Annotated in this window: 49 protein-coding genes and 1 tRNA gene (1 of these 50 running past the window's edge); 17 read left to right on the plus strand and 33 right to left on the minus strand. The window is 32.8% G+C overall.

The window, feature by feature from the left end; all coding sequences use genetic code 11:
* Positions 1-195: 195 nt before the first annotated feature.
* Together ACXHHC_RS00880 and ACXHHC_RS00885 are read left to right on the plus strand one after the other, a co-directional pair.
* Positions 196-2,532, plus strand: a complete 2,337-nt coding sequence (locus tag ACXHHC_RS00880) for a TonB-dependent receptor domain-containing protein (RefSeq protein WP_458227765.1) — start codon at positions 196-198, stop codon at positions 2,530-2,532.
* Positions 2,533-2,555: 23 nt separating this feature from the next.
* A complete protein-coding gene (locus ACXHHC_RS00885) occupies positions 2,556-2,966 on the plus strand; it encodes a DoxX family protein (RefSeq protein ID WP_458227766.1) in 411 nt (136 codons plus the stop codon).
* Positions 2,967-3,020: 54 nt separating this feature from the next.
* Here ACXHHC_RS00885 and ACXHHC_RS00890 read toward each other — a convergent pair whose 3' ends face one another.
* Positions 3,021-3,386, minus strand: a complete 366-nt coding sequence (locus ACXHHC_RS00890; protein WP_458227767.1) for a hypothetical protein — start codon at positions 3,384-3,386, stop codon at positions 3,021-3,023.
* A 163-nt stretch (positions 3,387-3,549) separates the two neighbouring features.
* A complete protein-coding gene (locus tag ACXHHC_RS00895) occupies positions 3,550-5,589 on the minus strand; it encodes a mucoidy inhibitor MuiA family protein (RefSeq protein WP_458227768.1) in 2,040 nt (679 codons plus the stop codon).
* 117 nt (positions 5,590-5,706) lie between these two features.
* Here ACXHHC_RS00895 and ACXHHC_RS00900 point away from each other — a divergent pair, with 117 nt between their 5' ends.
* On the plus strand, positions 5,707-8,262 hold the full coding sequence (locus tag ACXHHC_RS00900) for a VPS10 domain-containing protein (RefSeq protein ID WP_458227769.1): 2,556 nt from the start codon (positions 5,707-5,709) through the stop codon (positions 8,260-8,262).
* Between the two features lie 268 nt (positions 8,263-8,530).
* Positions 8,531-9,727, plus strand: coding sequence for an IS256 family transposase (locus ACXHHC_RS00905; RefSeq protein ID WP_458226684.1), 1,197 nt, complete (start codon positions 8,531-8,533; stop codon positions 9,725-9,727).
* 33 nt (positions 9,728-9,760) lie between these two features.
* Here the strand turns inward: ACXHHC_RS00905 and ACXHHC_RS00910 are convergent, their stop codons facing one another.
* The 14 genes from ACXHHC_RS00910 to ACXHHC_RS00975 form a co-directional block, all read right to left on the minus strand.
* The gene (locus ACXHHC_RS00910) at positions 9,761-10,855 is read right to left on the minus strand and encodes a carboxypeptidase-like regulatory domain-containing protein (RefSeq protein ID WP_458227770.1); all 1,095 of its coding nucleotides are present in this window, start codon (positions 10,853-10,855) and stop codon (positions 9,761-9,763) included.
* Between the two features lie 150 nt (positions 10,856-11,005).
* Positions 11,006-12,184, minus strand: coding sequence for a carboxypeptidase-like regulatory domain-containing protein (locus ACXHHC_RS00915; RefSeq protein ID WP_458227771.1), 1,179 nt, complete (start codon positions 12,182-12,184; stop codon positions 11,006-11,008).
* Positions 12,185-12,360: 176 nt separating this feature from the next.
* Positions 12,361-13,569, minus strand: a complete 1,209-nt coding sequence (locus ACXHHC_RS00920; RefSeq protein ID WP_458227772.1) for a carboxypeptidase-like regulatory domain-containing protein — start codon at positions 13,567-13,569, stop codon at positions 12,361-12,363.
* A gap of 188 nt (positions 13,570-13,757) precedes the next feature.
* On the minus strand, positions 13,758-14,945 hold the full coding sequence (locus tag ACXHHC_RS00925; protein ID WP_458227773.1) for a carboxypeptidase-like regulatory domain-containing protein: 1,188 nt from the start codon (positions 14,943-14,945) through the stop codon (positions 13,758-13,760).
* A gap of 162 nt (positions 14,946-15,107) precedes the next feature.
* The gene (locus tag ACXHHC_RS00930) at positions 15,108-15,677 is read right to left on the minus strand and encodes a hypothetical protein (protein WP_458227774.1); all 570 of its coding nucleotides are present in this window, start codon (positions 15,675-15,677) and stop codon (positions 15,108-15,110) included.
* A 33-nt stretch (positions 15,678-15,710) separates the two neighbouring features.
* Positions 15,711-16,295, minus strand: a complete 585-nt coding sequence (locus tag ACXHHC_RS00935; protein WP_458227775.1) for a carboxypeptidase-like regulatory domain-containing protein — start codon at positions 16,293-16,295, stop codon at positions 15,711-15,713.
* Positions 16,296-16,377: 82 nt separating this feature from the next.
* Positions 16,378-17,613: a DEAD/DEAH box helicase gene (locus tag ACXHHC_RS00940; protein ID WP_458227776.1), complete on the minus strand. Its 1,236-nt coding sequence runs from the start codon at positions 17,611-17,613 to the stop codon at positions 16,378-16,380.
* Positions 17,614-17,654: 41 nt separating this feature from the next.
* Positions 17,655-19,163 (minus strand): RagB/SusD family nutrient uptake outer membrane protein, encoded by a 1,509-nt coding sequence (locus ACXHHC_RS00945; protein ID WP_458227777.1) that lies wholly within the window; start codon positions 19,161-19,163, stop codon positions 17,655-17,657.
* Between the two features lie 46 nt (positions 19,164-19,209).
* A complete protein-coding gene (locus ACXHHC_RS00950) occupies positions 19,210-19,521 on the minus strand; it encodes a hypothetical protein (RefSeq protein ID WP_458227778.1) in 312 nt (103 codons plus the stop codon).
* A gap of 237 nt (positions 19,522-19,758) precedes the next feature.
* Positions 19,759-21,222, minus strand: coding sequence for a magnesium chelatase (locus tag ACXHHC_RS00955; protein ID WP_458227779.1), 1,464 nt, complete (start codon positions 21,220-21,222; stop codon positions 19,759-19,761).
* A gap of 4 nt (positions 21,223-21,226) precedes the next feature.
* Complete coding sequence (locus ACXHHC_RS00960; RefSeq protein ID WP_458227780.1) at positions 21,227-22,357, minus strand: vWA domain-containing protein; 1,131 nt, start codon at positions 22,355-22,357, stop codon at positions 21,227-21,229.
* A 96-nt stretch (positions 22,358-22,453) separates the two neighbouring features.
* The gene (locus tag ACXHHC_RS00965) at positions 22,454-23,155 is read right to left on the minus strand and encodes a hypothetical protein (RefSeq protein ID WP_458227781.1); all 702 of its coding nucleotides are present in this window, start codon (positions 23,153-23,155) and stop codon (positions 22,454-22,456) included.
* A 4-nt stretch (positions 23,156-23,159) separates the two neighbouring features.
* Complete coding sequence (locus tag ACXHHC_RS00970) at positions 23,160-23,828, minus strand: M15 family metallopeptidase (protein WP_458227782.1); 669 nt, start codon at positions 23,826-23,828, stop codon at positions 23,160-23,162.
* Between the two features lie 9 nt (positions 23,829-23,837).
* Positions 23,838-24,824, minus strand: a complete 987-nt coding sequence (locus tag ACXHHC_RS00975) for a Gfo/Idh/MocA family protein (protein ID WP_458227783.1) — start codon at positions 24,822-24,824, stop codon at positions 23,838-23,840.
* A 209-nt stretch (positions 24,825-25,033) separates the two neighbouring features.
* On the opposite strand from ACXHHC_RS00975, the gene ACXHHC_RS00980 reads away from it, so the two are divergent.
* Positions 25,034-25,117 (plus strand) — tRNA-Ser (locus tag ACXHHC_RS00980).
* 232 nt (positions 25,118-25,349) lie between these two features.
* Here ACXHHC_RS00980 and ACXHHC_RS00985 read toward each other — a convergent pair.
* Positions 25,350-25,700 (minus strand): hypothetical protein, encoded by a 351-nt coding sequence (locus ACXHHC_RS00985; RefSeq protein WP_458227784.1) that lies wholly within the window; start codon positions 25,698-25,700, stop codon positions 25,350-25,352.
* A 148-nt stretch (positions 25,701-25,848) separates the two neighbouring features.
* Here ACXHHC_RS00985 and ACXHHC_RS00990 point away from each other — a divergent pair, with 148 nt between their 5' ends.
* Positions 25,849-26,181, plus strand: coding sequence for a hypothetical protein (locus tag ACXHHC_RS00990; protein WP_458227785.1), 333 nt, complete (start codon positions 25,849-25,851; stop codon positions 26,179-26,181).
* A gap of 23 nt (positions 26,182-26,204) precedes the next feature.
* Here the strand turns inward: ACXHHC_RS00990 and modA are convergent, their stop codons facing one another.
* Genes modA through ACXHHC_RS01010 form a run of 4 tightly spaced genes read right to left on the minus strand, consistent with a single transcriptional unit; the run spans position 26,205 to position 29,701 of the window.
* Entirely contained in the window at positions 26,205-26,939 is a 735-nt protein-coding gene (gene modA, locus ACXHHC_RS00995) for a molybdate ABC transporter substrate-binding protein (protein ID WP_458227786.1), read from the minus strand.
* Positions 26,939-28,249 (minus strand): alginate export family protein, encoded by a 1,311-nt coding sequence (locus ACXHHC_RS01000; RefSeq protein WP_458227787.1) that lies wholly within the window; start codon positions 28,247-28,249, stop codon positions 26,939-26,941. Before ACXHHC_RS01000 ends, modA begins: the two co-directional genes overlap by 1 nt.
* Before the next feature lie 19 nt (positions 28,250-28,268).
* Positions 28,269-28,973, minus strand: coding sequence for a ZIP family metal transporter (locus ACXHHC_RS01005; RefSeq protein WP_458227788.1), 705 nt, complete (start codon positions 28,971-28,973; stop codon positions 28,269-28,271).
* On the minus strand, positions 28,970-29,701 hold the full coding sequence (locus ACXHHC_RS01010; RefSeq protein WP_458227789.1) for a class I SAM-dependent methyltransferase: 732 nt from the start codon (positions 29,699-29,701) through the stop codon (positions 28,970-28,972). Before ACXHHC_RS01010 ends, ACXHHC_RS01005 begins: the two co-directional genes overlap by 4 nt.
* A gap of 231 nt (positions 29,702-29,932) precedes the next feature.
* On the opposite strand from ACXHHC_RS01010, the gene ACXHHC_RS01015 reads away from it, so the two are divergent.
* The gene (locus tag ACXHHC_RS01015; RefSeq protein WP_458227790.1) at positions 29,933-31,102 is read left to right on the plus strand and encodes a THUMP domain-containing class I SAM-dependent RNA methyltransferase; all 1,170 of its coding nucleotides are present in this window, start codon (positions 29,933-29,935) and stop codon (positions 31,100-31,102) included.
* Between the two features lie 32 nt (positions 31,103-31,134).
* Here ACXHHC_RS01015 and ACXHHC_RS01020 read toward each other — a convergent pair whose 3' ends face one another.
* A complete protein-coding gene (locus ACXHHC_RS01020; protein WP_458227791.1) occupies positions 31,135-31,533 on the minus strand; it encodes a VOC family protein in 399 nt (132 codons plus the stop codon).
* 188 nt (positions 31,534-31,721) lie between these two features.
* On the opposite strand from ACXHHC_RS01020, the gene ACXHHC_RS01025 reads away from it, so the two are divergent.
* The gene (locus ACXHHC_RS01025) at positions 31,722-33,068 is read left to right on the plus strand and encodes a DEAD/DEAH box helicase (RefSeq protein ID WP_458227792.1); all 1,347 of its coding nucleotides are present in this window, start codon (positions 31,722-31,724) and stop codon (positions 33,066-33,068) included.
* 72 nt (positions 33,069-33,140) lie between these two features.
* On the opposite strand, the gene ACXHHC_RS01030 is transcribed toward ACXHHC_RS01025, so the two are convergent.
* From ACXHHC_RS01030 to rlmF, 3 genes are read right to left on the minus strand one after another with little or no spacing between them, the layout of a single operon-like run.
* On the minus strand, positions 33,141-33,464 hold the full coding sequence (locus ACXHHC_RS01030) for a hypothetical protein (protein ID WP_458227793.1): 324 nt from the start codon (positions 33,462-33,464) through the stop codon (positions 33,141-33,143).
* Between the two features lie 28 nt (positions 33,465-33,492).
* Positions 33,493-34,506, minus strand: a complete 1,014-nt coding sequence (locus ACXHHC_RS01035; protein ID WP_458227794.1) for a DHH family phosphoesterase — start codon at positions 34,504-34,506, stop codon at positions 33,493-33,495.
* Positions 34,507-34,518: 12 nt separating this feature from the next.
* On the minus strand, positions 34,519-35,457 hold the full coding sequence (gene rlmF / locus ACXHHC_RS01040; RefSeq protein ID WP_458227795.1) for a 23S rRNA (adenine(1618)-N(6))-methyltransferase RlmF: 939 nt from the start codon (positions 35,455-35,457) through the stop codon (positions 34,519-34,521).
* Between the two features lie 277 nt (positions 35,458-35,734).
* Between rlmF and ACXHHC_RS01045 the strand changes: the two genes are divergently transcribed.
* Entirely contained in the window at positions 35,735-38,071 is a 2,337-nt protein-coding gene (locus ACXHHC_RS01045; RefSeq protein WP_458227796.1) for a hypothetical protein, read from the plus strand.
* A gap of 104 nt (positions 38,072-38,175) precedes the next feature.
* Here the strand turns inward: ACXHHC_RS01045 and purL are convergent, their stop codons facing one another.
* The gene (gene purL, locus ACXHHC_RS01050; protein ID WP_458227797.1) at positions 38,176-41,847 is read right to left on the minus strand and encodes a phosphoribosylformylglycinamidine synthase; all 3,672 of its coding nucleotides are present in this window, start codon (positions 41,845-41,847) and stop codon (positions 38,176-38,178) included.
* A 183-nt stretch (positions 41,848-42,030) separates the two neighbouring features.
* On the opposite strand from purL, the gene ACXHHC_RS01055 reads away from it, so the two are divergent.
* Positions 42,031-43,182 (plus strand): class I SAM-dependent methyltransferase, encoded by a 1,152-nt coding sequence (locus ACXHHC_RS01055; RefSeq protein ID WP_458227798.1) that lies wholly within the window; start codon positions 42,031-42,033, stop codon positions 43,180-43,182.
* Between the two features lie 52 nt (positions 43,183-43,234).
* Here the strand turns inward: ACXHHC_RS01055 and ACXHHC_RS01060 are convergent, their stop codons facing one another.
* The 3 genes from ACXHHC_RS01060 to ACXHHC_RS01070 form a co-directional block, all read right to left on the minus strand.
* On the minus strand, positions 43,235-44,002 hold the full coding sequence (locus ACXHHC_RS01060; RefSeq protein WP_458227799.1) for a T9SS type A sorting domain-containing protein: 768 nt from the start codon (positions 44,000-44,002) through the stop codon (positions 43,235-43,237).
* 17 nt (positions 44,003-44,019) lie between these two features.
* Positions 44,020-44,544 (minus strand): ankyrin repeat domain-containing protein, encoded by a 525-nt coding sequence (locus ACXHHC_RS01065; RefSeq protein WP_458227800.1) that lies wholly within the window; start codon positions 44,542-44,544, stop codon positions 44,020-44,022.
* Between the two features lie 149 nt (positions 44,545-44,693).
* Positions 44,694-45,500 carry a PhzF family phenazine biosynthesis protein gene (locus ACXHHC_RS01070; protein ID WP_458227801.1) on the minus strand — a complete coding sequence of 269 codons (807 nt, stop codon included), beginning with the start codon at positions 45,498-45,500 and terminating at the stop codon, positions 44,694-44,696.
* Between the two features lie 160 nt (positions 45,501-45,660).
* On the opposite strand from ACXHHC_RS01070, the gene ccoS reads away from it, so the two are divergent.
* The 7 genes from ccoS (at position 45,661) to ACXHHC_RS01105 (ending at position 51,828) form a co-directional block, all read left to right on the plus strand.
* Positions 45,661-45,840, plus strand: a complete 180-nt coding sequence (gene ccoS, locus ACXHHC_RS01075) for a cbb3-type cytochrome oxidase assembly protein CcoS (RefSeq protein ID WP_458227802.1) — start codon at positions 45,661-45,663, stop codon at positions 45,838-45,840.
* Positions 45,841-45,847: 7 nt separating this feature from the next.
* Positions 45,848-48,022, plus strand: a complete 2,175-nt coding sequence (gene ccoN, locus ACXHHC_RS01080; protein WP_458227803.1) for a cytochrome-c oxidase, cbb3-type subunit I — start codon at positions 45,848-45,850, stop codon at positions 48,020-48,022.
* An 87-nt stretch (positions 48,023-48,109) separates the two neighbouring features.
* A complete protein-coding gene (locus tag ACXHHC_RS01085; protein ID WP_458227804.1) occupies positions 48,110-48,274 on the plus strand; it encodes a CcoQ/FixQ family Cbb3-type cytochrome c oxidase assembly chaperone in 165 nt (54 codons plus the stop codon).
* Between the two features lie 11 nt (positions 48,275-48,285).
* Positions 48,286-49,146: a cbb3-type cytochrome c oxidase N-terminal domain-containing protein gene (locus ACXHHC_RS01090; protein WP_458227805.1), complete on the plus strand. Its 861-nt coding sequence runs from the start codon at positions 48,286-48,288 to the stop codon at positions 49,144-49,146.
* Between the two features lie 30 nt (positions 49,147-49,176).
* A complete protein-coding gene (ccoG, locus tag ACXHHC_RS01095) occupies positions 49,177-50,604 on the plus strand; it encodes a cytochrome c oxidase accessory protein CcoG (RefSeq protein WP_458227806.1) in 1,428 nt (475 codons plus the stop codon).
* A gap of 70 nt (positions 50,605-50,674) precedes the next feature.
* The gene (locus ACXHHC_RS01100) at positions 50,675-51,127 is read left to right on the plus strand and encodes a FixH family protein (protein WP_458227807.1); all 453 of its coding nucleotides are present in this window, start codon (positions 50,675-50,677) and stop codon (positions 51,125-51,127) included.
* Entirely contained in the window at positions 51,127-51,828 is a 702-nt protein-coding gene (locus tag ACXHHC_RS01105) for a sulfite exporter TauE/SafE family protein (RefSeq protein WP_458227808.1), read from the plus strand. The genes ACXHHC_RS01100 and ACXHHC_RS01105 overlap by 1 nt, the downstream gene beginning before the upstream one ends.
* A 448-nt stretch (positions 51,829-52,276) precedes the next feature.
* On the opposite strand, the gene ACXHHC_RS01110 is transcribed toward ACXHHC_RS01105, so the two are convergent.
* The 4 genes in view from ACXHHC_RS01110 to ACXHHC_RS01125 are tightly spaced (at most 18 nt apart) and all read right to left on the minus strand, a layout consistent with a single transcriptional unit that may run on beyond the window.
* The gene (locus ACXHHC_RS01110) at positions 52,277-53,011 is read right to left on the minus strand and encodes a lipid-binding protein (RefSeq protein WP_458227809.1); all 735 of its coding nucleotides are present in this window, start codon (positions 53,009-53,011) and stop codon (positions 52,277-52,279) included.
* 15 nt (positions 53,012-53,026) lie between these two features.
* Complete coding sequence (locus ACXHHC_RS01115; RefSeq protein WP_458227810.1) at positions 53,027-53,635, minus strand: immunoglobulin-like domain-containing protein; 609 nt, start codon at positions 53,633-53,635, stop codon at positions 53,027-53,029.
* 18 nt (positions 53,636-53,653) lie between these two features.
* Positions 53,654-55,192 (minus strand): SusD/RagB family nutrient-binding outer membrane lipoprotein, encoded by a 1,539-nt coding sequence (locus ACXHHC_RS01120; RefSeq protein WP_458227811.1) that lies wholly within the window; start codon positions 55,190-55,192, stop codon positions 53,654-53,656.
* An 11-nt stretch (positions 55,193-55,203) separates the two neighbouring features.
* Positions 55,204-57,671, minus strand: the 3' portion of a protein-coding gene (locus ACXHHC_RS01125; RefSeq protein WP_458227812.1) for a SusC/RagA family TonB-linked outer membrane protein. 742 nt of this gene lie beyond the right edge of the window; 2,468 of the gene's 3,210 nt are visible here — the last part of the coding sequence; its start codon lies off the right edge, out of view; the stop codon is at positions 55,204-55,206.

Genomic DNA, 57,671 nt, shown 5'->3' on the forward strand with positions numbered 1-57,671 from the left:
TACGTAAATGAATAGTCTGTATAGGTATTTGATTTATTAATTTGTCTGAAATTATTCCAAAAAAGAAGCCTCTGAGTAAATAGGAGATATTTTTTAGCCTAATTAGATAGTTTATGGAAAAATATTGCGTACTTAATGCTGTTAAATAAAGAAGATTTATTCGTTATGAGAAAAGTTTGTTTTTTCATTTTTTTTGTGAGTTTCGTGTTTCATTCTTTTGCTCAAGAGCAATCGGTTGTTATTGTAGGAACGGTAAAGGAAGTAGCTACTAAATCAGCTATTCCATTTGCAACGATTCTAATTAAAGATAAAGAAACCCAAAAGACGATTTTGGGAAGTAACACAAATGAAAATGGTGTTTTTAGTCTAGATGTACGTGCCCGTAATTTTTTAGTAGAAATTAGTTTTATTGGTTTTAAAACCAAAACAATTAGGGAAATTCCTAAAGGAAAAAGAAGTATAGATTTAGGGACCATTTTTTTAGAAGAAGCAACTGCTTCTTTAGATGCTGTGGAATTAAGAGCAGAAGTTTCTAAAACACAGTTTAAGCTAGACAGAAAAGTGTTTAACGTAGGAAAAGACATTGCTAGTACAGGAATGAGTGCTTTGGAAGTTTTAAATAATGTGCCGTCTGTAAATGTAAATATAGAAGGAGAGGTTAGCTTAAGAGGTAGTACAGGGGTGCAAATTTTAATTAACGGGAGTCCATCTGTTTTAACGGATAGTGGAAGCAATGCTTTAGGAACAATTACTGCAGATATGATAGAAAGCATAGAAGTAATTACCAATCCGTCTGCAAAGTACGATGCTGAAGGAAGTGCGGGAATCTTAAATATTATTCTTAAAAAAGAAGAAAAAGAGGGTTTAAACGGTTCTGTTTCTGTAAATACAGGAGCACCAGATAATCACAGTATAGGAGTTAGTTTAAATAGAAGAACCGAGAAGTTTAATTTGTTTACTCAGTTTGGAGTAGGGCATAGATCTTTACCAAGAGATAATAAGAATATTACAAGAAGTAAGACAAGTGGAACAGGTTTAGAGAGTAACGGAAGATCGTATAGAAACGAAACATTTGCAAATCTTATTTTAGGAACAGATTACCATATAGACGATTTAAATGTAATCACCTTATCTGGTAGTTATGCTTATGAATTAGAAGATCAACCCTCTAAAACATATTATTCAGAATTCGAAAATGATTTATTGCTTGCAGAGTGGAATAGAAAAGAAGAAACGGAAGCGACCAATCCTAAATGGCAATACGATTTAAATTATAAGAAACAGTTTAAAAATAACGAAGATCATACTTTGTTGTTTAGTGCATTGGGTAGGTTTTTTGGAAAAGATTTAACGTCTGAATTTTTCAATCAGAATGTAATAGGGACTAAGGCTCCAGAAAATCAGCAAACCGATAATTACTATCAACAAGCTGATTATACATTTAAATTAGATTATACCAATCCTATTGCAACACATTATACCTTAGAAACGGGAGCACAGTTTGTAATTAACGATGTGGAAAATAATTTTGAGGTAAGAGATTATGATGGAAGCAATTGGGTTGCAGATCCAAATTTGACCAATAATTTTGAATACGATCAAAAAGTACTAGGAGTCTATTTTACGGGAGCGTATGAAGGACAAAAATGGGGACTAAAATTAGGGTTAAGAGCAGAGCATACAGATTTAAACACATTGTTACAAAATACCAACCAAAAAAACGGAGATACCTATACCAATCTATTTCCTACGTTGCATACCTCTTATAAAATTAAAAAAGATATTTCGGTACAGTTAGGGTATTCTAAACGAATTTACAGACCTAGGTTGTGGGATTTAAACCCTTTTTTAACCATTAGAGATTTGTTTAATATTAGAACTGGAAATCCAGAATTATTGCCTCAATTTGCAGATTCCTATGAATTTACCACTGTATATAAAATTGGAAAAGCAAGTTTAAATACCAGTATTTATCATCGTTTTACAACCGATGTAATTGAAAGAGTAGCTATTGTAAATGGTAGTGTTACTACTACAACCCCTTTTAATATTGGTAGCAATAGACTAACAGGGCTAGAATTTAATGGGAAGTATATTCCTTTAAAATGGTTGTCTTTTAATGGAGATTTTAACTGGAATTATTTTAATAGAAAAGGGAGTTATGAAACACAACAATTTAATTTCTCCAATGATAGATGGAGTACACGTATCAATTCTAAGATAGAACTCCCTAAAGAAATAGACATAGAACTTACAGGAAATTACAGATCTAAATACCAAACGTTTCAGGGAGTAGTATCTGGTTTTGCTTTTATGGATATAGGAATAAGAAAAAAAATATTGAAAGGAAAAGTAGTTGCAAATTTCGCGATTAGAGATATTTTTGAATCTAGAATAACAGAACGAATTATAGATAACGATGCAGTGTATCAATATAATTTTGGTCAAAGAGGACGTTTTATCACCTTTGGTTTAAGTTATGGATTTGGTAAGGGAGAAGCAATGACTTATTCGGGTAGACGTAGACGCTAAACAACGAAATAAATTATATAACAATGAAAAAATATTTACAAAGCAATAAATCTTGGGGAGACAATTTAGCTCTTTTGGTTTTACGTGTTACTGTGGGTGTAGGAATGTTCTACGGTCATGGATTGTCTAAATGGACAAAATTATTTGCAGGTGGAGAAATTAAATTTTTAGATCCTTTAGGTATAGGAGCAATGCCCTCTTTAGGGTTGGCGGTTTTTGCAGAGGTTATTTGTTCTGCATTGTTGGTATTGGGGTTATTAACTCGCTTGGCATTAATTCCTTTAATAGTTACAATGGCAATTGCCTTATTTATGGTACATGCAAACGATGCGTTTGGAACCCAAGAAAAGTCAATATTGTATTTAGCGGTTTATTTGGTACTGTTTATTCAGGGATCGGGTAAATATTCTTTGGATGGAATGTTAAAGAAATAAAAAAGGAGCTTAATTATTAAGCTCCTTTACATACTTATACATAATAAGATTCTCTTATTTTTTCTTTTTTTGCAAGCTTTCGTTAAAAGCTTTCTTTTGAGGTTGAGTTAACAAGGCTCTAATAGCTACGTTTGCTTCTTTTTGTTGCGGAAAAGTAGCTTTCCAGTGTGCTTTTTTAGTAAACGTACCTTCTTTGGTCATTTTAGTTTTAGCATCAGATTTAATAATCATTAAATTGGTGTAAATAGCCGCAATTTTAGAAGTTTGATCTTCTGTTAATTTTAATTCTTCACTACTGGTTACCAGTGTAGTATTTAATTTGGTTGCTAGCTTTTTACCCATGTTTTCAGCCCATTTTTGAGAAAATGCTGTTGTTGATACTACCAATGCAAGCGCAAATACTATTTTTTTAAAATTCATGATATATTTTTTAAGGTTCAATCAAATATATCTTGTTAAAATGAATAATGTATTATTTGGGTCAATATAGGCTTGTTTCTTATCAAAAACTATAGAAAATAGTTGAAAAAACAACACCCAATGTACAATGCATTGGGTGTTAGAAAATCTTTAAAGAAGGTCACTATTCAATAATCAACTTTCTGTTTTTAGGATGTGTAACCTTATATACTATATCTAAAGAAGTAGCGGTTCTTTTAGGAATAGATAAGTTCCATTTTAACTCTCCAGATTTGTCATCTAATTTGGCATCAGAAATAGTTAGTACTTCTACTTTAATAGCATCAACTATAGAAACGGGAACCTGGTCTAGTACTTGAATGTTGATGTCCTCGTTTTTATTGTTTTTGATGGTAACTTTCCAGTGTTTTAATGTTTCAACATTTTTACTTAGGAATTTTCTATCTGTATTTTGGTCTGTTTGGGTTCTATCTATATTAATTTGTTTGTCTACACCCAAAGAGATAATAATTTCATCCTTAATAGAACTTAAGTCTAATAAGCCTTTACTTTTAAAGGTATTGTCAAAGAAAATATTGGTTTCACCATCTAATAGTTGGTATTGTTCCCAGTTTTTAATTTTAGCAATTAAGTAAGCTGATTTGTTGATTTTAGGTACGGTAAAATATTGGTATTCTGCAGGGATGTTTAAGGTAGTTAACTTTATTTCTTTCGCTTTAACATCGCTCTTAAAGGTTTGTTTCTTATTTAAGTTAAAATTAACTGCGGTTTGACTTAAAGTTGTAGTAGCGTTCATCCCGTTTTTGGTGGTGATTAGAATTACTCCTCCAGCACTTCGAGTACCATATATAGCTGAAGATGCACCGTCTTTTAATACATCTATAGAGGCTATATCATCTGGTGATAAGTTAGGGTCAGAATCATAAGGAATACCGTCTACAACATACAAAGGTTGGTTGTTACCAGATATAGAATTAATTCCTCTAATTCTAATATTGTCAGCATTAACAGATGCTACTGCACCAGTAATTTCTTTCTTTTTCTGTGTTCCATAACCCACTACAACTACTTCGTCTAAGCTACCTGCTTCTGCTTGTAGTCTAAAATTCACCACATCGCTACTAATAGATTTAACTTGTGATTTGTATCCGAGGTAAGAGGCTTGTAAACTATTGGTGTTATTAGGGATGCTTAAAGAATATTTACCATCAAAATCTGTAGCAGTATTAATGTTAGAGCCAATGGCATTCACCGTAGCACCAATTAAAGGTTCATTGTCATCTCCAAAAATAGTCCCAGCTACTTGTGTAATTTTTTCTTTACTCTTTCTCCCTCTTCTTTGATTAAAAGATAGTTTATAAGGGGTTAATTCAGGTGCAACACTAGAGGTTTTAGGGTCATCAGAAGAAAAACTAATATTGATATTCGTCCAGTCAACTTGAGAGTTTTGTTGAAGGTTTGCTTTGTATGTTACATGTAAAGGCTCGTTAATGTTGGTGGCTTTAATGTCGTAAGAAGGAAACCAGCTAACATTACCCACCAAGTAGGTAATTTCAAAAATTCCTGTTTCTTCTTTGGTAGTTTCTACTTTTACAAATATCTCTCCTGTCGGATGGTCTTTTGTAGTACTAATGGTTCTTATTTCTTTTTGAAGTTTACTTTTTTCATCTCGTAAATCATCAATTTTCTGATTAAGTGTCAATCTTTCTAATCGAAACTTTTTGTATTGGTTGGCATAGTAATCCGCAGTTTGTCTAAGATTCGACACCGTTAATGTTTGATTGGTACCTCCAATCATTTTGTTCTTTTGTAAAAAATCTATGTTTTGGGTGATAATATCAGATTCTGTGTTAGCCAATGTAATCTGATCTTGAATTTTATCAATCTTAGCTTCAAGAACTTTTACTTTTTCGGACTTCTTAGTTTTGTTGATAAAGTTCTTTTTATGATTAACAGATAAAATATGAACGCTAGGATTTACTTTTACTTGTATGCTCTTTGCATCTATAAAAGGAGAAAGTTTCTCGAAGTTGATTAAAGAAATTCCTTTTTTAAGTGGAACTTTGACCGTTCTATTGACCTGAGCTTTGTTTAAGAAAACAGTAGCACTATTTACTTTACTCTTTATGTTCTGTGCATTTTGAGAGAAGCTTATATGTGTAAATACAAATAAAGCGAATAGAATAGATATGTTTTTTTTCATTGAAATTGTTTTCTTTAAAAATATAAAATCAATTCAATAATTCTTTCCATTAAACCATTTGTTTTCTCGTTTCATAAGTATCCTTTCTAATTTTGGAATTAAGATAAACCAAGAAAGATGAAGAAAATAGTTTGGGCTTTGTTGGCCTGTATGCAAACAATAGGATTTGCTCAAAACAACGCTTATTTTAAGAAACTGCAAACCGAACGAATAGAAAGTGACAATAGGGTACAGTGGACATTAATAGGTCCTGGTAATTCTGGGTATAGCGAGGATTTGTTTATTCACCCTACAGATGCGAATACCATGTTTGTAAATTACGATATGGGAAACGCGTACCGAACAAATAATAAAAGTAAGTCTTGGGTGACACTAAACGATTTTGATGGAAAGGGGAGTGATATCCGTCCTAATTGGATTACATTTTCTACGGAAGATGAGAATTTTGGTTTGATGTTAACCAAAGGACAGCTGAATGTAACTTACAACAAAGGTATAAATTGGTTGCCAGTAAAAAGTTTCCCTGGTAAAAAGAAAAACTCTGTAATAGCCATAGATCCTAATGATAAAGATACTTGGTATGTTGGGGGAGGGCAGTATTGGAAAGTAAAGGATATACATAGAAGTCTTAAGAAACCACATGGAACTAAAAGTAATAACACAGATTACGGTCAAATTTTTAAAACTACCAATGCAGGTAAAACTTGGAAAAGAATTTTAACAGATGTATCTAAAGATTTAGATGTAGGAAGAATTATTGTTGATCCTAACAATTCTAAAAATGTTTTTGCTTTAACTAATTATGGTTTGTATAAATCAAAAAACGGAGGAAAGTCTTGGGTAGAGTCTAGCAACGGACTTCCATATAACAATGTAAGAGATTTAACTTCGTATTATAGTAAAAGGGACAAGCAGTTCTATTTGTACTGTGTTTTACAAACTACATACAGTAAAAAAGGTAAAACGACAATGGCTAACGGTGGTGTTTATATTAGTAAGGATAATGGGGAGAACTGGAAGAATATTACAGGAAATTTATCGGAGAACTACAACTTGCAAAAAATTAGTTTAAAATCTAAAAGCTGGCTGTATTATAGAACCATCGGTTATTGGTTTGGAGAAAAAATGGGAGCAATCAGAAAGGAATTACCAGAGTTTCCTAGCAAAACATTACCAGTTTTTAATAGAATAGCTGTAAGTCCAAAGAACCCTAACGAAATTTATATCTCAAACAACTTAAAACACGATTTTAGCTTTGGTCCTGGGGAGTTAATGAAAACTTTGGACGGAGGAAAAACGTGGACGGTTGCTTTAAGAGCAGGTAAATATTGGGGAGATAAATTAGATGCTGACTACTGGAAAGCTACTGGAAATAAATTGGGGATTAATGCAAAATTTGCGCACTTAGAAGAAGTAAATGAGCATGATGGAACCATAGGAGTTCGTTTAATGCAAACCAATGCAGATGGAGAAATAATTATATGTTATGAACAGCAACATTTAATTTCTAAAGATCACGGAGAAACGTGGCATCAGATAGATGATGATGAAACGAGTCCTGGCAGTGGAAACTGGGTTGGAAGAGGAGATAGTAATTTGCCTGGTTTTGGTTTGAATTTAAATACCAATAAGAAAGGAGAGTACTTTTTTTATACCGAAGAACATGGAATATGGCAAACTACATTAGATGGAGATAAAGTGTATAAAGGAGCAACAGCGCTAAAACAAATAGAAGGACAGTCTATAGATAAAAAAGAAAATTCAGTAAGTATTACTGCTTTAACTATTGATCCAAATGACTCAAAGACTATTTATACGTTGACCAACAGACAAAGAAATGCAGGTTGTTTTAGAAAATCAACAGACGGAGGAAAAACGTGGATAACATTGTCTAAGCCTATAGAAAAAATGAAATCAAACCATTTGCTATACCTATTCAGTATTGTTGTAGATAAAGATGCTCCCAATACTATTTTATTCTGTGTTCCATCGCAAACAGAAAGAGGTTGGCATACTTCTAAATGGGTAGACAATCATTACAAATACAAAGAGTTTAAAGATTATGGAGTGTATAAGAGTACAGATGGAGGAAAAACGTGGGGAATTAAAAATATAGGACTCCCTAAAAATTTAAATGTTACGCATCTTACGTACGATAATAACTATAATGAATTGTACGCTTCTTTGGCAACTTCTAAAGAAAATGTGCCAGGAGGACTATACAAGAGTGGAGATAATGGGGAGTCATGGAATAAAATTAAATTGCCAAATGGGGTTACAAGCGTTAAATTCACAAAATTTGATAAAAACGGAGTATTGTACATTGCAACCGGTGATGGTATAACCAATGTAGGAAAAGGTGGGGTGTACCGTAGCTTTAATAATGGAGAAAAATGGGAGCAAATTTTTAATATGCCAAATACCAATAGGATAGATATTTCTGAAATAGATCCAAATTACATTGGAGTAGTAGTTGCACCCAATAGAAAAGTTAAGTTGTTAAACCCAGGAATTTATATTTCAAGAGATGGAGGGAAATCTTGGAATAAGAGTAATAAAGGTTTAGGACAGCCCGATAAAATTGAGGGCTTTGGCTTTGATCCATTTGATAAAAATATATTTTGGTCTGCAAGTCACGGTAGTGGTTTTGCCAAAGGAGTTTTTAAAGAATAGGTTAAGTATTGTATATTACATAAAAAAGCGATGGGGTGGTTCCCATCGCTTTTACTTTTTATAACTTAGTTTATTTGTTAACTAGTTGATATTGTTTCTCTAAAGGTACTCCATACAAATTTTCCAATTCAGATTTAATTTGTTTGTAAAATTTAGAATCAGGAGGAGTATTTAATTGGCACTAAACCATAAAGTGTGTAAGTTCTAAAAACAGGGTTTGAAGATGTTCAAACCCTGTTTTTTTGTTTAATTATTAATTTTACACTTTATGAAACCAGAAGACTTATTAAACGACGACTTTTTAAAGCAATTCAAAACGGGCGATGAATTGAGTAATTTTTTAGCCAAGATTCAAAAAAGAGGAATTGAAAAAATGTTAGAGGGAGAATTAGATGCTCACCTAGACTATGACAAACACCAAACTTCTCTAAGTGATAATACACGTAACGGCTACTCCAAAAAGAAAATCAAAACTAGTTTAGGGGAATCTGAAATCACAGTTCCAAGAGATAGAGACGGTAGTTTTAACCCTATGATTGTAAAGAAGAGACAAAATACTTTAGATGGTGTAGAAAACATCATTATTAGCCTCTATGCCAAAGGGATGTCCGTATCTGATATTGAACAACAAGTCTTAGAGCTTTATGATTTCAATATCTCTAGTTCTGCTATATCTCGAATTACAGATAAAATCAACTCAGATATCGTTGCTTGGAAAAACAGACCTTTAGACCCTTGCTATTTGATTGTTTGGATGGATGGAATTGTATTTAAAGTTCGAGAAAACTCAAAAATCATCAACAAGACCATCTATATAGCTGTGGGATTGAAAACCAATGGTAAAAAAGAAGTACTAGGTTTATGGTTAGGTAAGAATGAATCTTCCGCTTTTTGGATGACGGTTTTAACTGATATCAAAGCTAGAGGAACTCAGGATATTTTAATCACAGCTACGGACAATCTAAATGGATTTACAGATACTATAAAGACCGTATTCCCTGAATCGGTAACTCAAATATGTGTGGTACACCAAATTAGAAACTCTTGTAAATATGTGGTCTGGAAAGATAGAAAAGTGTTTTCTAAAGATATGAAAGAAATCTATACAGCTCCTACTAAAGAGGCAGCCAAAGCTGCTTTAGAAGACTTTAAGCAGAAGTGGAACTCTAAGTACTCCTATGCTATTAAAAGTTGGGAAAACAACTGGGATGAACTAACTGTGTTCTTTGACTTCCCTGTAGAGATTAGAACTATTATTTACACTACTAATCTTATTGAAAACTTAAATGGAAAAATTAGAAAGTATACCAAAAATAAACTCTCATACCCAACCGATGATGCAGTAATTAAATCCGTGTTTTTAGCTTTAAGAGAATCAACTAAAAAATGGACGATGCCTATCAGAAATTGGGGAGTAATACTAAACCAGTTTTTAGCTATATTTGAAAATAGGATCCAGCTATAAGTAGCTAAACCCTATTTTTAGAACTTACACAAATTAAGGGACAGTGTCATTTAATTTTTTCCAGAATTCTGGGTGATAAGGTAAGTTTAACGATCCCATATCCATTCTTACACCATAAGGGATAATTTTAGTTTTTTTCTTGTCAGTAATTACATCCATCACATAAGCCTCTAGTTTATAATTTAAAGTTTCCCCTGGTGTTCCATGTACATATTTTGGAATCTTAGCTTTGTTACCAAATCCCCACTGGTTTTTATAATAACTTAAACACATTCTTCCACTTGGATGTTCTTTGTATATAAATAAAGCATTGCCTCTTTCTATTCTATATATTTTGTAATCCTCAATCCCAACATAGAGCGTAATTTTATTTAAAATATCTTTTTGAGTACCTTCTAATATCACCACATCGTTTCCATCGTAAGAGGAACTTCCTGTTTTTTTCCAGTTTAACTTTTTTAAATTCACCGCATGATTAGAATCATTAGGTGTTAATGGGTTTGCATTATTCATATGCTCCATAGAGTGGTTAAACTGTTTACGCTTCCAAAATCTATAGTCTGCAGATTTTCTCATTTCAGTAACCTGCATAGTTCCCATCCAATAACCAGGTCCTCTTCCTTTAAGTTTCACATAATTTTCAACAAAAAATTTAGCCTTTCCATTTTCAGTAGCTGCTCTTCGGTATAATATCTCTTTTACGTGAGTCTTACTAAGTGTATTGTTCTTTAAGTTTTTTAATGCATTCTTTACATAATCTATTGGGTGTAATAGTTTTACTGCATCTAAACTTACGATGTTTTCTTTTAAAATTATTTTTCTATCCTTTTTGTTAATGTATTCTTTAACTTTAATCTTATAGGTGTCAAATCCAAGAGACGAAACATATAAAGTATCGTTTAATTCGTTTTCAGTAACTAGCAAAGCAAATTCTCCATCTTCGGAACTAGCTGTACCAATGGCTTTGTTAAGAATCCCCACAGTTACAAATGGAACGGTTTCATTGGTTTCATCGTATATAGTACCGTTTACTATTGTTTTCTTTTCTTGAGCATTAGTGATGCTAGTGAAAAGTAGTGATAACAGATAAAATGTAAAATAAATGTGTTTTTTGTTTAATGAAAACATAATAGTTGCTTTTAGTTTTAGGTAGTTTACAAAACTAAAGCAAAAGTTATACTACTATAGTATGGTTTTATCAATTGATTAGAACAAATATTTAATTTTTACCGTTTTAAAAAAGTAAAAGAGTTGTGAAAGCTCACAACTCTTTTATTTTTATTTGTTCATTAGCTGGTATTGTTTCTCTAAAGGAACTCCAAACAAACCTTCAAGTTCAGATTTATTCTTTTTGTAAAACTTGGTATCTGGTGGCGTATTTAGCTCTTTCCAAAATTCCGGGTGATAAGGTAAATTCAATGATCCCATATCTAAACCTAAACCATAGTCTCTAATTTTAGTTTTTTTCTTATCGGTAATGATATTTAGTACAAACGCTTCGGCTTTGTAGTGCAAACTTTCTCCTATAGTTCTTATAATATGTGGAGGCATTTTATCCTTGGGAAATCCCCATTCGTTTTTATAGTAACTTAAGTACATTTGTCCATCTTTATGTTTTTTGTAGATGTACAAGGCACTACCTCTTTCAATTCTAAAAATTTTATAGTCGTCAATTCCTACATAAATAGTCATTTTTTCCCATTTTTTGTCTGGATTACTACCTTCTAGTATAACTACGTCTTCACCTTCGTAAGAAGAACTACCTATTTTTTTCCAGTTAAATTTCTTTAGGTTTCTTTTATGGAAAGAAGTTCCAGGTCTTATAGGATTAACTTCAGACATATATTCAATAGAGTGTTTCCATTGGGTATGTTTCCAATATCTATAGTCAGCAGATTTTCTAGCTTCGGTAACTTGGAATCTACCCATAAAATATGCAGGTCCTCTATCTCTATATTTAATGTAGTTTTCTACAAAGAATTTAGCTTTACCGTCTTCACTTGCGGCTCTTCTATATAAGATTTCTTTTACGTGTGGCTTTTTACTAAGCGTGTTAGATTTTAGACTTTTTAAGGCATTAATCATGTAGTCTTTAGGCTTTAATAATACTACAGCATCAAGACTTACTACATTTTCTTTTAGGATGATTTTTCTGTCTTTTTTGTCCAGGTATTCTTGGACTTTCATTTTAAAAGTATCAAAACCTAGAGAAGAAACATAAAGGGTGTCGTTTAGTTCATTAGGAGTAATCATTAAAGCAAATTCTCCGTCTTCTGTACTAGCAGTTCCAATAGTTTTGTTTAAAATTCCTACTGTTACAAATGGTACAGTTTCGTTTGTTTCATCGTAAATAGTACCATTAATAATAATTTTTTTGTTTTGCGAAATAGCAGAACTTATGGTAAGTAGAATCAGAACTAGGAGCAGAACGCTTCTGTTTTTGGTTGTAATCAACATTAATATATTTTTTTTGGTTTAACTTAGATTGTAAAAATACTTTAGAATCAAAGAAAGTTGAACCATTAATGTTTAAGTTACTACAACAGATGCATAAAAGCTAGTTCTATCGTCTTTTAGAGTAACAACTAGGGTTTACACAAAAAAAGGAACTGTTTTAACAGTTCCTTTTTTTGTTATTTGTTTACAAGTTTATATTGTGTTTCTAAAGGCACTCCATATATTGCTTCTAATTCTCCTTTTAACTTTTTATAGAATTTAGTATCTGGAGGAGTACTTAATTCTTTCCAGAATTCTGGATGGTACGGTAAGTTCATAGATGCCATATCTAAGTTTGCTCCGTAGTCTTTAATTTTCATCTTCTTTTTGTCTTCAGTTTCAATACTTAAAACAAATGCTTCATTTTTGTATTCTAAAGTTTCGGCAGGTGTACCGTGTAAATGTGCTGGGATATTCCATTTAGGGAATCTCCAATCACTTTTAAAATAACTTAAATACGTTTTTCCGTCAGTATGTTTCTTAAATATATACAACACTTTTCCACGTTCAATTCTAAAAACTTGGTAGTTATCAATACCAACATACAATGTAATTTTTTCCCATTTGTTTTTAGGGTTAGATCCTTCTAATATAACAACATCTTCACCTTCGTATGATGAACTTCCTACTTTTTTCCAGTTAAATTTTTTGATATTTCTGGAGTGAGTTTCAGAAGAGTTAGGAGTTAACGGGTTTAAATCATTAATGCTAATTATAGCATGTCTCCACTGTTCTCGTTTCCAATATCTATAATCTGCAGATTGCCTAGCTTCTTTTACTTCTATTCTACCAATAATACCGTAGGCAGGTCCTTTACTTTTTACTCTAAGGTAATTTTCTACAAAGAATTTAGCTTTTCCTTTTTCACTAGCTGCTCTACGATATAAGATTGTTTTTAAATGTGATTTGCTTAGTGTATTTAGTTTTAGATTTTTTAAAGCTTTTTGAACATAATCTTTTGGCTTTAAAAGAACAACAGCATCTAAAGCAACTACATTTTCTTTTAAAATAATTTTTCTGTCTTTTTTATCAATGTAGTCTTGAACTTTCATTTTAAAACTATCAAATCCTAAAGAGGAGACGTACAGAGTATCATTCAATTCACTTTCAGTAACCATTAGGGCAAATTCTCCATCTTCTGTACTAGCAGTTCCTATTGTTTTATTAACAATACCAACAGTTACAAAAGGAACAGTTTCGTTCATTTCGTCATAAATTGTTCCTTTTAATATTATTTTCTTCTGTTGTGCATTTGCTACAGTAATAAATAATATAAATACCAAGAAACGCACAAAAAATTGATTTTTTGTAGGGTTATTCAACATATACTTTATTTTTAGTTTCATTTAATTTACAAATTTATAATTGGATTGTAGAATTTTAAGAACTGTATGTTGAATTGAATGCAATATATATGTCAATAAGGATGGGCTTGTATAGTTTTTAACTGTACGGCATTAACAAAATACTATTAAAGTTAGTACTTTGCTAAAAAAAGTAAAAGAGTAATGAATTGTCATTACTCTTTAATTTATTACTTGTTTATAAGTTGGTATTGTGTTTCTAAAGGCACACCATATAAACCTTCAAGTTCTTTTTTTAATTTTTTGTAGAATTTAGTATCTGGAGGTGTATTTAGTTCTTTCCAAAATTCAGGATGATATGGTAAATTCATTGCAGCCATATCTAACTCAGCTCCGTAATCTTTAATTCGCATTTTCTTTTTATCCTCTGTTTCTATATCTAATACAAAAGCTTCTGATTTGTACTCTAGAGTTTCAGCAGGAGTTCCATGTAAGTGGGCTGGAATATTCCATTTAGGAAACCTCCAATCACTCTTGTAGTAACTTAAATAAACATTACCATCTATATGTTTCTTAAAAATATAAAGACCTTTACCTCGTTCAATTCTAAAAACTTGGTAGTTGTCAATACCAACATATAGTGTGATTTTTTCCCATTTTTTATTAGGATTGCTTCCTTCTAAAATCACAACATCTTCACCTTCGTATGATGAACTTCCTACTTTTTTCCAGTTAAATTTTTTAATATTTCTAGAGTGTTCTTCAGAGTTTGTTGGAATTAAGGGGTTTAAGTCTCTAATACCAAAAATAGCATGTCTCCACTGTTCTCTTTTCCAATACCTATAATCTGCAGATTGTCTTGCTTCTTTTACCTGTATTCGTCCAATAATATCGTATGCGGGTCCTCTACTTTTTACTTTTATATAATTCTCTACAAAAAACTTAGCCTTTCCGTTTTCACTAGCAGCTCTACGGAATAGGATGGTTTTTAAATGAGGCTTACTTAAGGTGTTTGTTTTAAGGTTTTTTAAAGCTTTTTGAACATAATCTTTTGGCTTTAAAAGAACAACTGCATCTAATGCAACCACATTCTCTTTTAGTACAATTTTTCTTTCCTTATTATTTATATAATCTTGGACTTTCATTTTAAAGGAATCAAATCCTAAAGAAGAAACATAAATAGTATCGTTTAGTTCATTTTCTGTTACCATTAAGGCAAATTCTCCATCTTCTGTACTGGCTGTTCCAATAGCTTTGTTTAGAATACCAACAGTTACAAAAGGCACGGTCTCGTTCATTTCATCATAGATGGTACCGTTTAATATTATTTTCTTTGTTTGTCCATATACGTGTGCGGTAACGGAAAATAAAAAGAGTAAAAAATACAATGAAAATTGTCTTTGAGTATTTTTAAGCATGCGTTAATTTTTAAGTTTAGTTCTGGTTAACAAAATTAAAATTTGAGAGGGCTGTATTCTGTAATATATGTTGAATTCACTAGAACAAATACAGTTTTAATTAAAAAACTAAAGGTGTAACTAGACAAAAAACGAGCACTTAATGAAAGTACTCGTTTAAAATTATTTATTTACTAACTGATATTGTTTCTCTAATGGGACTCCAAATAACGCTTCCAAATCAGATTTAATTCGCTTGTAAAACTTGGTATCAGGAGGTGTGTTTAACTCTTTCCAAAATTTAGGGTGGTATGGTAAGTTTAATTTTCCCATATCAATACCATCCCCATAATCATTTACTTTAATTTTCTTTTTGTCAGTTTCTACATTTAAAATATAAGCTTCGTATTTGTATACCAAAGATTCAGCAGCAGTACCTAATAAGTGTTCAGGAATATATTGTTTTCCAAATTTCCATTCACTTTTGTAATAGCTTAAATGCAGTTTACCACTTTTGTGTTTTTTGTAAATGTAAAGACCACCACCTCTTTCAATTCTATATATTTTATAGTCATCTATACCGATATACATAACAATTTTTTCCCATTTAAATTCTTTATCAGGGTTTCTACCTTCTACAATTACTACATCTTGTCCTTCGTAAGATGAACTACCTGTTTTTTTCCAAATAAACTTTTTAATATTTTTAGAGTGCTGAGAATCATTTGGTCTTAAAGGGTTCACGTTAGTCATATGTTTTAGCGCGTGTTCAGACTGTACTCTTTGCTAAGATCTATAATCTCCAGATTTTCTAGCTTCACAAACTTGAAATCTTCCCATCCAATAGGCAGGACCTCTATCCCTAAATTTAATGTAGTTCTCTACTAAGAAACGTGCTTTCCCTTTTTCTGTAGCTGCTCTTCTAAACAATATTTCTTTTAAATGAGGCTTGCTAAGTGTATTTTTCTTTAGATTTTTTATAGCGTTTTTTACGTAATCTATTGGATGAAGTAGCTCTACCACATCTAGGTTTACAATATTCTCTTTAAGAGTAATCTTTCTTATTTTTTTGGATAAGTAGTCTGCCACTTTCATTTTAAAAGTATCAAAACCCAAAGAAGAAATGTATAAGGTGTCCTGTAACTGATCTTTTTGTAATAAAAGCGAAAATTCACCGTCTTCTGTACTGGCAGTACCTATGGCTTTATTAATAATTCCAACGGTTACAAAAGGAACGGTTTCGTTAGATTCATCGTATATAGTACCTTGAACAGAAACTTTTTTTTCTTGTGCAAATAACGTAGTAAATGAGATTGAAAATAATAAGAAAAAAGCCCCAAAAAAGGCTTTTTTCTGGTAATAGTTAAGCATAGTTATTAATTGGTTTAGTTTTAGACAGTAAAACTATGCTTTTTTTAAGTTGTTGTAAATAACTGTAGTAGTATTATATTGACTAATACCAACGTCTTTTTTTCTTTTTTGAAGCTTCTGACTTTCTACCTTTTTTATATTTACTTCCTTTTTTCTTATGAACTTCGGGTTTAGCTTTAGGATCTAAAGGGTAAGGATGATTTTCTTCTATAGCAATTTCTTTTCCAATTAATTTTTGAATTGCTATCAAGTATGTTTTTTCATCAGCCGAACAAAAAGATAAAGATCTACCCTCTTTACCAGCACGACCTGTTCTACCTATTCTGTGAACGTAGCTTTCTGGAATGTTAGGGAGATCAAAATTAATAACAATATCTAAGTCAGGAATGTCAATTCCACGAGCAGCAACGTCTGTAGCTATTAATATATTTACTTCGTTGTTCTTAAATTTATTTAAAGCTTTGGTTCTTGCTACCTGAGTTTTATCTCCGTGAATACTGTCTACTTTGTAATTGTTTTTTTGTAATGTTTCTTCTAGTTTATCAACTCCAAACTTAGTACGTCTAAAGATGATAATATTTCCATGAAGATTGTTTCGTAATAAGTGCAAGCAAAGTTCAATTTTATTAGGTTTTCCAACCAAATATACTTCTTGACTTATCGTTTTTGCGGCAGATGAAATAGCTGCAACAGAAACTTTTTCGGGTTCCGTAAGAATATCGTTTGCCAAACTTTCTATTTTAGGAGGCATCGTTGCAGAAAATAATAATGTTTGTTTTTGCTTAGGACACAAACGTTCTATTTTTCTTACATCGTCTATAAATCCCATATCCAACATCATATCAGCCTCATCTAATACTAAAACTTGTACATAATCTAAGTTTATAATATCTCTTTTGTGTAAATCTAACAAACGTCCAGGTGTAGCTACTAAAACATCCAACCCTTTATTTAGTTGTTCAATTTGTGGAGTCATAGACGTACCTCCGTAAATTGCGGTAGATTTAAGATTTGTATATATACTGTACTTTTTAAAGTTTTCTTCAATTTGCTGGGTTAATTCTCTAGTAGGACTTATAATTAAAGCTTTAATTTTTTTAGCTCCTTTAGAGGCATCTTGATAGGGAAGTAATCTATCTAGAATTGGCAATGCAAAAGCAGCCGTTTTACCGGTTCCTGTTTGGGCACAACCTATAACGTCTACTCCGTCTAATACAAAAGGAATGGTTTTTTGCTGAATTGGAGTAGGGGTATTATAGTTCTGTTCTGCAACAGCTTTTAAAATTTTAGGGCTTAAGTTTAAGTCTTTAAAAGTCATAGAATATCTTTGATATCTTGCAAAGATAGTTAAAGAAAAGGTTAGTTATTATAGAAATACCAGTCTTTATAATCACGATGCGGAAAAAAGTAATTGTCTGGAGTTGTGGTACCAATTATTTGGTTGGTTTCTTTTACAGCATCGTTCGTGTCGTCAGAAATAATATCATTTCTATAATCATTATTTAAAAAGTTAGCAACCTGCTCTGTTCTAACCAAGTCGAACCAACGAAGATATTCACCCGCAAGTTCCCAACCTTTTTCTGTAAGAGCAATTTCTGCAAGATCTCCAGACGTTATATCTATGATGTTGTTTGGGGTATTTACAGGTAAAAAGTGAGCTCTACGCCTAACTTTATTTAAAGCTTCCCATGCTTCAGGTGTATCACTACCATTTCTGGCCGAAGCTTCTGCAAAAATAAGAAGCACTTCTGCATATCTCATTAGGAAATCATTTCTATTGGTATTGTGAACTCTAGGAATATCTCCATAACCAGTAATCTTGGCTATCACAAGGTTCGTCTGATTTAATTTTTTCCAATTTTTAGTGATACCATCTTTTATTTCAAAAGGGTCATCAACGGGAATATTTTCTATATAAGTAGCTTCTTTTCTATAACTGTCAGGAAAAGTTTCAAAAAATTTAATTTCTCCATAAGTTTCTCCCCATCCATTAAACTCTAAAGGAATACCAATTTTACTGGTTTTGTGATTCCCATTGGTTGCACAATCTAAGCAGTAGTCAATAGTAAAAACAGATTCTTCATTATAACGATAATTTATTTTCCACAGATTTTTAAAATCATCTAAGAGGTCAAATCCGTGGGAGTTGTGGTTGTCCATTACTTTTTTAGCACTGGTAGCTGCTAAATTGTATTTTGAAATATCTTTTACAGGAAAGCCTGCCCAGTCTAAATATAGTCTCGCTAAAAAAGCTCTGGCGGTACCACTATTTGGTTTAGTAGCACCTGGCGGTATATTAGGATATATTGCAGGTAAAAACTCTTCTGCTTTTAAAAAATCATTTTCTATTAACTGATAAACTTCGGTAGTACTAGAAAGAGGAAGTTCGCTATCTATTGTTTTGTCTAATTGTATAACTGCTTCTCCAAAATTTCTAATTAGGTGATGATATAAAAAGCCTCTAATAAAATAAGCTTCACCAAGCATCATTTTTAATTCAGAGGATGAGATGTCTTGCAACTCTTCACTATTTAAAATTATATTGTTTGCTTCTATAATACGCGCATAGCAACTTTTCCATGTGTGCTCTGGTCTAGCCATATTTTCGGTCAGTTCTCTACTATCGGTAGCTCTAAAATCTGCTTTAGCACTAAAAGCAGTTGTAGTAATGTCGTCTCCACCCCATGAAGCAATAAAAAAAGAAGTGAATTTAGTGTTTTGTCTAAGGTGGTAATACAGGCTATCAACAGCTGTAGTAAGGTCTTCTAAAGAGGTATAGGTGGGACGTTTTGTATTGTTATCGTTAGAACATGAATAAAAAAAAAGCGTTAAAGTGACTAGTAAGGCAATTTTATTTTTCGTTTTCATAATCTAACTAAAGCTTTTGTTTTGTTAAATATATGAAAATTAGGTGTTAAGAAGCAGACCTTAAAAATATTTTAAAAAACCAAGCAATGTTCTTTTTAGGTGTTTTTTCCTGATTAGAAATAGTAGGGGTAGGTAGGTAGGGGGAGGTGTTTTCTAATTGCATTTCTTCTTCCATTTCAAGCTGATTCTGTAATATAATAGTTGCTTTATTATAATTACTTTCCGACACAAAAAGTACGTATTGATGATTCACTTTTTGAATATCAACACAAATAGTACAATTTCTTTGTAATATGTTTTTTAGCTGAAATGCTTCTAAATTTGAAGCACAAGAGTGCAATTTTATGGGGGTATGCATATACTAAACAGTTGTCTTTAGATTAGAGGTCTACTTGGGGGCTCTTAACGGCTGCTAAGTTAAAATTAGTAATCATGTATGCTTTAAAAGGTAAGTTAAGATAGTTTTAAGAGTGTTAATTGGTAGCTTTTAAACTGATTAATTAAAGTGTTCGTTTTGTATAATTTAGTTGTAAATCATAAAAAAAAACAGCAACCGTTGAGTTGCTGTATATTAACCTTTCATTAAAAGATGTTATTATATTCCATCTATATAACTTTCAAAAGAATCTTTAAAGCCATATCCCTTTTCTAGTGCTACTTTGCTTAGCTTTTTATATTCAACTAAGGACCATAAAACAAATTCTTTAAAGAAGTAAATATCCTTAGAGTTTAACTCTGGTTGGTATTCTTTTAGAAGCTCGGCTAAAGGCTCTATATAGTTTAGTTGACGTTCGTATTCAGTATTCGTAAGATCGTTTCCTAATTCAAAATCGGTCCCTTCTAAAAACCATTGGATCAAGGCATCATAGGGTGTTGCTTCATTTTTCCTTGTTAATTTTTCTATAGCGGGGAAATAGTCATTAAAAAGCGTTTTAATAGCATTTTTTAATAAACTTTCTGCTACAGATGCGGCTCCTTCTTGTTCTCCTTCGTATACCAATTCAATTTTTCCATTAATGGCAGGAATTATTCCCATAAAGTCACTAAGTCTAACAGAGGTAATATTTTCACCACTAGTTAGCATTCTTAATTCTGCGGTGCTTAGCAAGTTTTCGTAAGCAGAAATACTTAAACGAGCACTCACTCCGCTTTTAACATCTACAAACTCACTTTCTCTAGCTTCAAAACCAATTTGTTCCAATAAATCTTTGGCCAATTCTGGTACATATATATTGTTGTTTTGTTCTTTTTCTAGTTTGGCTTCTTGTTGAGTAATAGTTTTGGAAATTTCTATACTATCAGGATAATGAGTAAGTATTTGAGAACCTATTCTATCTTTTAAAGGAGTAATAATACTACCTCTGTTGGTATAGTCTTCTGGATTGGCTGTAAAGACAAATTGCATGTCTAAATCAAAACGTAATTTAAAACCACGGATTTGTATATCACCTTCTTGTAAAATATTAAAAAGTGCTACTTGAATTCTTGCTTGTAAGTCGGGTAATTCGTTAATAACAAAAATACATCTATTGGCTCTAGGAATCATTCCGTAATGAATTACTCTATCATCTGCATAAGATAATTTTAAGTTAGCTGCTTTTATAGGGTCTATATCTCCAATAATATCAGCAACAGTAACATCTGGAGTGGCTAATTTTTCGGCAAAACGTTCAGAACGGTGTAACCATGTAATAGGAGTTTCATCTCCTTTTTCTGCAATTAAACCTATAGCAAAACGAGAAACAGGTTGTAACGGATCATCATTAATTTCCGATCCAGCAACTACAGGAATGTATTCGTCTAATAAATTTACCATCTGACGAGCTAAACGTGTTTTTGCTTGTCCTCTTAATCCTAATAGGTTAATGTTGTGTTTAGATAGTATGGCTCTTTCTAACTGAGGAATTACAGTATTCTCATATCCATGAACTCCAGAAAAAGTTTCTTTATGCTCTTTTTTTAATTGAATTAAATTAGATCTTAATTCTTCTTTAATCCCCTTGTAAGAATATCCTGCCGCTTTTAAAGCTCCTAAAGTTTTAATATTCGTATGTTCCATGTGATTATCCTCTAATTCGTTTTTTTCTATTTTGTTCGTAGTCTTCAAAAATCATTTCTCCCAAACCTTTCAATCCAGTATAGAAAGCTTTTCCTTGATTGGCTTCTGTAAACGCTTTTACAAATTGCATTAAGTAATGATCTTGGGCAATCATAAAAGTGGTGATAGGAATGTGAAGTTTTCTTGCCTGGTTGGCTTTATCGTAACATTTACTTACAATATGTTGATCTAATCCGTTACTGTTTTTATAGTACCTTCCATCTGGCAAACGCAAACAACTTGGTTTACCATCGGTTATCATAAATATTTGTTTGTTGGTGTTTTTCTTACGTCGTAATAAATCCATGGCCAATTCTAAACCAGCAACGGTATTGGTATGGAATGGACCTACTTGTAAGTAAGGAAGTTCTTGAATAGATATTCTCCATGCATCATTCCCAAATACTAAAATATCTAAAGTATCTTTAGGGTAACGCGTAGTAATCAATTCGGCTAATGCCATTGCGACTTTCTTTGCAGGGGTTATTCTATCTTCTCCATATAATATCATACTGTGACTAATGTCTATCATTAACACAGTGCTCATTTGCGATTTATGACTGGTTTCGTTTACAACTAAATCTTCTTCGTGCAATTGAAAACCATTGGCAACTCCGTTGTTAACCTGAGCGTTCTTAATGCTTTCGGTCATAGATACATTGTCTAAACCATCACCAAACTGATAAGCTCTTGTTTCTCCTGTGGTTTCATCGCCAACACCCATTTTTTTGGTACTGTGATTACCGGCACCAGATTTCTTAAGTTTTCCAAAAATTTGATCTAAGGCTCTTTGTCTAATAGCGCGTTCTGTCTTAGCAGTTATTCCAGTTCCAGAAGTTCCATCTGGCTTTGTGTGTTCCTGAATAAAGCCTTTTTCAAATAAATCGCGCTTAAAGTCTTCTAATGTGTATTCTGGAGTGGTTATTTCATAGGTTTTATCTAGTTGTTCTAACCAGTTTAAAGCTTCGTCTACATCTCCCGATGTGTGTGTAAGTAACTCTTTAAAAATATCTAAGAGCTTATCAAATACACTCAACTCAGGAGCTTCGTATTTAGAAAAAATAAATCCAAGATTTGCATTGTTTCTTGAGTTCATAGATAGTTAAATTTTATGAGTAACTAAGTTACAAGATTATTAATACAAAGCCTTAGTCGTAAAAAATATCTATTCTTTAAGAATGATTGTAAATAACTATAGCTGTTGAAATACGCTAGCTTTAATGGTGTTGTTTACTACTACATTTTTAGGTCCAAAATCACTCCTGTTAAAAGACAACCAAACCTTTCCTAATTTTTGATAATTATCCCATGGTTTTATGAATTTAGGCTCTTTATCGTCAAAGTTCTTAAAGAAAGCCCATTGCATAATTTTGTCTTCTTTTTTATCTACATACACTTCGTACTTGTTATTTGGAGTAACACCTACCTTGTTAAAGGTTAATTGCAATACATCTGCTTTATTACCATTCGGAAGTTTGTCTTTTCTTACGAATTCTAAGTTTACTCCTGGGTCTAATAATTTCCAAGGCATCGTTAACCAATAAGAATCGTTAATCCACCATCTTTTTCCTTTGTTTAACAACTTTTTAAGTTGTTTTGTATCGGTTACTTCTTGTTTGTTTAAGAAGGCTTTCCCTTTTAATGTATTAATGTTTACCAATACAACTAAGTTTTCTTTGGGAGCTTCTATACGAACGTTACCTGTCCATTTGTCCCATAACAATTTTCTTTTTCCAAAGTCCCATTGTATGTAATGTGTATTGTTCCAGTTCTCTTTGCCTCCCATACTTTCTTGTACTTTATGCGCAATTTTAATGGCTTTTTTGTCTTGTGCATTGCTAAGGCAAGAGAAGGTAATGCAAATAGTTAATAACAATAACTTTAGAGTTTTCATAATGTTAGTTTGATGTGATTTTAGAAAATGGGATGTTTTCAATTTTGTATTGTTTCCAGGTTTTATAATCAAAATGCCACCATTCATAAGGATAAACTTTAAATCCATGTGCTTCCATTTTACTGCGAAGTAAGTCTCTCATGGTTCGTTGTTTTTTTGTCCCTCCTTTGTAGTTTGGATAAGAACGAGAGGTCATTTCATCATATGCACTTGTCATCTCAATTTGTGTACCAGTCTGCAAATTAAAAAGAGTTAAATCTATGGCACAACCTCTATTGTGTCTAGAACCTTTTTTAGGGTTTGCAACAAAGTGTTTTTTGTCTTTAGGAGTTAAATCCCAAAACTTTTTGGTAATAGCCCAAGGTCTGTAGCCATCGAATATTTGTAAACCAAAGCCCATTTTTTTTAATTCCTTATGTACTGCTACCAAAGCTATTGCAGCAGGTTTTTGTAAGAATGCTTTAGCTTTTTTGTATACAGGTTTACCTACAAAATTATTAGAAGTAGCATAGCGAATGTCTAATTTAAAAGTAGGGTCTAATTGTGTAAGCTCTACCAATTCCGATTTTTTAAAATTTCCTTTTTCAACAGGTGGTAAAGTAGGAGTGTTGCTTTGCGATACAACAGAGGTACTTAATAATACAGCTATAAAAAGAGAGAGAGTTTTTATCATGGTAAAAGCTTATAAAAGTCCCGTAGTTTTTTCTAACCAATAATTTGTTTTAGTTCCCACACTTCCTGTGCTGTAGGTGTTTGTTGTTTCGTTTAGTAAATCTTCTACAATAGAAGCTATTAAAGGTTGTTGCACATGTTTTGGATATTCTATGTGGAATTTTTCCGATTTTCCTTTACTATTTGTAAACGTTATTGGGCTGTCATCAAAACAAGTCATTTTTAGAGCACCATCGCTTCCGTTTATAACCAATTCATCTTGTCTTTCTGGTACTCCTTGGTTAAAAGCCCAAAAACACGAACCAACGGTTCCATTTTTAAATATAACAGTAGCAGCTACCACATCACTAGCCTCGTAAATTTCGGATTGATTGGTGGCAAAACCATGAATGTATTCAATATCTCCAATTAAAAATTCCAATATATTTAGCTGATGAGAGCCTAAATCGTAGAAATATCCATCACCTGCCAATTCAGGGTCAACTCTCCAGTTTCTGTTATAGTAGTCATCGTCTCTTTTATCCAAAGGTTTGTTCATTTTCATTTGAACATTTAAGAGTTTTCCTAGTTTTCCATCATTTATTAGCTCTTTAGCTTTTAGGAAATTAGGGAGACATGTTCTGTAATAGGCAATAAATAAAGGAATGTTTTTGGCTTTAAATGCTTTTTCTATTTCTACACATTCATGATAATTTGTAGCCATTGGTTTTTCTATGTAACAAGCCTTCCTCGCTTTGGCTACTTTTAGGGCGTATTCTTTGTGGAATTTTGGAGGAGTTGCAATATATATAGCATTAATTTCTGGATGATTTATTATTGTATCAGCATCCGTTGTCCACTCATTTATTTTGTGCCTTTTAGCATAGTCTTCAGCTTTTTCGGCATCTCTACGCATAACAGCAATTATTTTAGAGTTAGAAATTTTATTCATAGCAGGGGCACTCTTTACTTCGCAAACATCTCCCACGCCAATGATTCCCCAGTTTACCTGTTTCATGTTATTGGTTATTTTAGTTTAGATAAAAATACAATATCTAATGGAAGAGCAAAAGACTAACAAAATATAGTTTTAAGAAAAAACTTGGAACATGATATCTGCTAAAAAAAGGATTTTTAAAAGAGGTTACAAATAGAATTGTATAAATGCTTTTAGGTGTTGCAGCTTATCAATAAATGTTGTTTATTTGCCCTTCTTTTTATGTACACAGTGAGGTGCCAGAGCGGTAATGGAGCAGCCTGGAAAGCTGTGGTCGAGAAATCGGCTCATGGGTTCGAATCCCATTCTCACTGCAAACAAGTATAAACACTTTAAAAAGGTAAGAAACAATAAGTTCGCTTTTTGTTTTTTACCTTTTTTCGTTTTCATGCATTTGTAAAATGCAGAGTATGGGCTGTTCGTTAGGGAATTCCATACTCGTTACTATTTCGTTAAAATTTTAGGTTTGGAAGTAGCTGTTTTTAACAATCCCTTTTCTGTTTTTAAAAAATAAATAAACTATAACTTCTTAAGAAACAGATCAAATTAATTGATAAGGTGTAAGTTGTAAATGGATAAATTATTCAATAAGACTTCCATTTGTAAATAGAATTTTCTCTTCTTAAGTTTAATAAATGAAGGTTTTGGCTGACTTGTACTCAAAGTGATTTTTTCTCTTTTAATAACTTTACTAAACAATACACTAGGTAAAAAATGTTGCTGATTTTGTAAAATAACCTTGGCTTTTCTAACGTGTGTTTTTTCTACAATGATGTAAATTTTTGATTTTTCTTTAACAATTTTTACAGGGATGCAAGTAATTCTCTGAATACTATTTTTTAAGTAGTACGCATCTAATTTAGTACTACAATTGAATAAAAGTGTAGGGTTTTTCATAATAATAGATCTTTTTCATAGCAATTTTTAAAACAATCTTTTTTACTATAAATATACGAATATTCAAAAGTTGTGAAATATGACTTTTGTCATATTTAGAGTTATTTTTTGTATATTAATTAAAAAAAAGCTGTAAAAATGAATAATTATGAGGTTGAATATCATTTGTGTTGTGTTAATTGTTTTTGCATATTCATGCAAATCAACCAATAAAACCATTAGTAGTTTAGATAACAACGAAAGTTTATTTAAACAAGCTATTGTGTTAGATAGTATTGGAAGTGAATATGAATACGCAAAAATAAAATGTAATTCTTGTCTGTTTTTGGGACAGTCTCTAGTTTTTAGAGGAAAAAAAACATTTGATATTTTAAAGTTTAGAAAAGAAAATGGAGAAGTAATCTCTTTTTATTTTGATGTTTCTAAGTTTTATGAAAATGAAGGGTTTAAAGTTGTGGTTGAAGAGACGAGCGAGTTTTAGAATTTTTTTTAGTCTTAAATGTTTTACTCACAACCATAATCCGCTAAGATTTTTTTTCCTTTAGGAGAGCGAATAAAATCGTAGAAGTATTTTGCTTTTTCTTTTTGAGCGTTTTTTAATATTACAATTCCTTGGTTTATTTCTGAATATAGAGAAACAGGCACCATTGTATAGTTTCCTGTTTTTTTAGCAGTAACAATAGATATAGAGGTAAAACCTACTTCTACAGATTTAGTACTGATAAATTGGTTTACTTGTGCAATACTTTCACCATAAACAAGTTTGTTTTTAACAGTTTCAGAATGATGAGCTAAAGCTTCTAAGGCCGATTTTCCATAAGGAGCTGTTTGCGGGTTTGCTAAAGCAATATGCTCTATATAGTCTTTTTCTAGGAGCTCTAAAGTTGGGATTATACTGTCTATGGCTGTCCATAGGACTAATTTTCCTGTAGCATATATTTTAGGTTCCGATGTGGTGAGTCCTTTGTGAAAAAGTTCGTAGGGGTACTTTAAATCAGCCGAAGCAAAAATGTCAAAAGGAGCTCCTGCTAAAATTTGAGCTGTTAATTTCCCCGATGAACTCACAACCAATTGGCATTTAATTCCGGTTTGGTTGGTGAATTCTTTGCATATATCTTCCATTGCAAACTGCATATTTGCAGCAGTGGCTATGGTAAGTTTTTTTTCTTTAGAAATGTTGCATGCAAAACACAAAACTAGAAAAAATAAAAGGCCTATATGCTTTAATTTAAGATTCACTATTTGTTGTGTATACTTAACAGTTTTGGAGTCCAGTTAACACTTACATAGGCAAACTGAGCCAATTGATCTGTGTTTCCATTTTCACCTGTTGGTAATACTTTCATACTTTCATTGGGGGTTAAAAATAAATAAGCGAACTCTATTTTAGTGTATGAATTTGGTTGATAGAATAAACGAATGTCGTTTTCCCAACCGTAAATTCTACTTTCTTTTTTGGTATCAACTTCTAAGGTTGTTGTAGCTCCCAATAGATGACTTTGCCAGTTTAATTTTAATTTGTTGTTAAGTTGAATGTCTTGAAAAAGGTACGGATTAAAAATTCCCTCATGTTCGTTGGTTCTAACAGTTCTTTGAGTAAAGTCCATTCCTCCATTATGTCTGTGAAAAGCACCATATTGTGCTAAAAAAGCTGTTGATTTTTCATCTGTGCTATTTCCATCTCCACTTAAAACTTGCGCTCCTAATTTTAGGGCATAATTATTACTTACATTTACGGCAATTTCTGGTTGTAGGTAATAAGCGTTATGCTGCTTACCATTCTCTATTTTTCCCCATTGGTAATAGCCCGAAAAGGTGAAGTCTATAGCATCTTTCTTATAAGTAATACGGCCACCGTTGGTATGCTTCCAATATCCCTTTTTATCGTTGGTTGTAGGGTCTGTGTACTCATCTGCAACGTTAATGGTAGTTAAACTAAAAGATTGGTTGATGTTGTAGTGTAAAAAATGAGTGATCATACCTCTGTAAAAGTCCCAATCTATTTCGTAATTGGTTCCAAATTCTTGCGCATTGTCTTGATTGTAAGCTAGAATTAAATCGGAATCTAAGTTTTTGTTATTGTTGTAAATAAATCGAACAGCATCGTGTTGACCACCTGCTTGTCTCCAGTTATTTTCTGCAAATAAACGTTGATCATCATATTTAATACGTTGCCTCCCTACACGTACAGAAATTTCTTCGGATATTTTAGGTTCTACGTAAAATTCATAAAACTGGGCTTTTCCATTTGCATCTCTTGTATCTGTATCTCCCCAAATGCGTATATCTTGTAGGGTAGTGTGGAATTTAAATTTATTATTTAAATTAAAATCCATGTTAATTCGGGCTCTATGAGAAGTAACAAAAGCACCGTCGTCATCATTACTAGGAATACTTCTATAGCCTCTTCTATACTCGGTTCTGGGTCTGTATTCTAGGCCCATATCAAAAGAAGAATTCTTATCAATAATAGAAGAAAAGTTCTGAGCTTTGGTAATATTTAAAAAGCTAAGAATTGCAATAAACGTTAGGGTGTATTGGTTATTCAAAATAGATTCTTTATTTAGTTTACAACAAGGCAACTGCCATTCCTAAAAGGATAGCTACAAATTTAGGGAAACTAAATTTGTGGTTTTTGGAACTTTCGAATAGAATTACAGTAGATATGTGTAAAAAGATACCAATTATGATTGCGGTAATGTAGTTTTGGTAATGATGGAAAAAGTGAATTTTAGAGGCTAGAAAACTTCCCAGTGGACTCATTAATGCAAATGCAGTCATAAAAAATATTACTTTCTTTAATTCGTATTTGTACTTTAAAAAGAAAGAAGTTAATACAATTCCTACAGGTATTTTATGAATAACAATAGCCCATAAAAAAGACCCTCCATGATCGTAACCTAAGGGAATACCCTCTGTAAATGCGTGTATTGACAAACTAATAAACAACATCCAAGGGAATTTTTTACTATCATCGTGAATATGCACATGTCCATGTTCTGCTCCTTTAGAAAAAGACTCTAGAATTAATTGAATAATGATTCCCAAAAGAATAAAAGCACCAATTAACTTTACGTTAATAGGTTCTTCTCCGTGTGTATGTGTAGCGTGTAATAAACCAAAAGATTCGGGTAGTAGGTGACTAATGGTCATAGACAATAAGTAGGCACCACTAAAAGAAAGCATCCATTGAATAAATTGCTTTTTTGGCTGTGTAATAGTTACAAACAAAACTCCTGATAGTACAGAAGCAATTAAAAATAGGTAGATCATTTGCTTAGAATCAAAATCAATCGGTCAGAACTTACTTCGTTAAAATCGTTTAAATGGTAGTCTCCAAAAATGTGTTTAATTTTTAGATTGGCTTGCTCACAATAGTTGGTGAACTTTTTTAAATCGATAGCTTTTACACGTTCCATAAAATGAAACTCTTTGTCTTGGTCTGTTAAATCTATTTCCTTGGTAATAAATCCGTTTGTAAGACTTCTTTTAATATCGAATTGTAAATTGTCTCTATCTACAGTCTCTTCTGTTACCAAGTTTGCAATTACTTTGTGTACATTCATGTAGTCTATAACGGCAACACCATTTTCTGGAATGGCATCTGCAATGTTTTGTAAGACTTTAATGTCTTCAGCATCATCATCAAAATATCCAAAACTGGTAAACATGTTAAACACAGCATCCACTTTTACTTTAAAAGGTTCGCGCATGTCCTGAACAATAAAGTTTAAGTCTTTGTTAGCGAATTGGTTGGCGTATGTAATGCTGTTTTCCGATAAATCTGCTCCAATGACCTTATATCCTAAAGAGTTTAAGAAAATGGAATGCCTTCCTTTACCACATGCCAAGTCTAGAATAGTTCGTTCTTTAGGAAGTTCTAAAAACGAGGTAAGGTTTTCTATGAATACTTTTGCTTCTTCGTGATTTCTATGCTTGTAGAGTATATGATAGTAATGGGTATTAAACCATTCGCTAAACCAAGTTTTAGATTGTTCCATTGGAAATTTTTTGAAAGGCAAATTTAATTAATTTATTCTTTAGTAGTTTTATTTAAAAGACATTACAAAAAACTACTTTTGTATTCTTAAAATCTGATGTGTTAAATTAGGAATGCGTTCTGTTGGTTCTAGTAATTTTATGGAAATAAACGGAAGTCTCTTAATGCTTAAGAGCATGGAGAACGGTAACGGATTCTAGTTAAAATACGATAGCATTTAAATTAAGAAACTATGCAAGATAATTTTAAAATGGTAGCCATTACCTTACAGGGGCTAGAGGAGGTGTTGTCTAACGAATTAAAACAGTTGGGAGCACAAGATGTAAAAGTAGGTGTGCGTATGGTAGAGTTTGTTGGAGATGAGGGGTTTATGTACAAAGCCAATTTGTTTCTAAGAACAGCTATTAGAATTTTAAAACCAATTGTAAAGTTTAAAATCCGTAACGAAGATGATTTATATAAAAACTTATTAAAAATTCGTTGGGAAAAATATTTATCAGTTGATGGTACTTTTGCTACTAAAGGAACAAGTCAGTTTAATGGATTAACGAATAATACACATTATTTAGCGTTAAGAACCAAAGATGGTATTGCAGATTATTTTAAAGATAAATACGGTAGAAGACCCAGTGTAGATGTTAAACATCCAGACTTAAAAGTGAACATGCATGTAGATAGAAATGGAGTATGTTCTGTTTCTTTAGACAGTTCTGGAGATTCTTTACATAAAAGAGGTTACCGTTTAGATACCAATTTAGCTCCAATAAATGAGGTGTTAGCAGCTGGTTTGGTATTGTTATCTGGGTACACGGGAGATCAGAATTTTATAGATCCTATGTGTGGTTCTGCAACTATATTGATAGAAGCAGCTATGATAGCTTGTAATGTTCCTGCAAATATCAACAGAAAAGAGTTTGCTTTTGAAAAGTGGAAAGATTATAACGAAGAATTGTTTTTTAAAATACACGATTCGTTGATTAATAGAATTGCAAGTCCTAAGCATAAATTAATGGGCTTTGATAAAGCTCCTTCAGCAGTTAGAAAAGCAAATGACAATATTGCAAATGCAAATTTAGATGACTTTGTAAAAGTACATCATGTTAACTTTTTCAATTCAACTAAGGAAGTACACGGACCTACTACAGTATTGTTTAATCCACCGTATGGTGAACGATTAAAGTTAGATGATATTCAAGGTTTCTACAGAAATATAGGGGATACTCTAAAACATCAATACCCAAATACAGAAGCTTGGTTCATCACATCGGATATAGAAGCATTAAAGCATGTTGGACTTAGAACGAGTCGTAGAATTGCTATTAAAAATGGGGACTTAGATTGTAAGTTTGTAAAATATGAAATCTACGAAGGAAGTAAAAAAGCAAAAAAGAATGATTATTAATCATTCTTTTTTGCTTTGTATTGTTATGATGTTTAAACCTCTTTGTCTAAAAGTAAAGGAGTGGCTCTTTTGCACAATTGTATAGCAACACCCCAAGGATCTTGTAACATTACCAAATGAGAACCATCTTCTAGAATAGTATCGTAATACAAAGTTGCACCAGCTTCTATCAAACGATCTCTGTCTTTATCTATGGTTTCTGTAACAAAGGCCAAATGAACAATTAGAGGATTCAGTTCTTTATAGTTAGGAATATCTGCCGTTTCATGACGATATATTTCTATCATTACCCTTCCGCTATTATCCGCTAAAAAGGTCATAAAAGGGGCTTTTTTTTCTTGAAGAGTTATTTTCATTCCTAAATTCGCTACATACCACTCTGCCATTTCTACTGGCTCTGGTACATTAATTGCAAAATGTTCTAGTTTCATGTTCTAATTTGTTTGGTTGCAAAAATAGACAATTAGAGACATCTTTTTTTGACTGATTTAGGAATAGAATACAACAGAATTGACATTGTATTGCTCTTTAATTTAAAGCAAAATGATTTTACAATGATTCATGAATCTCTGATTTTTAAAGGCTCTTAGTTTCCTATCTTTGCACAAAATATATTTTTATGCCAAAGCAGTTTTCAGATTTAGGGTTGTCTACTACAATAACTCAAACATTGTTAGATTTAGGAATTACGGAACCAACTGAGATTCAAAAACAAGCTATTCCGGTTATTTTAAATCAGAAGGATGATTTTGTAGGTTTGGCCAATACGGGTACTGGTAAAACGGCCGCTTTTGGTTTGCCTTTATTACAATTGGTAGATACTGCTAAAGAAGCTATTCAAGTCGTAATTTTATCGCCTACAAGAGAGTTGGGGAAACAAATATATACTAACTTAACCGAATTTAGTACTGCTATTTCAGACTTGTCAATTGCCGAAGTTTGTGGAGGTACTTCTGTAAAGCCACAAATAGAACAATTAGCAGAAACTACGCATGTCGTAGTTGCTACTCCAGGACGTTTGATAGATTTAATTCAGAGAGGAAAAGTAGACTTGTCTCAGGTAAACTATTTTGTGTTAGATGAAGCAGATGAAATGGTTTTGTCTTTAAAAGAAGGTTTGGATAAAATTGTAAAAGCAATGCCAAAGCAAAAACGAACGTTATTGTTTTCTGCTACTTTACCCGGATCTGTAAAGCAATTGGTGCAAAATTATTTATCCAAGCACGTAACTCAGGTAGGTACAGAAACTGCCAATACTGCACACAAAGATGTTTCTCATAATTATGTAGTGGTAGAACCTATAGAGAAATTAAATGTGTTGTTACATTTCTTAGCGAGTAAAGAAGGGCAGCAAGGAATTATTTTTTGTAAAACGAAAGCAGCAGTTAACAAGTTGGCTAAAAACTTAGCCATAAATAAAATCTCTTCGGGAGCTATTCACGGAAGTTTAACTCAGGGGATTAGAGATCGTATAATGGAACAATTTAGAGAAGGATATATCAATACACTTGTAGCTACAGATGTTGCTGCAAGGGGAATAGATATTAAAAATGTTTCGTACGTAGTACATTATCATTTACCAGATGCTATGGAAACTTATATCCATAGAAGTGGAAGAACGGCTAGGGCAGGAGCAAAAGGAATGTCTTTGGCAATTTTACAAGCGGATGAAATTGAAAAAATGGAATTCTTAGGAGAGGAGTATGATATTGATTTGCATACTTATGAAAAACCTACCGCAGTAAGTATTGAAGAGAATAATACCATATTGTGGGCTAAAAAAATATTTAAAACCAAGCCCAATAAAACGGTTTCAGAAGATGTAAAAGCTTCTATTAAGAATGTGTTCCATCATTTAACCAAAGAGGAATTGATAGATAAAATTTTAGCGAATTATATTCTAGAAAATAATAAAACAGATCTATTATCTAAAGAAAAGCTTGTAAAGAAGAAAAAGAAAAGATAGTATTTTTGTACTTAAAAAAAACACTCCCTTAAGAACTTCTTAAGGGAGTGTTTTGGTATTAATAGATGTTGCTTATCTACTTAGTAACTTTTTAGAAACCTTGTAAGTAGCAGCATATAAATATCCTTCTTGTTGTCTTTTTAAACTTTTAAATTCTTTTTTGTACCAGTTGGCATCTGTCGCTTTTTTTCTAAAGGCTTCATGGTGTAGGGTAAGACCCGCTGTTCCGTCTAAAACAGACTTAATTTCGTATATAGAAATACCGTAATGTTCTGCTTGTGCCAATATTTGGGAAAAACTTTCTTCCGAAAAATAAAGGGTACTATCGTCGTTGTCTATTGTAATGCTCTCTAGGTTATTAAAAACGTTTTGAGCTAAAAAATCTTCTTGTGTCATGGTTGTATTTCTTTAAGTAAAATGTTATTTAATTTTGTGGAGTAGTAGGGAAATATTCAGGAATCAATCCTTTTATTTTTTCTAATGTTTCACCAACAGATAAGTCACTCATACCACCAGATGCATTTGCGTGTCCTCCTCCATTAAAATGCTCAGCAGCTAAAATATTTACAGGGTTTTCTGCACCTTTAGAACGGAAAGAGATTTTCATAATACCATCTCTTTCGGTAAAAACAATTGCGGCTTTCATCCCTTTAATTGTTAGTATGGTGTTGGCCAAACTATCTGTATCTCCCTTTTTGTAATTATATTCGGCTAATTCTTCTTTAGATAAGGAAATGATACCCACTTGATGATCGTATAAAATTTCTAGTTTTTGACTCATGGCATATCCTTGTAAACGCAAACGACTTTCTGTATTGTTGTCGCTTAATTTTTCGTGAATTATATGGTGTTGCACACCAGCCGCTAGTAATTTTCCTAAAAGTTCATGGGTTCTTGGTTGTACAGAATTAAATCTAAAACTACCTGTATCTGTTAAAATACCTAAATATAAAGGAGTTCCAATTTGCGCATCTAGTAAATTTTCGTGACCAGACTGAAGTATCAATTCAATAATTAACTGAGATGTAGAACAAACAGAAGTTTCTGATACTGTAATAAAAGGAAAATCTTCAGGGTTTAAATGATGGTCTATCATTATTTTCTTGCAAGAACTGTCTTCTAATAAAGTTTGCATGTCAGGTCCTACTCGGTTGGTTGCGTTGTAGTCTAAGCAGAAAATTAAATCGGCATTGTGCATAGCCTTGGTTACTTCTTCTGGATTTTCTTCCATTAATAGAATAGAAGAGGTGTCTAACCAGTATAAAAAATCTGGAGCTTTGTCTGGATGACAAATAGTAGCTGTTTTTCCTAGTTTTTCTATAAAACGAAGTAATCCTAGAGAAGAACCAATAGAATCTCCATCTGCAGATTTGTGTGCTGTTATAACAATATGCGATGCTGTTTGAATTTCTGATTCAATTTGCTTGTATACATTCATAGCGTTGCCTCTTTATTTTTTAGTATTCCAGTTAATTTTTTTCCACTCTAATTGTTCTGCCTTAGAAAGGAATGTCCATGTAATAATTTGACTCGATTTATTCCCAGGTCCAATGGGAATTACTTTGGTGTCTGTAGCTCCTAATTCTTTTAAATAACTAACCATTCCTTTTTGATTGGAAGGTTTGTTGACCAATATGGAAAACCAAAAACAGTTTTTGGCAAATTTTTTACTTTCTTTTACATATCGCTGTAAAAACACAATTTCTCCACCTTCGTAAATAAGTTCGTTACTAACCTTGGTTTCTTTTGGGGCTTTCCCTTTTTTAAATAGATGGTTTTTAGCTTCTTCTTCCGAAGTATATAATGGAGGATTGCATATAGAAATATCTATTTTCTCATCTTTAGTAAGTATTCCGTAAAAAAAGTCTTTAGAATTATTTTGCAGTCTACAATCTATTTTACCTTTTAAGCTAGGGTTTTTACTCACAATGGATTGTGCAGATCTAATGGAATTTTCATCAATATCAGAACCTATAAAGTTCCAGTCATAGTCTGTAACCCCAATAATAGGGTATATACAAGCTGCACCTATACCTAGGTTGTAACAGGTAATTTTTTCTCCTGCAGGCAACGTTCCAAAATTACTACTCATTAAAACATCTGCCATGTAATGAATGTAGTCTGCTCTGTTGGGAATAGAGGGACAGATATTGTCGTCTGAAAAGTCCCAATTTTCTATTCCGTAGTAAAAATGTAAAAGGGTTTTGTTTAATGATTTTACCGCAGTAGGATTGGTAAAATCAATAGTATCCTCTCCTTTAATGTTGGGTTTTACGGCATTCAGTAAATCCGGATTCAGGTCTGTTAAAGCTTTTAGATCATATCGATCTTTATTTCTATTGCGAGAATGAATTTTATTTTTGGTGATTTTCTTTTTCTCTTTGGACATGCTATTTGCTTTGTTAGGAAAGGTGTGCAAATATACTACAAAGTGGGTGAGATCTTAATTTTAAATAATGGAGTTTGTTTTATTTGTAGGGTGTTGTGTTATAGTTAGCACTATTAGATTCTATAAAATAGTTCACTATAAAAGTCTAATTTTATAAAAGATTGGTATACTACAGTAAATAAATAATTAAGTTAAAAAGATATATTCAGCGTTTTTAGTAAAACAAGCAAAGCTTACAAACTAAAGAAAAGTTAATTATTTAAACCATATCATAAAAATGAAGAAACATCAAATTTTGTTTTTTTTAGTACTATTATTTGTACAAAGTTTTTCTGTTAGTGCGCAGGAAATCAGTAAACAAGCGAAGAAAAAGATTTCGAAATTAGAAAAATTAATTTCAAAGTCAGAAAAAAAAGGTTTTGATGCAACCAGAGAAAAAACCATTGTATGGTTTTCTAAAGAGTTTTTAAAAATTGCAAAATGGGATCAAAAAAATACTGCATTTATTCAAAATGCGTTTGAGAGATTTAAGCCCTTAAAAGGAGATAAAGCTAAAATGGCAAAAGAGCTCCCAGATTTTGAACGAAAAAAAGTCATTGAAATTTTAGACACAGGAATAGATAATCTTACCAAAGTAATGGATGGGTCTATTGTTAGAAGACCGGTATCCAAAGTAGATTGGAAAAATATCAAAGTAGAAAAAGATCAATTTGTAAGTAATGGGAAACCTGTTTTTTTATATGACTACTTCTCAAAATCTATGGGGAATCCTACTTATGATACCCGAATTTATAACGATCACTTGGGGAATATAGATCATGTAGGTGGGTTTACACCTAATTTGGTAAAAGAAGACGGAACTTTTGCACAATATACCTTAGATAAAGTTATCAATCATCCAGACACCAAGGTGGGGTATCTTTTGTTGTGGAATACAAATGTGCCTAAATGGATTAAAAAACAAGAACCAGAAGTAACAAAAGGTAGATGTACTTTTATTGGTTTTGATATTGATAACCCTTTAATGCGTGAAGTTTGGAGTGCTATAATGCAGAAAGCTGGTGAAGTAACTAAAGATAAAAAAACGGTACAGTTAGGGTATATTTTGGCGAACGAGCCTCATTGGTTTTCTGAACAAGGAAATTGGGCTTTTAAGCGTGGAGAAATGAATGAACTTTCATCGTACACCTTAAAAAAGTTTAATGAATGGTTAAGTAGAAAGTACAAAAACAATATAACCGAATTGAATAAAAACTGGAATACAAGTTTTAACTCATTTAAAGAAGTAACGTTTGTTTTCCCTTTAAGAAAAAACACCAAAGGAACGCCACTTAGATACGATTGGGATCGTTTTAATATGGATAGGGTAGTAGAGTGGTTTGCCTTTTTACAAAAAGAATTACACAAAACCAATCCTGGTGGAGATACGCATATAAAATTAATACCTCACTTTTTTTCAGATGACGAACGTTCACACGGAATTGATTTAGAGTCGTTAACAGAATTAACAACAATGATTGGTGATGATGCAAAAACGAGAGAAAGAGATATTCGTTATAACAGGACGGAATCGTGGGAAGAGAATTATTCTTACCACTGGGAAGAGTTGTGTGTTTCTTACGATTTTATGGAATCGGTTGCACCAGAAAAGATTCATGTTAATTCAGAAACGCACTTTTTATCTAGTGTTGCTTGGCGTAAATTAGATACTTCTCCAGAATACATAAGAAACAATTATTGGTTGGCAACCTTGTTTGGAATGGATGCTGGTCTGTCTTGGTTTTGGGCAAGAGATCCAGATGGTTCTCCAGAAGATAGATTTGAAAAGGATGTGTATTCAAAAGACGTAGCCTTACACAGATCTTTTGCAGCATCTGTAAATATGCAACCTCAAGTAGCAAATGAGCTTACTCAGGTAATGATGGATTTAAATAGTTTTTCAGAAGAAATAATGGCTTTACGTCGTCAAAGAAGACCTATAAGATTGTTCCATTCAGAAACATCTGCTATCAATAAAACAAATCATATGACCCAACAACACCATCTTTACGAGTCGTTGTTTTTTGAAGGATTTCCTGTAGGTTATGCTACAGAAAAAATTATAAAAAAGCAGGATGCTAAAAACTGGGATGTTGTTCTTGTTTACAAAACAGAGTATGTAACAGATTCGGAGTTTAATGAATTACAAAAATACTTAGACAATGGAGGAACTGTTATTGTAGATAATAAAAAGAGTTTGTCTATGAATGAGTATGGAGTTAAACGCTTAAAAGTGCTTGAAAGTAACAAGGGGAACTTACATGTTTTAAATACTGATAAACATGAGGATTTAAAAGAACTAGCATTAACGTTGGTTAAGGATAGTTTACCTCAAGTGGTTTTGTCTGAATCTAACGGATTGGCTCATAAAGGGTGTACTTGGAGAGTTGTTTCTAATGGTAAAGGAGGTTATATTATGACGATTGTGAATCTAGGTAAAAATAAAGCCAAATTAAATGTATCATTAAAAAACGGTACTAAGTTAAACTGTGTAAATATGCTTACCAGAGAATCTTTAGGGACGGATTTTGAATTGGATGTTCACGGTGTTTTATTACTAGAAATAGAGAAATAAATAATAAAGATACCTAGGCTTACTACTTAAAGTCTTGGTGTCTTTTTACAAATAAAAAAGCCAATTGGAATTTCCAATTGGCTTTTTTAATATATGTGATTGGTTTATTTTGTTAACCATTCTTTAGCGTTTACAAAAGCTTCTAACCAAGGAGAAACTTCGTCGTTTCTGTCGGTAGGATAGTTAGCCCAGTTCCATTGGAAGATAGAACGCTCAATGTGAGGCATCATTACCAAGTGTCGACCATCTTCAGAACTCATCATAGCTGTATTATAGCTAGATCCGTTAGGGTTTGCAGGATATCCTTCGTATCCGTACTTCGCAATTAAGTTGTATTGATCTTCTGAGTAAGGCAAGTTAAATTTACCTTCTCCATGAGAAATCCATACTCCTAAAGTACTACCAGATAAACTACTTAACATTACAGAGTTGTTTTCTTGAATGCTAACAGAAGTAAATCCAGATTCGTGTTTGTGTGAGTCGTTGTGTTCCATTACAGGCTTTTCAGCGTGCTCTGGGTTGATTAATCCTAATTCTATTAACAACTGACATCCGTTACAAATACCTAAAGATAAAGTGTCTTTACGAGCGTAGAAATTATCTAAAGCAGCTTTTGCTTTTGGGTTGTATAAGAAAGCACCTGCCCATCCTTTAGCAGAACCTAAAACGTCTGAGTTAGAGAATCCTCCAACAGCCGCTAAAAAGTTTACATCTTCTAAAGTTTCACGACCTGTAATTAAATCGGTCATGTGCACATCCTTTACATCAAAACCAGCTAAGTACAATGCGTTTGCCATTTCACGTTCAGAGTTAGATCCTTTTTCACGTAATACAGCAGCAACAGGTTTCTTTCCAGCTTCTATTTTAGGTAATTTACCTGTAAAGTTAGAAGGGAAGGTAAAGTCTAAAGCTTGGTTTTTATAATTATCAAATCTTTCAGTAGCTTTTGCTTCTCCAGATTGTTTTTTATCTAATAAGTAAGAAGTTTTAAACCAAGTATCACGTAACTCAGCAATGTTAAATACCTCTGTAGTATTTCCATTAACTAAAGTAACAACTTCTGTCTCTACAGTAGATCCAATGTTTGCAAACTTTAATCCAGCCTCTGTTAAAATAGCTTCAACTTCTGTAGGATTTACGGTTTGTACAATTACTCCTGCATTTTCTGCAAAAAGAGCCTTGGTTGTATCTGCTTCACCTAAAGCAGAAATATCAATATTGGCACCTAAATTAACATCAGCAAAACACATTTCTAAAATAGTAGTAATCAAACCACCCGCAGAAATATCGTGACCTGCAGTTAACAATCCTTTTTCTATTAATGATTGTACTGTGTTAAATGCAATTTTAAATGTAGCAGCATTTTTAATATCTGGAGTTTCAGCTCCAATTTTATTTACAGCTTGTGCAAAAGAAGATCCTCCTAATTTAAATGCATCAGAAGAAAAGTCTATATAATAAATAGCATTCCCATCTTTTTTAGAAAAAACTGGCTCTACTACTTTGTTAATATCGTTACAGTGACCTACACCAGAAATAATTACCGTACCAGGAGCAATTACATCTTTGTTAGGGTATTTTTGTTTCATAGATAATGAATCTTTTCCTGTAGGAATGTTAATTCCTAAGTCGATAGCAAAATCTGAAACCGCTTTTACAGCATTGTATAAACGAGCATCTTCTCCTTCGTTTTTACAAGGCCACATCCAGTTAGCAGATAAAGAAACAGATGTTAATTTATCTTGTAATGGAGCCCAAACTAAGTTGGTTAAACACTCTGCAATGGCATTACGAGAACCTGCTGCTTCATCAATAATAGCAGATACAGGTGCATGACCTATAGAAGTAGCAATTCCTTCTTTACCATTGTAATCTAAAGCCATTACAGCTACATCGTTTAACGGTAATTGTAAAGGACCAGCACATTGTTGTTTGGCAACTTTACCACCCACACAACGGTCTACTTTGTTTGTTAACCAATCTTTACAAGCAACTGCTTCTAACTGTAAAACAGTTTTTACGTTTGCTTGAATCTCATCATTACTATAAGTTACGTCATCGTACTTTCTAGCAATAGTAGTATCTTTTAAGATTGTTTTTGGAGAAGAACCAAACATATCATTCAAATCTAAATCCATAGGAGCTTTTCCTGTAGTAGCAGATTTAAAAGTAAAACGATTGTCGTTAGTTACATCACCAACAGTATGCATTGGAGAACGTTCACGCTCTGCAACTCTGTTTAAGTATTCAATATCTTTTTCGTTGATGACCAATCCCATTCTTTCTTGAGACTCGTTACCAATTAATTCTTTAGCAGATAAGGTAGGATCACCTACAGGTAATTTATCTGTATCAATTAAACCTCCAGTTTCTTCTACCAATTCTGACAAACAGTTTAAATGTCCACCTGCTCCGTGATCGTGAATAGATACAATAGGATTAATGTCACTCTCTACCATACCACGAATGGCATTGGCAGCACGTTTTTGCATTTCGGGATTAGAACGTTGAACAGCGTTTAATTCAATACCAGACTCCATAGCTCCAGTATCTGCAGAAGATACAGCAGCACCTCCCATACCAATACGGTAGTTATCTCCACCTAGAATTACAATTTTATCCCCTGCTTCAGGTTCAGCTTTTAAAGCTTGTTCTGCTTTACCGTAACCTACACCACCAGCTTGCATAATTACTTTATCAAACCCTAAAGTTCTTAAGTCATCAGCATCTTTACTAGCTTCTTCGTGTTCAAAAGTTAATAAAGAACCAGAAATTAAAGGTTGTCCAAATTTGTTTCCAAAATCAGAAGCACCGTTAGATGCTTTAATTAAAATGTCCATTGGAGTTTGGTACAACCAATTTCTTTCTTCTATGTTTTCCCAAGGTCTGTTTTCTTCTAATCTTGAGTAAGAAGTCATATAAACCGCAGTTCCTGCTAAAGGTAAAGAACCTTTACCACCAGCCAAACGGTCTCTAATTTCACCACCTGCTCCAGTTGCAGCTCCGTTAAATGGCTCTACAGTAGTAGGGAAGTTGTGTGTTTCTGCTTTTAAAGAAATAACAGATTCGTATTCTTTAGTTTCGTAAAAATCTGGTTTGTCTGCTGTTTTAGGAGCAAACTGTGTTGCTTTAGGTCCTTTTACAAAAGCAACATTGTCTTTGTAAGCAGATACAATTCCGTTAGGATTTTCGTTAGATGTTTTACGAATCATTTTAAATAAAGAAGATTCTTTTTCTTCTCCATCAATTACAAATGTTCCGTTAAATATTTTGTGACGACAGTGTTCTGAGTTGATTTGAGAAAAACCAAATACTTCAGAATCTGTTAATTTACGACCAATACGTTTAGCCATATCTTCTAAGTAAGCAATTTCATCATCACTTAAAGACAAACCTTCTTGGGCATCAAAAGCTTTAATATCTTCTATTTCTAGAATAGGCTGTGGTTCTACGTCTATAGTATAAGATTCCTGATTTAAACCTTCGTACATTTTTTGTAACATAGGGTCAATCTCTGCATCTTTAGAGTCTACTTGAGTGAACTCTTCAATTCTCTCAATTCCCTCAATACTCATGTTTTGAGTAATTTCAACAGCATTGGTACTCCAAGGAGTAATCATCTCTCTACGAGGTCCAATAAAATATCCGTCTAAGTTTTTAGTGTTGATTTGTTTTGCGTTTCCAAATAACCATTCTAATTTTTGAATGTTTTCTGTAGATTGCTCAGAAGTTTGTACTGCAAAAACAGTCGTGTTTTTTTGAAAGAATAAGATCATTATAAATGAAGTTTGTTCAAAATTTATTTAAAGCGCAAATTTAACAAAATCAAATTGTAAACAGCAGCTAGTATTAAGGAATTATTATCGAGTTATAAAACATCTTCTTTATGGATACGGAATTATGTTTTGATTGGTTAGAAATATCTTTAAAACTAAGTATATTCTAATTATTTTTGCGTTATGGAAGAATTTGAGAAACTGTTTGAAGAAGTAAGGGCGAGTATCCTTGCAGATACATTTGTAAAAATGACATTGAGTAAGCCTATTAGAAAAAATGATGGCTTAAGAAATGTATACATTAGATTGGTTACCATTCAGAATCAACAACAATTACAATTTACTTATAGGAATAAGACGAATGATGTTGTTAAAAACTTTACGTTAGAAGAAGCGTTGGAACAAGTAGGAGAATTACTGTTAACAACGTTTCGTTCGGGAGTTGTATTTACTTTACCAGATGATATTCAGGTATTTGTTTCTAAGAAGAAAGCAATTACTTTAAAGAAAGTAGCTCCAAGTTTTACCAACAAATTACCAGATACACACGATAGACCTAAAGAGAAAAGAGCAGCAAATAAGGATTATTTATTTCATTTAGGTGTTACGGATAAGGAAGGAAGTGTAATTCCTAAAATGGCAGATAAATACAGGCAAATTAATAAGTACTTAGAGATTATAGAAAGCTTAGTGAATGGGGTTAAATTACCTAAGAAGATTCAGATTGTAGACATGGGATCTGGTAAGGGGTACTTAACTTTTGCTTTGTACGATTATTTAAAGAATGAACGTAAGCGAGATGTTTCTGTAACAGGAATAGAACTAAGAGAAGGATTGGTTACGTATTGCAATGATGTGGCAAAAAAATGTGGTTTTGATGAATTGTCCTTCGAAAGCAAAATGATTCAGGATTACGAAAACAAAAAGATAGATATTTTAATAGCACTACATGCTTGTGATACAGCCACAGATGATGCCATTGCCAAAGGTATTGTATCTAATGCTAGTTTGGTTATATGTGCTCCTTGTTGTCATAAACAAGTTCGTCAGCAATTAAAGGGAGTAGAACAGGAGAGCCCTTTGTTAAAATATGGGATTTTTAAGGAACGTCAGTTCGAAATGATTACAGATACCATTAGAGCCTTAATTCTAGAAAAGAATCAATACAGTACCAAAGTATTTGAGTTTATTTCTAACGAGCATACACGTAAAAATGTAATGTTGGTAGGTTCTAAAAACAACAAAAAAGTGGATAAAAAAGGCATTGATGAAAAAATTAAAGATTTAAAAGATCAATACCATATAGATTACCATTATTTGGAAAAACAAGTATAATAAAAAAGCTCAGCATATGCTGAGCTTTTTTATTATACGCTTATTACTAGAGTTAATTCTTTAACACTTTAAGTGTAAATATTTTTCCGTTTTTATTCAATCTAATAAAGTAAATACCTGCTGGATTAGAAGATAATTTACTTAATGGATGAGACGGGGTGTTACTGTTTAGTTCTTTTGTTAAAATTGTTTGTCCAATACTGTTCAAAACTTCAAGATTATAAATTCCTTTTGCTGTTTCAGGAAATTTAAGTTCTATAGAATTGTCTTTTGTATAGGCTTGAAGACCTATTAGCTCCGGAAGCTGATTCGTACTTAAAGAACCAATACTAACGGTTCCTTTAAATCTATTGGATCCTCCGTGGTAAGCACCTGCCGTATTTCCTTTGGCTGAAATAAAATTCAGACTAGTTTCGTTTCCAGTAAAACTAAAACCTCCGTTGGTAGCTGTATAAGATCTCTTAATGGTAATATCTCCATTAGCAAAATTTTGACTTTCGATTGTTGCCTGAGTGGTTAATGTAGTTCCTAGACTGTAGTCTATTAAAATGTGTTCACTTAATTCAAAACTATTATCGGACTTGCTAATATACAAGGCATATTTACCACCCATTTGACCAGCTGTGGTGTCTGAAAATCCTATACCTAGGTACCCTGTAGTAGGGCTGTTCGTTATGGTTATGGTAAATTCTTGGGCTGTATTATCAAAGGTAATTGTACCTGTAAAAGGAGCACCGGTTAAAGGATAGGTTCCGTCTACAATAGCAAAAGAAGATAAAGAAGTTATGAATAGTAATAATAAAAGAGTAATTTTTTTCATAGGTAAATGGAATTAATTTATTGTCTTAATAATTGTGAAATTTCTTCATTCTCTTGCTCCATGGCATGAACAAAAGCGGTTTTGCCTGCTTTGTCTACCAACGTAACATCTGCATTGTATTTTAATAAGAGCATAACCATTTTGGCATCAGATCCGTTAACGGCCATAATTAAAGGTGTATGTTTATTATTATCTACGCTATTTACTTTTACCTTGTTTTTTAAAAGTAATTCGGCAATAGATAAGTTATTTTGATAAACAGCTGCGTGTAAAGCTGTTCCTAAATCGCATTTGTAGTTAACATTTGCTCCTAATTTTAATAACAATTCTGCTGCTTTGGGTTGATTTCTATAACAAGCCAATATAAGAGGTGTATGACCTCTATGATTAGGGGTGTTAATACTTTCTTTATCTTGTTCATATACTTTATGAATCGTTTTTAAATCTCCATGCCGAGCAGCATCGTAAATATCTATTTCTCCTGAAGAACAAGAGATGAATAAGGTAAAAAGACAAAAAGAAATTATTTTTTTAAATAGCATATAAAAGAAATAATCCAATAAATCTAGTCTATTTAAAATAGGAAAACTACAATTTATTGGATTAAAAAAAACATTTTTGTTAAGACTTATTCAATATAAGCTTCTGAAATGGTGTTTATTGTGTTGAACCAAAGTTGTTTATTGTGATTTTATAATAAGGTGTTTAATTCCGCTTTAAATATAGTAACCGCATTACCTGTAATTTCTACAGTTCCATCGACTAACTTTAGGGCTAAATCCCCAGTTCTTTCAGAAACTTGTTTGCAACTAAATTCGGTATTTCCAGTTTTTAAATTCCACAAAGGAACCAATCCACATTGCGCAGAACCAGTAACAGGATCTTCATCTATACCCGCTTCAGGTGCAAAACAGCGAACCACATAGTCTACCTTAGAAATATCTCCTATTGAAGTAATCATTAAATGACCTATATCATTTGCTATCATTTCTTTGTAAGAAGTAGGATTTCCGTTTAAAATTTCACTCTCAGAAGCTGCTATGGCTATTTTCCAATTGTTATCACATGCATATACTTCTAAAGGGCTAAACCCCATAATGTTTTTAAAGTTGTTTGGTGTGTCAATTTTAGAAACCGTATAACTAGGAAAACTCATCTGAATTCCAGACGGAGTTTTATGGATACTTAAATCACCTCCTTTGGCTTTAAAATGAATAGTTTCACTCTCTTTTTTTATTCCCGTTTCATATAGAATATGTGCACTTGCCAAAGTTGCATGTCCACATAACGGAATTTCTACAGTAGGAGTAAAAAAACGAATTTCATAAAGCTCTCCATTGCCATAAACAAAGGCTGTTTCAGACAAATTCATCTCCATAGCTATACTTTGCATTGTTTTTTCATCCAATCTTTTTTCTAGGATCATTACCCCAGCAGGGTTTCCTTTAAAAGCTTCGGTTGTAAATGCATCTACTTGATAGATAATGGAATTGTTCATTTGTTTGCTTTTTCAATTATAGAAGTTAAATGTAAGAATTATCAGTAGAATTAATAACGTAAAAGAACTTTTAGTGCATAAAAAAACGTTCTATGATAATAATCATTTTTTCCACTTTGCTATCCCAATAATTTTGCTCCTAACAAACAACACAACTAATATGGGAGTAATATACCTTTTAATCATCGTAAGCCTTTGCGTTGCTCTAATATTCCTAGGAATATTCTTTTGGGCCGTTAAAAAAGGACAATTCGAGGACGATGAAACCCCAGCTATGAGGATGCTTTTTAACGATTCTCTTAACAGTACGAAATCTAAAACAAAAACAATAATAGAATAACTAATTTATGGAAAAAGAGCAGTTTTATTACGACAATAAGATCGTAAAAAAGTTTATTTATGCTACAATGTTCTGGGGGCTGATAGGGATGACCGTAGGACTTTTATTAGCTTTTATGTTTATGTTTCCGGAGTTAACCAGTGGAATATCGTGGTTGAGCTTTGGAAGACTAAGACCTTTACATACCAATGCAGTAATTTTTGCCTTTGTGGGGAACGCAATTTATGCCGGGGTTTACTACTCTTTGCAGCGTTTGTTAAAAGCAAGAATGTTTAGTGATTTACTAAGCAACATAAACTTTTGGGGATGGCAGTTAATTATTATTGCTGCAGCAATTACGTTGCCGTTAGGTATTACTACAAGTAAAGAATATGCAGAGTTAGAATGGCCAATAGATATTGCCATTGCATTGGTTTGGGTAGTATTTGGTGTGAATATGATTGGTACTATTTTTAAAAGAAGAGAACGACATTTATACGTTGCGATTTGGTTCTATTTAGGAACATTTGTAACTGTAGCTGTGTTACATATCTTTAATAGTTTAGAATTACCTATTACGTTTACCAAAAGTTACTCGGTGTATGCAGGGGTACAAGATGCTTTGGTACAATGGTGGTATGGACACAATGCGGTAGCGTTTTTCTTAACGACACCTTTCTTAGGGTTAATGTATTACTTTGTGCCTAAGGCCGCTAATCGTCCTGTGTATTCATACAGATTGTCTATTGTACACTTCTGGTCGTTGATTTTTATCTATATCTGGGCAGGACCTCACCATTTACTATACACTTCTTTACCAGACTGGGCTCAGAATTTAGGAGTTGCTTTTTCTGTAATGTTAATTGCTCCATCTTGGGGAGGTATGATTAATGGATTGTTGACCTTAAGAGGTGCTTGGGATAAAGTAAGAACAGAACCAGTGTTAAAATTTATGGTAGTAGCCATTACAGGATATGGTATGGCAACTTTTGAAGGACCTATGTTATCGTTAAAGAACGTTAATGCAATTGCACACTTCTCAGACTGGATTATTGCACACGTACACGTAGGTGCTTTGGCTTGGAACGGATTTATGACTTACGGGATGATTTATTGGTTGGTTCCAGTATTATTTAAAACGAAATTACACTCAATAAAGTTAGCGAATGTACACTTCTGGTTAGGAACTCTAGGTATTTTAATTTATGCAATTCCAATGTATGTAGCAGGGTTTACCCAAGCTTCTATGTGGAAACAGTTCAATCCAGACGGAACCTTGGTATATGGTAACTTTTTAGAGACCGTAACACAAATTATACCAATGTATTGGATGCGTGCTGTTGGAGGAACCATGTATATAATAGGAGCGATTGTAATGTTGGTAAATATTACAGCAACTATTAGAAAAGGAGCTAAAGTAGAAGATTCTTTAGCAGAAGCAGCACCTTTAAAGACAATTAAGAAAGGAAGAATGTTAGGGGAAACTTGGCATCAGCACTTAGAGCGTAAGCCAGTTCAGTTAACCATTTTTGCGACTATTGCAATTTTAATAGGAGGTGTTGTACAGATTGTACCTACAATTATGGTAGAGTCTAACATTCCTACCATTAGTAGTGTAAAACCTTATACTCCGCTTGAATTGGAAGGTAGAGATTTATACATAAGAGAAGGTTGTGTTAGTTGTCACTCTCAAATGGTTCGTCCGTTCCGTTCAGAAGTAGAGCGTTATGGAGAGTACTCTAAAGCTGGAGAGTTTGTATACGATCATCCGTTTTTATGGGGGTCTAAGCGTACAGGACCAGACTTGCATAGAATTGGTATGAAATACAATGATAGTTGGCACTTTAATCATATGATTGATCCGCAAAGTACATCACCAGGGTCTATTATGCCTCCTTATCCGTGGTTGTTAAAAAACAAATTAGATACCAAACACACAGAAGATAAAATGCATGGAATGATTGCTTTAGGAGTTCCTTATACAGAGTATGAGATAGACAATGCCAAAAAGCATATGAAAACTCAAGCAGATGTTATTGCAGAGAATTTAAGACAGGATCCTTCATTTGTGGATAGCTACGAAAATGCTCAAAAAGAAGCAAAAGCCAAAGGAGAGGTTTTTGTACCAATTCAGGAAAGAGAAATAGTAGCGTTAATTGCTTATTTACAAAGACTAGGAACGGATATTAAGACCAATCATTAGTAGTAAGTACAGAGTAGTGAGTTGATTTGTTTTTCGTGTAATCGTTACAAATGCACAACTCAATGAATCAACAAAAAAAAGAGAATTATGTTAAAATTTATAAAAAATCACATGGCAACGATAGAGGGGGTTGAGATTTATCCAATCGTTTCTTTAACCATCTTCTTTGCCTTTTTTACCCTATTGTTTTTATGGGTGTTTAAAGCGAAAAAAGACTATTTAAAAAAAGTTAGCAATCTACCTTTTGAATAAAACAACACATTATGAATCAAAAAAATAAACAAATTATAGGCTTTGTTATCCTAAGTGTTATTGTAGGAGTCGTTATAGAGCTATTATTCCCATCTGGGTTTGGATACAAGTCATTATTGGCGTTAAAAATTACATTGTACTTATTGTTTATGGCCACTTTCTTTAGTGTAAAGTTCGTCATTACTAAAATGAACAATTTGTACTTGTCTTTATCGTCTGATGAAGAGAAAAAAGAGTTTGCGGAAAAACAAGCTGCCAACAGTATTGATTGGTCAGATTGGAATTCTATAGTAAAAGCTTTAACCAAGGTAAAACCTATAGAAGAAGAAGCAGAAATCAATATGAATCATGATTTTGATGGTATTGAAGAGTTAGATAACAATTTACCGCCATGGTGGTTGTATTTATTCTACATAACTATTGCTTTTGCGGTGGTGTATATGGTACGTTATCATGTGTTAGATGGTCAAGATCAGAAAGAAGAGTATTTAGTAGAGGTAAGATTGGCCAAGGAGCAAATTGCAGCTTACGAGGCTACTCAAGAAAAAGTTGATTTATCGGCTTTGGCTTCTGGAGGTAATGCAGAAGGGAAGAAATTGTTTAAGAAAAATTGTGCCGTATGTCATGGAGTAGATGGTGGAGGAAAAATAGGACCTAATCTAACCGATGAATACTGGATTTTAGGTGGAGGAGTAGAAAATATATACAATACCATTGCAGAGGGAGGTAGACCAGGTAAAGGGATGATTGCATGGAAGAATAGCTTCAACCCTCAGAAATTGCAGATGTTAACAGCATATGTGGCTAGTTTAAAAGGAACCACACCTGCTGAGCCTAAGGCTCCACAAGGAGATTTATATAAAGAAGAATAGTAATTAGTATTTGTAGTAGTTGTTTTAGTTATGGGAGAGGGTAACAGAGAGGTCTTTAGAGATTCTATTGCAACAATAGATGAACAAGGAAAACGTTCATGGATATACCCAAAAAAACCTTGGGGGAGGTTTTACAGATATAGAACATGGGTTAGTGTTTTTTTATTGGCTTTTTTGTTGTCAGCTCCCTTTATAAAAATCAATGGGAATCAGTTTTTCCTATTCAATGTAATAGAGAGAAAGTTTCACATTTTCGGATTTCCATTTTGGCCACAAGATTTCTATCTGTTGGTGCTTTCTATGTTAATTGGAGTGGTGTTTATTACGCTGTTTACGGTAATTTATGGACGTGTCTTTTGTGGATGGGTATGTCCTCAGACTATTTTTATGGAAATGGTGTTCCGCAAAATAGATTATTGGATTGAAGGTGATAGTGGAGCTCAGAAACGTTTGGCTAAACAACCGTGGAATGCGGATAAGATTAAAAAGAGAGTTTTAAAGCATGCACTATACATTGTAATTTCTTTTGTGATTTCTAACGTGTTCTTAGCTTATGTAATTGGGAGCGATCCATTGTTAAAGGTGATTAAAGAACCGGTATCTCAACATGTTGCAGGCTTTGTAAGTATTTGGATTTTTACGGGTGTCTTTTATTTTGTTTTTTCTTGGTTTAGAGAGCAGGTATGTATTATTGCTTGTCCTTATGGACGTTTACAAGGAGTCCTTTTAGATAACAAATCTATTATTGTTGCCTACGATTATTTAAGAGGTGAAGGGAAAAAAGGAAGAGCTAAGTTTAGAAAAAAAGAAAATAGGATAGAAGCGGGAAAAGGAGCATGCATTGATTGTAATCAGTGTGTAGATGTTTGCCCAACCGGAATTGATATTAGAAATGGTACACAGTTAGAATGTGTGAATTGTACTGCTTGTATAGATGTTTGTGATTTCATGATGGAAAAAACAAATCAGCCTAAAGGATTGATTCGTTATGCTTCTGAAGAAAATATAGAGAAAAACAAACCTTTTGAATTTACCATTCGTATAAAAGCGTATACCGGAATTTTAACAGTCTTGGTAATTGTTTTACTTGGTTTGTTAACCGTTAGAAGTTCGGTACAGGCTAATTTTTTTAGGGTGCCAGGTGAGTTGTTTCAAGTAAAAGAGAATGGGAGTATAAGTAATGTATATACTTACAAGCTGGTAAACAAAACTAGTGAAGATGTGGATTCATTGTCTTTTAGATTGTTGTCTCACGACAAAGGTGAAATACGATTGGTAGGAACAGACCATTTGTTGTTAAAAAAGCAAGAGATATTTGAAGGAACTGTATTTGTGGAAATTCCAGTTTCTAGTTTAGAAGAAGGAAAGGAAGCTATAGAGTTTGGTGTGTACGATAAAGATGGGAAGGAATTAACCACAACAAAAACACATTTTTTAAGTCCGAAGAATAATTGGTAAGATTAGTATTTAGAACAGAGTAGTTAGTGTTTAGAAAGCGTAACTACATGTAAATTTAAAACATAGAATTATGAAAATAAATTGGGGAACAGGAATCGTTTTATTTTTTGCAGCATTTATATCTTTTATCTTGTTTTTTGTTGTGAAAACATTTACTCAAAAACAATACGATTACGATTTGGTGAGTGAAGCGTATTATGAGGAAGAATTAAAGTTTCAAAATACAATAGATCATGCAAGCAATGCTAATAAGTTAGAGAATCAAGTAGTAATTACTGCTGGTAACAAATTATTGCAAATAGAAATTCCAAATGTTGATAAGGATGTGATAGAAGGGCAGATTCAATTTTATAGACCTTCTAATGATAAATTAGATTTTGTTAAAGCCATTGATTCTGAACAGAATACTTTTGTTTTTACTGCAGATGATTTGGTGACAGGTAGGTGGAATGTTACTGTAACTTGGAGTTACGCTAGCAATCCGTATGAAACGTATTATAAAAAAGAATCTATTTATTTCTAATGTTTGTATCTGCTTTTATTTTTGGTTTGCTAAGTAGTCTTCACTGTGTGGGTATGTGTGGACCTATTGCTTTTGCATTGCCTGTTCATAACGGAACAGCAGGGCAGAAGTGGTCTAAAATAATTGCGTATCACTTAGGTAGGTTAACTACTTATGCTATCATAGGTTTAGTGTTCGGTTTGTTTGGAAGAGCCTTTGTGTTGGCTGGCTTACAACAAACCTTATCTATAATAGCGGGTGTGTTTTTATTGATAGCAGCTATTTTTCAGAAAAAAATACTGAATAAACTGGAGAAAAACACTTCTTTTAAAGTGCTAGGTCTTTTTAAGAGTGGTTATCAGAAATTGGCTAAATCTAAATCAGTCTCAAACTTTTTTTTACTAGGCTTGTTAAACGGATTGCTACCTTGTGGTACACTCTACGTAGCTTTAATTGGTGCTGTAGCTCTGGGTACAGCTTGGCAAGGAAGTTTATACTTACTAATATTCGGTTTGGGAACTTTGCCTTTAATGTTGGTATTAATGGGAGCGAAGTTGTTAAGCTCAACCAAATTTAAAACAGCCTTTAATAGTGCAATTCCTGTGATGTTATTTGTACTAGGAGGACTATTTATTCTTAGAGGATTAGGCTTAGGTATTGCTTTTGTATCACCATCTAACTTAAGTTTAAGTGTGCAGCTGATACCTGTTGGGTGTCATTAAAGTAAACCTGTACTACACTAATAACTATTATTTGTTTACAGGGTAAAGTGGTTTCTATTTATTAGTAATGTCTTTTATTTCTTTCTCAAACAGGTTTTTATCATCAACCTTACCAAAAAAGCTTATCAAAGAATCTATTTTTTATTAATGAGAAAGATATTGCTAGTATATATTTCTCTTGTAATAATAGAAACTTCATGTTTGGCAAATATGTGCACATATAATTCTAGTGTATTTATTAATTATTTTGGTTTAGTTATAATAAAAATGAATGGTTATTAATAGTAGTAACTGTGTTTTTCAAACTTTTTTGTTATGAGGTTTTTAAATAGATGGTGTGCCTTTTGAAATGTTTTTGATAATTAGATTTTAATGATAAGAAAAAGACTCTCACTAAAATTAGTGAGAGTCTTTTTTACAAATGATAAAACTTAATAAGGTTCATAAATTAATGATCGTCTTCTGGGAAACCTGTTTTTCTGTGACCTTTAAGGACGTATGTTTCATCTAAACTTTCATCTGGAGTACTGCTTTCAAATTCCCATTTATATTCAATGATACTCGCATTAGCCCTTAATTCTTCAGGTACTTCGTAACTTGTGAATTTCACCAATCCTCCTAGTGTTTTAAGTTTTAAGTAAAAACTATCTACAGGATTTCCGCTTAAAGTAGTTTCTGCTTTGGATAGAATTTTACCATCTACTACATAGTTTTTTAAATAATACCTAGGAATTATAACTTCTTGATCTAAAGCAGTAGGCTCTTCTACTAGAATATCATTAATGTCTTTTTCTTGTTCATTTCCTTCAGTTATGGGTTCTCCAATTGCAAGAGTATTGTATTCTAGTTTATTATATTCCGTTTCGGTACTAACAAAGGATTCGGGTGAGCCTGTAAATGTAAATTTACTTTTTAATGGAAAGATATGATCTGTATCTTCCATCCAAACCTTGTTCTCTACATTTTCGGAAGTGTTATATATCATCATTTTCATATCGTGATCGTAACTAAATATTTTATTAGTTTCATCTTCATCAAATAGTTCCCAAAAGAAAGTACCTGAATAATTTAGTGTTTCACTATCCCAAACATCAATATCTTCATTACAAGATGTTAGAGAGATTGTTGTAAAGGCAATTAACGCCCAAACAGTGTTTTTATATCTATTGAATATTTTTTTCATACTTAAGAATTTAAATTATTGATATTGAAAAGTATAACCAAAACCATAAGGTTTTACAAGTGTTGTGAAAACTTTTGTAGTAGGATCATAAGTTAAATCAACACCAGTGACACTAAATATATAAGGTTGATTAATTTCAGAAATTACATCACCATCCATTAGGAAATACATTGGAAAAACACCTCCAAAAGCAAAGTCTGTTGCGTAGAAAACACTTGTTGTTCCCTCTACCAAAGTAATTGTTCCTGTTCTTGTTGGTCTATTAACATCTTCTATTTCTCCAGACACATCTGTACCAATGATTGTTGGGTCGTGAACTACTACGGTTTGTGTAACACTACCAGGAATACCGTCTGAATTTGTGGCTGAAAATGTTATTGAATAGATACCAACTGTTCCTGTGTCTACTGTTCCAGTTATAGTTACGGGAATCTCGGTTCCTCCTTCAGTAGCAACTGCGGTTGGTGTAAAGCTATCTCCAAGAGCCACAACTTTTAAAGGTTCAAATTCTATAGTTGGGAATTTGGTTACTCTTGATATTCCTTCAGTATCTAAATCTTGCTCACATGCAGTTAAAAAAAACAGTGCAAAGACAGGGATTATATATTTTATTATTTTTATCATGATTTTAAAATTTTAAGGTTATTTCCCTACTTTTTGATCCCACCATACTTTTACAAGTAAGTTCGCTTTCTGTGATGGAGCATTGGTGTTTCTATTTAAAATATCAGTTGGGTAAATAGGTGATGCAGGCAAATTACCATTAGTTTTATCTCTACCAACCACAGAAATTGTAAAGTCTCCTATAGGAAAGTTATTATTAGCAAATTGTCGATTAGCTTTTATATCAATTTCAGAAACAGCAGGGTATTTAGTTCTGTTACGATCTATAAAAGATTCTGTATGTTGATATTTAGCATTTGCTACCCATTTTTGCATCGCTATTTGCTTGATGTTGTCTTCCATTTTTATACCATCTACCCAAGCCGCATACCCTGTTGTGATAATGTCTGTTGTAGCGATTCCGTTTTGCATCAAAGAAGCAGTAACACCAGCATCATAGTATGTTTTAGCTTTTACCAAGTCATTTGCTCTAGCATATGCTTCTGCAATAAAGAAGTTTACTTCCCAAGCAGACATCACTATTAAATCTGTATCTCCTTCAAAAATTGGTTCACTATAGTCTTCATCTTCATCATTAGTACCATCACCATCAGAGTCTGTTTTGGAATCAAAATCTCCAAAGAAAGCACCTTCATGTCCAGTTGTAGGAGCAGTAAATAATGCATCTAATCTAGGATCAGAGTTTACGTTTAAATAATCAATAAAAGTTTTACAACCGATAACATTGGTGCTTAAGTAATTTGCACCTCCTTCTTGAAATTCACGCATAGGATGTCTTTTTTGCTCTTGAGTGTCATCCCAATATTCGCTTCCTATTATTTTAGCAGACTCTGTTAAAAAAGTAGCATTTTCAATAAAAGTGATTACAGCAGCATTGTCGTAACCAGGGGTCTCAGATTGTCTCATCATTAACTTTAATTTTAATGAGTTAGCAAACTGCTCCCACTTTGCCATATCTCCTCCAAATATAAAGTCAAATTTAGCCTCAATGGTAGATAATGTTGATACATCAGTAGTTAGTAAAGCATCTATTCTAGTTTCTAAATCCGCATAAATAGTTGCAGCATCATCAAATTTAGGAGAGAGTATGTCTTCATTACCTTTTAATGCTTCTGTGTAAGGAACATCACCCCATAGGTCAACTGTTACTTGCCATGTAAAAATAGATAAAGCTTCACTAATGTACTTATAAGCTGTCTCACCATTAGCCTCGGATAGTTTACTTATTCTTTTTGTGTCTGCTAATACACCAGAAGTGAATTCTACATAAGCATCCTCAAAGTTTGTTCTTTGTCCATCTTCATATTCACATAGAGATTTAAATTGAGATGCTGTGTATGACTGTGTCCAGTATTCTGACCAGAATCCACCACCAAACCCTAAATCCCATCCCATTAATGTATGTGCTAAGTTTACTTCAGCTGATGGTAAAAGAATTTTTGGTTGATCCGTATCTGCTAGTACGTTAGGATCTTGGTTTATATCTATGTAATCATCGCAACCTGTAGCGAAAATTAATAGAAAAACGGATGTTATTGTTAATATATGTTTTTTCATATTAAATGTTTTTATAATTGTATGTTAACTCCAAAAGTGTAAACCTCTTGTGTAGGATTTCCATTGTATTCTCCAAATTTGGCATCTATATTATTACCAAAAGTGCTTGTTTCTGGATCTATATATGGATTGGTTTTGTGTTTCCATAATAAAAAGTTATTACCTGTAATTGATAAGTTGATAGCTGAAACATTTATTTTATTACACACTTTTTTAGGTATACTATAAGCTAGGGTTACATTTCTTAATTTTAAGAAAGATTTATCTATAACAGCATAAGACTCTCCTTCTAAACCTCCTGTACTGTAAAATGTGTGTAGAGCAGTAGGATCAACAGGAGTGGAGTTTTCTGAGAAAGTACCATCGCTATTTTCTACTACTGAATTAGGTACTATAAAAGCATTACGGTCATTTAAAACACTTTCAGGAGAACTACCTGTCCAATGCATGTAATCTTTGGTACCAGAGTATATATAGCCACCGTATCTAAAATCTAAAGTACCTGTTAAGCTTAAACCTTTCCAAGTTATGGTATTGGTTAACCCCATACGGAATTTCTCTTGTACATCTCTACCAATTAATTGTTGATCTCCAGTTTGTTGTGGGTTACCAGTACCGTCAACAACTACACTTTCTACTCCGTTAAAGTCAACTGTTCTAGCTTGTGTAAATTTAAACTGCCCCATTGGCATTCCCTCAATAGCATAGATACCTCCAGTTCCAAAACCAGATAAGAATACTTCACCAACGTCTAACTTTTCGACTTTATTTTTATTTTTAGTGTAAGCCCAGTTTACATCCCATTTAAAGTCTTTAGTTTTTACTGGTACAAAATTTACATTTAATTCAACACCCTTATTTCTTACATCTCCAAGGTTAGACGTAACTTGTGTATAACCAGATGAAGGATCTATAGGCAATGTTGCAATTAAACCTTCGGTAAGTTTATTGTAGTATGAAAGTTCAAACCCAATTCTATTGTCAAAAAATCTGTTTTCTAAACCAATTTCAAATTCTTTTGTGATTTCAGGTTTTAAATCTAAGTTTCCAAGTTTGTCTGATACTGTATAAGAGTTGACTCCTCCTAAAGGAAATTTTAAATCATCTACCTCAGGGAATCCAGGATTTCCTGAGGTTCCAACAACATATCTGTTATATACATCATATACGTCAGCATCATTACCTGTGGAACCATAGGCTATTCTAAATTTAGAGAAGTTTAAAAAGTCTGGCTGAGCATCAATAGTATTTAAGAATTTACTTAAGATAAAACTTGTGGTTACACCACCGTATAAGAACGAATTGTTTTCAAGTGGAAGTGTAGAAGACCAGTCATTTCTAAGGGAAGCATTAACATATAAGTAGTCTTTAAAGCCTAAATCAGCACTTAAATAGGTTCCTACTAATCTTCGTTTTTCACTGTATTGGTCTGCCACAGCAGGAGTTAAAGTATTCCCTAAGTCGTAGAAACCTGGAACATCAATAGATGATATTTTTCCCTCTAGCCAATTGTAAGACCTTTCGTTAACATTAAGACCTACTAGAGCACCAAATGTAAAATCTTCTGAGAAATCTTTATTGTATCCTAACATTAAGTCGTGACTTAATTGTACTTTTTCTCTTTTAGTTTGTACGTATGCCCCTGGTGTTTCAGTACTCGAGCCATCGTTGTAAGAACCGTTAGAAAAAGCGATAATACCAGTAATTTCATCAGATGTAGAAGCTTCGTAGTCTCCAGAAAAACGATAAGTTAATTTTAAGTCATCTAATATTTTATAGTCAGCTTCTATTTTACCATAGAATTTGTACTTGTCTTGAGTTGCGCTATTGTTATCTAATATAAAGTAAGGATTTACACCATAAGGGGTAAAGTAATTATCTAAATTATTAAACTTGTTGTTGTAATCTTTTAAATCTACAATTGACAAATCATTAGCAATTTCTGCTAAAGATCTAACTAATGAAGTACCTTGACCAGAAGGAACAACTTTTACAGTTTCTCTACTAAAGTTAATGGCAGAACTTAATTTTAATTTGTCTGTTGTGTGAGATCCTTTAGTTGATAATGTATATCTTTTGTAAGAATCGCTGTCCGTAGGAACTACACCATCAACATTATTACTAGAAGCTGATAAATAATAGGTGTTTTTATCATTACCTCCTGCAATAGAAATAGAGTTTTTATAACTTTCACCATAATCGAAAAAGTCTCTTAAATTATTTTTTAAATATACGTATGGTTTAATTTGTTGGCTATTATCAACAACATTACCCCACACTCGGTTAACTCCATCGTAGGCAGCACCCCAGTTACCATTTTCGTCCAACGCACGATCTCCGCTCCAACCTTGTCCAAATTGCGTTTGTCTATCGGGTAAAAATCCAACTCTATTAATAGAAACAGAACTATTAAAGTTGACTTTCATTTTACCACTATGTCCTGACTTGGTTGTGATTAAGATTACTCCATTGGCAGCTC

This window comes from Wenyingzhuangia sp. IMCC45574, assembly GCF_054182685.1.

Coding starts and splice junctions, on each gene's coding strand:
- ACXHHC_RS00885 (WP_458227766.1), top strand. CDS start 2,556: ATGAAAAAATATTTACAAAGCAATAAATCTTGGGGAGACAATTTAGCT.
- ACXHHC_RS00890 (WP_458227767.1), bottom strand. CDS start 3,386: ATGAATTTTAAAAAAATAGTATTTGCGCTTGCATTGGTAGTATCAACA.
- ACXHHC_RS00895 (WP_458227768.1), bottom strand. CDS start 5,589: ATGAAAAAAAACATATCTATTCTATTCGCTTTATTTGTATTTACACAT.
- ACXHHC_RS00900 (WP_458227769.1), top strand. CDS start 5,707: ATGAAGAAAATAGTTTGGGCTTTGTTGGCCTGTATGCAAACAATAGGA.
- ACXHHC_RS00905 (WP_458226684.1), top strand. CDS start 8,531: ATGAAACCAGAAGACTTATTAAACGACGACTTTTTAAAGCAATTCAAA.
- ACXHHC_RS00910 (WP_458227770.1), bottom strand. CDS start 10,855: ATGTTTTCATTAAACAAAAAACACATTTATTTTACATTTTATCTGTTA.
- ACXHHC_RS00915 (WP_458227771.1), bottom strand. CDS start 12,184: ATGTTGATTACAACCAAAAACAGAAGCGTTCTGCTCCTAGTTCTGATT.
- ACXHHC_RS00920 (WP_458227772.1), bottom strand. CDS start 13,569: ATGAAACTAAAAATAAAGTATATGTTGAATAACCCTACAAAAAATCAA.
- ACXHHC_RS00925 (WP_458227773.1), bottom strand. CDS start 14,945: ATGCTTAAAAATACTCAAAGACAATTTTCATTGTATTTTTTACTCTTT.
- ACXHHC_RS00930 (WP_458227774.1), bottom strand. CDS start 15,677: ATGACTAACGTGAACCCTTTAAGACCAAATGATTCTCAGCACTCTAAA.
- ACXHHC_RS00935 (WP_458227775.1), bottom strand. CDS start 16,295: ATGCTTAACTATTACCAGAAAAAAGCCTTTTTTGGGGCTTTTTTCTTA.
- ACXHHC_RS00940 (WP_458227776.1), bottom strand. CDS start 17,613: ATGACTTTTAAAGACTTAAACTTAAGCCCTAAAATTTTAAAAGCTGTT.
- ACXHHC_RS00945 (WP_458227777.1), bottom strand. CDS start 19,163: ATGAAAACGAAAAATAAAATTGCCTTACTAGTCACTTTAACGCTTTTT.
- ACXHHC_RS00950 (WP_458227778.1), bottom strand. CDS start 19,521: ATGCATACCCCCATAAAATTGCACTCTTGTGCTTCAAATTTAGAAGCA.
- ACXHHC_RS00955 (WP_458227779.1), bottom strand. CDS start 21,222: ATGGAACATACGAATATTAAAACTTTAGGAGCTTTAAAAGCGGCAGGA.
- ACXHHC_RS00960 (WP_458227780.1), bottom strand. CDS start 22,357: ATGAACTCAAGAAACAATGCAAATCTTGGATTTATTTTTTCTAAATAC.
- ACXHHC_RS00965 (WP_458227781.1), bottom strand. CDS start 23,155: ATGAAAACTCTAAAGTTATTGTTATTAACTATTTGCATTACCTTCTCT.
- ACXHHC_RS00970 (WP_458227782.1), bottom strand. CDS start 23,828: ATGATAAAAACTCTCTCTCTTTTTATAGCTGTATTATTAAGTACCTCT.
- ACXHHC_RS00975 (WP_458227783.1), bottom strand. CDS start 24,824: ATGAAACAGGTAAACTGGGGAATCATTGGCGTGGGAGATGTTTGCGAA.
- ACXHHC_RS00985 (WP_458227784.1), bottom strand. CDS start 25,700: ATGAAAAACCCTACACTTTTATTCAATTGTAGTACTAAATTAGATGCG.
- ACXHHC_RS00990 (WP_458227785.1), top strand. CDS start 25,849: ATGAGGTTGAATATCATTTGTGTTGTGTTAATTGTTTTTGCATATTCA.
- ACXHHC_RS01005 (WP_458227788.1), bottom strand. CDS start 28,973: ATGATCTACCTATTTTTAATTGCTTCTGTACTATCAGGAGTTTTGTTT.
- ACXHHC_RS01010 (WP_458227789.1), bottom strand. CDS start 29,701: ATGGAACAATCTAAAACTTGGTTTAGCGAATGGTTTAATACCCATTAC.
- ACXHHC_RS01015 (WP_458227790.1), top strand. CDS start 29,933: ATGCAAGATAATTTTAAAATGGTAGCCATTACCTTACAGGGGCTAGAG.
- ACXHHC_RS01020 (WP_458227791.1), bottom strand. CDS start 31,533: ATGAAACTAGAACATTTTGCAATTAATGTACCAGAGCCAGTAGAAATG.
- ACXHHC_RS01025 (WP_458227792.1), top strand. CDS start 31,722: ATGCCAAAGCAGTTTTCAGATTTAGGGTTGTCTACTACAATAACTCAA.
- ACXHHC_RS01030 (WP_458227793.1), bottom strand. CDS start 33,464: ATGACACAAGAAGATTTTTTAGCTCAAAACGTTTTTAATAACCTAGAG.
- ACXHHC_RS01035 (WP_458227794.1), bottom strand. CDS start 34,506: ATGAATGTATACAAGCAAATTGAATCAGAAATTCAAACAGCATCGCAT.
- rlmF (WP_458227795.1), bottom strand. CDS start 35,457: ATGTCCAAAGAGAAAAAGAAAATCACCAAAAATAAAATTCATTCTCGC.
- ACXHHC_RS01045 (WP_458227796.1), top strand. CDS start 35,735: ATGAAGAAACATCAAATTTTGTTTTTTTTAGTACTATTATTTGTACAA.
- purL (WP_458227797.1), bottom strand. CDS start 41,847: ATGATCTTATTCTTTCAAAAAAACACGACTGTTTTTGCAGTACAAACT.
- ACXHHC_RS01055 (WP_458227798.1), top strand. CDS start 42,031: ATGGAAGAATTTGAGAAACTGTTTGAAGAAGTAAGGGCGAGTATCCTT.
- ACXHHC_RS01060 (WP_458227799.1), bottom strand. CDS start 44,002: ATGAAAAAAATTACTCTTTTATTATTACTATTCATAACTTCTTTATCT.
- ACXHHC_RS01065 (WP_458227800.1), bottom strand. CDS start 44,544: ATGCTATTTAAAAAAATAATTTCTTTTTGTCTTTTTACCTTATTCATC.
- ACXHHC_RS01070 (WP_458227801.1), bottom strand. CDS start 45,500: ATGAACAATTCCATTATCTATCAAGTAGATGCATTTACAACCGAAGCT.
- ccoS (WP_458227802.1), top strand. CDS start 45,661: ATGGGAGTAATATACCTTTTAATCATCGTAAGCCTTTGCGTTGCTCTA.
- ccoN (WP_458227803.1), top strand. CDS start 45,848: ATGGAAAAAGAGCAGTTTTATTACGACAATAAGATCGTAAAAAAGTTT.
- ACXHHC_RS01085 (WP_458227804.1), top strand. CDS start 48,110: ATGTTAAAATTTATAAAAAATCACATGGCAACGATAGAGGGGGTTGAG.
- ACXHHC_RS01090 (WP_458227805.1), top strand. CDS start 48,286: ATGAATCAAAAAAATAAACAAATTATAGGCTTTGTTATCCTAAGTGTT.
- ccoG (WP_458227806.1), top strand. CDS start 49,177: ATGGGAGAGGGTAACAGAGAGGTCTTTAGAGATTCTATTGCAACAATA.
- ACXHHC_RS01100 (WP_458227807.1), top strand. CDS start 50,675: ATGAAAATAAATTGGGGAACAGGAATCGTTTTATTTTTTGCAGCATTT.
- ACXHHC_RS01105 (WP_458227808.1), top strand. CDS start 51,127: ATGTTTGTATCTGCTTTTATTTTTGGTTTGCTAAGTAGTCTTCACTGT.
- ACXHHC_RS01110 (WP_458227809.1), bottom strand. CDS start 53,011: ATGAAAAAAATATTCAATAGATATAAAAACACTGTTTGGGCGTTAATT.
- ACXHHC_RS01115 (WP_458227810.1), bottom strand. CDS start 53,635: ATGATAAAAATAATAAAATATATAATCCCTGTCTTTGCACTGTTTTTT.
- ACXHHC_RS01120 (WP_458227811.1), bottom strand. CDS start 55,192: ATGAAAAAACATATATTAACAATAACATCCGTTTTTCTATTAATTTTC.